This is a genomic window from Sphingobium sp. DN12, from assembly GCF_051058005.1.
In the GTDB taxonomy this organism is placed as follows: Bacteria; Pseudomonadota; Alphaproteobacteria; order Sphingomonadales; family Sphingomonadaceae; genus Sphingobium; species Sphingobium yanoikuyae.
This window is the reverse complement of the sequence record NZ_CP173717.1, coordinates 4,616,297-4,671,069: the sequence shown is the minus strand read 5'-3', so window position 1 is coordinate 4,671,069 and position 54,773 is coordinate 4,616,297. Positions and strand designations below refer to the sequence as shown.

General features: G+C 64.9%; 59 protein-coding genes (2 of these 59 running past the window's edge). 21 read left to right on the top strand and 38 right to left on the bottom strand.

Features of this window, described 5'->3' with window-relative positions:
* A protein-coding gene (gene dgcA / locus ACI6S0_RS22250) for an N-acetyl-D-Glu racemase DgcA (protein WP_434404369.1) crosses the window boundary here: on the bottom strand, positions 1-81 show its 5' portion. 894 nt of this gene lie to the left of the window's left edge; only the first 81 of its 975 coding nucleotides appear in the window; it begins with the start codon at positions 79-81; its stop codon lies beyond the left edge, outside the window.
* A gap of 103 nt (positions 82-184) precedes the next feature.
* Here dgcA and ACI6S0_RS22245 point away from each other — a divergent pair, with 103 nt between their 5' ends.
* Complete coding sequence (locus tag ACI6S0_RS22245; RefSeq protein ID WP_434404368.1) at positions 185-1,477, top strand: class I SAM-dependent methyltransferase; 1,293 nt, start codon at positions 185-187, stop codon at positions 1,475-1,477.
* A gap of 57 nt (positions 1,478-1,534) precedes the next feature.
* Complete coding sequence (locus ACI6S0_RS22240; RefSeq protein ID WP_313392940.1) at positions 1,535-3,322, top strand: ABC transporter transmembrane domain-containing protein; 1,788 nt, start codon at positions 1,535-1,537, stop codon at positions 3,320-3,322.
* A gap of 24 nt (positions 3,323-3,346) precedes the next feature.
* Here the strand turns inward: ACI6S0_RS22240 and ACI6S0_RS22235 are convergent, their stop codons facing one another.
* From ACI6S0_RS22235 to ACI6S0_RS22215, 5 genes are all read right to left on the bottom strand, one after another.
* Positions 3,347-3,670 (bottom strand): PilZ domain-containing protein, encoded by a 324-nt coding sequence (locus tag ACI6S0_RS22235; RefSeq protein ID WP_099232017.1) that lies wholly within the window; start codon positions 3,668-3,670, stop codon positions 3,347-3,349.
* A gap of 179 nt (positions 3,671-3,849) precedes the next feature.
* Positions 3,850-4,272, bottom strand: coding sequence for an ExbD/TolR family protein (locus tag ACI6S0_RS22230; RefSeq protein WP_004209993.1), 423 nt, complete (start codon positions 4,270-4,272; stop codon positions 3,850-3,852).
* Positions 4,273-4,296: 24 nt separating this feature from the next.
* Positions 4,297-4,785 carry an ExbD/TolR family protein gene (locus ACI6S0_RS22225; RefSeq protein ID WP_004209992.1) on the bottom strand — a complete coding sequence of 163 codons (489 nt, stop codon included), beginning with the start codon at positions 4,783-4,785 and terminating at the stop codon, positions 4,297-4,299.
* 113 nt (positions 4,786-4,898) lie between these two features.
* Positions 4,899-5,654: a MotA/TolQ/ExbB proton channel family protein gene (locus ACI6S0_RS22220; protein WP_169862852.1), complete on the bottom strand. Its 756-nt coding sequence runs from the start codon at positions 5,652-5,654 to the stop codon at positions 4,899-4,901.
* Between the two features lie 71 nt (positions 5,655-5,725).
* Positions 5,726-6,388 carry an energy transducer TonB gene (locus ACI6S0_RS22215; protein ID WP_004209989.1) on the bottom strand — a complete coding sequence of 221 codons (663 nt, stop codon included), beginning with the start codon at positions 6,386-6,388 and terminating at the stop codon, positions 5,726-5,728.
* A gap of 249 nt (positions 6,389-6,637) precedes the next feature.
* On the opposite strand from ACI6S0_RS22215, the gene ACI6S0_RS22210 reads away from it, so the two are divergent.
* Positions 6,638-7,516, top strand: a complete 879-nt coding sequence (locus tag ACI6S0_RS22210; RefSeq protein WP_214863665.1) for a hypothetical protein — start codon at positions 6,638-6,640, stop codon at positions 7,514-7,516.
* Positions 7,517-7,625: 109 nt separating this feature from the next.
* Positions 7,626-8,930, top strand: a complete 1,305-nt coding sequence (locus tag ACI6S0_RS22205; RefSeq protein ID WP_010336871.1) for a homoserine dehydrogenase — start codon at positions 7,626-7,628, stop codon at positions 8,928-8,930.
* 20 nt (positions 8,931-8,950) lie between these two features.
* On the opposite strand, the gene ACI6S0_RS22200 is transcribed toward ACI6S0_RS22205, so the two are convergent.
* Positions 8,951-9,388 (bottom strand): hypothetical protein, encoded by a 438-nt coding sequence (locus ACI6S0_RS22200; RefSeq protein ID WP_434405989.1) that lies wholly within the window; start codon positions 9,386-9,388, stop codon positions 8,951-8,953.
* A 220-nt stretch (positions 9,389-9,608) separates the two neighbouring features.
* On the opposite strand from ACI6S0_RS22200, the gene glpX reads away from it, so the two are divergent.
* Positions 9,609-10,592 (top strand): class II fructose-bisphosphatase, encoded by a 984-nt coding sequence (gene glpX / locus ACI6S0_RS22195; RefSeq protein ID WP_004209983.1) that lies wholly within the window; start codon positions 9,609-9,611, stop codon positions 10,590-10,592.
* Between the two features lie 95 nt (positions 10,593-10,687).
* On the opposite strand, the gene ACI6S0_RS22190 is transcribed toward glpX, so the two are convergent.
* From ACI6S0_RS22190 to ACI6S0_RS22150, 9 genes are all read right to left on the bottom strand, one after another.
* The gene (locus ACI6S0_RS22190; protein ID WP_004209982.1) at positions 10,688-11,065 is read right to left on the bottom strand and encodes a MerC domain-containing protein; all 378 of its coding nucleotides are present in this window, start codon (positions 11,063-11,065) and stop codon (positions 10,688-10,690) included.
* A 91-nt stretch (positions 11,066-11,156) separates the two neighbouring features.
* On the bottom strand, positions 11,157-12,938 hold the full coding sequence (locus ACI6S0_RS22185) for a diguanylate cyclase domain-containing protein (protein ID WP_434404367.1): 1,782 nt from the start codon (positions 12,936-12,938) through the stop codon (positions 11,157-11,159).
* 128 nt (positions 12,939-13,066) lie between these two features.
* Positions 13,067-14,566, bottom strand: a complete 1,500-nt coding sequence (locus tag ACI6S0_RS22180; RefSeq protein WP_434404365.1) for a catalase — start codon at positions 14,564-14,566, stop codon at positions 13,067-13,069.
* 114 nt (positions 14,567-14,680) lie between these two features.
* The gene (locus tag ACI6S0_RS22175; protein ID WP_434404363.1) at positions 14,681-16,153 is read right to left on the bottom strand and encodes an FGGY family carbohydrate kinase; all 1,473 of its coding nucleotides are present in this window, start codon (positions 16,151-16,153) and stop codon (positions 14,681-14,683) included.
* Positions 16,150-17,658 (bottom strand): glycerol-3-phosphate dehydrogenase, encoded by a 1,509-nt coding sequence (locus ACI6S0_RS22170; protein WP_434404361.1) that lies wholly within the window; start codon positions 17,656-17,658, stop codon positions 16,150-16,152. The genes ACI6S0_RS22175 and ACI6S0_RS22170 overlap by 4 nt, the downstream gene beginning before the upstream one ends.
* A 143-nt stretch (positions 17,659-17,801) precedes the next feature.
* Positions 17,802-18,407, bottom strand: a complete 606-nt coding sequence (locus ACI6S0_RS22165; protein ID WP_434404360.1) for a hypothetical protein — start codon at positions 18,405-18,407, stop codon at positions 17,802-17,804.
* Positions 18,408-18,550: 143 nt separating this feature from the next.
* Complete coding sequence (gene clpS, locus ACI6S0_RS22160; RefSeq protein ID WP_004209974.1) at positions 18,551-18,922, bottom strand: ATP-dependent Clp protease adapter ClpS; 372 nt, start codon at positions 18,920-18,922, stop codon at positions 18,551-18,553.
* 177 nt (positions 18,923-19,099) lie between these two features.
* Entirely contained in the window at positions 19,100-19,963 is an 864-nt protein-coding gene (locus ACI6S0_RS22155) for a phasin family protein (protein ID WP_434404359.1), read from the bottom strand.
* Positions 19,964-20,104: 141 nt separating this feature from the next.
* Positions 20,105-21,844 (bottom strand): PHA/PHB synthase family protein, encoded by a 1,740-nt coding sequence (locus ACI6S0_RS22150; protein WP_097385300.1) that lies wholly within the window; start codon positions 21,842-21,844, stop codon positions 20,105-20,107.
* Between the two features lie 143 nt (positions 21,845-21,987).
* Between ACI6S0_RS22150 and ACI6S0_RS22145 the strand changes: the two genes are divergently transcribed.
* The 3 genes from ACI6S0_RS22145 to ACI6S0_RS22135 all read left to right on the top strand — a co-directional run bounded on the left by ACI6S0_RS22145 (position 21,988) and on the right by ACI6S0_RS22135 (position 24,363).
* The gene (locus ACI6S0_RS22145) at positions 21,988-23,199 is read left to right on the top strand and encodes an LL-diaminopimelate aminotransferase (protein ID WP_004209971.1); all 1,212 of its coding nucleotides are present in this window, start codon (positions 21,988-21,990) and stop codon (positions 23,197-23,199) included.
* Positions 23,200-23,338: 139 nt separating this feature from the next.
* Complete coding sequence (locus ACI6S0_RS22140; RefSeq protein WP_037507334.1) at positions 23,339-23,815, top strand: DUF2721 domain-containing protein; 477 nt, start codon at positions 23,339-23,341, stop codon at positions 23,813-23,815.
* Entirely contained in the window at positions 23,812-24,363 is a 552-nt protein-coding gene (locus ACI6S0_RS22135; protein WP_017499095.1) for a (2Fe-2S)-binding protein, read from the top strand. Before ACI6S0_RS22140 ends, ACI6S0_RS22135 begins: the two co-directional genes overlap by 4 nt.
* A gap of 9 nt (positions 24,364-24,372) precedes the next feature.
* On the opposite strand, the gene ACI6S0_RS22130 is transcribed toward ACI6S0_RS22135, so the two are convergent.
* The 3 genes from ACI6S0_RS22130 to ACI6S0_RS22120 form a co-directional block, all read right to left on the bottom strand.
* Positions 24,373-25,182, bottom strand: a complete 810-nt coding sequence (locus ACI6S0_RS22130) for a DODA-type extradiol aromatic ring-opening family dioxygenase (RefSeq protein WP_434404358.1) — start codon at positions 25,180-25,182, stop codon at positions 24,373-24,375.
* 65 nt (positions 25,183-25,247) lie between these two features.
* Complete coding sequence (locus tag ACI6S0_RS22125) at positions 25,248-27,803, bottom strand: HWE histidine kinase domain-containing protein (RefSeq protein WP_434405988.1); 2,556 nt, start codon at positions 27,801-27,803, stop codon at positions 25,248-25,250.
* 1 nt (position 27,804) lies between these two features.
* Positions 27,805-28,290, bottom strand: coding sequence for a biliverdin-producing heme oxygenase (locus ACI6S0_RS22120; RefSeq protein WP_434405987.1), 486 nt, complete (start codon positions 28,288-28,290; stop codon positions 27,805-27,807).
* 298 nt (positions 28,291-28,588) lie between these two features.
* Here ACI6S0_RS22120 and ACI6S0_RS22115 point away from each other — a divergent pair, with 298 nt between their 5' ends.
* The 3 genes from ACI6S0_RS22115 (at position 28,589) to ACI6S0_RS22105 (ending at position 30,934) form a co-directional block, all read left to right on the top strand.
* Positions 28,589-29,512: an RcnB family protein gene (locus ACI6S0_RS22115; RefSeq protein WP_434404356.1), complete on the top strand. Its 924-nt coding sequence runs from the start codon at positions 28,589-28,591 to the stop codon at positions 29,510-29,512.
* Positions 29,513-29,612: 100 nt separating this feature from the next.
* Positions 29,613-30,290, top strand: a complete 678-nt coding sequence (locus ACI6S0_RS22110) for a prolyl hydroxylase family protein (RefSeq protein ID WP_434404355.1) — start codon at positions 29,613-29,615, stop codon at positions 30,288-30,290.
* A gap of 173 nt (positions 30,291-30,463) precedes the next feature.
* Positions 30,464-30,934, top strand: coding sequence for an RcnB family protein (locus ACI6S0_RS22105; RefSeq protein WP_434404354.1), 471 nt, complete (start codon positions 30,464-30,466; stop codon positions 30,932-30,934).
* Positions 30,935-31,121: 187 nt separating this feature from the next.
* Here ACI6S0_RS22105 and ACI6S0_RS22100 read toward each other — a convergent pair whose 3' ends face one another.
* Positions 31,122-32,714 (bottom strand): lysine--tRNA ligase, encoded by a 1,593-nt coding sequence (locus tag ACI6S0_RS22100; protein ID WP_434404352.1) that lies wholly within the window; start codon positions 32,712-32,714, stop codon positions 31,122-31,124.
* Positions 32,715-32,845: 131 nt separating this feature from the next.
* Between ACI6S0_RS22100 and ACI6S0_RS22095 the strand changes: the two genes are divergently transcribed.
* From ACI6S0_RS22095 to ACI6S0_RS22080, 4 genes are all read left to right on the top strand, one after another.
* Positions 32,846-33,217 (top strand): PilZ domain-containing protein, encoded by a 372-nt coding sequence (locus ACI6S0_RS22095; protein ID WP_010336853.1) that lies wholly within the window; start codon positions 32,846-32,848, stop codon positions 33,215-33,217.
* Between the two features lie 49 nt (positions 33,218-33,266).
* On the top strand, positions 33,267-36,020 hold the full coding sequence (locus ACI6S0_RS22090) for an ATP-dependent DNA helicase (protein WP_434404351.1): 2,754 nt from the start codon (positions 33,267-33,269) through the stop codon (positions 36,018-36,020).
* A gap of 91 nt (positions 36,021-36,111) precedes the next feature.
* Positions 36,112-36,654, top strand: a complete 543-nt coding sequence (locus ACI6S0_RS22085) for a SixA phosphatase family protein (protein ID WP_017499105.1) — start codon at positions 36,112-36,114, stop codon at positions 36,652-36,654.
* A 2-nt stretch (positions 36,655-36,656) separates the two neighbouring features.
* Positions 36,657-37,181: a GNAT family N-acetyltransferase gene (locus ACI6S0_RS22080; protein WP_069335714.1), complete on the top strand. Its 525-nt coding sequence runs from the start codon at positions 36,657-36,659 to the stop codon at positions 37,179-37,181.
* A gap of 6 nt (positions 37,182-37,187) precedes the next feature.
* On the opposite strand, the gene ACI6S0_RS22075 is transcribed toward ACI6S0_RS22080, so the two are convergent.
* The 5 genes from ACI6S0_RS22075 to rpmF form a co-directional block, all read right to left on the bottom strand.
* A complete protein-coding gene (locus ACI6S0_RS22075) occupies positions 37,188-37,532 on the bottom strand; it encodes a MerR family transcriptional regulator (RefSeq protein WP_010336848.1) in 345 nt (114 codons plus the stop codon).
* Positions 37,533-37,614: 82 nt separating this feature from the next.
* On the bottom strand, positions 37,615-37,911 hold the full coding sequence (gene ihfA, locus ACI6S0_RS22070) for an integration host factor subunit alpha (protein WP_004209953.1): 297 nt from the start codon (positions 37,909-37,911) through the stop codon (positions 37,615-37,617).
* Positions 37,912-38,036: 125 nt separating this feature from the next.
* The gene (locus ACI6S0_RS22065; RefSeq protein ID WP_434404350.1) at positions 38,037-39,005 is read right to left on the bottom strand and encodes a beta-ketoacyl-ACP synthase III; all 969 of its coding nucleotides are present in this window, start codon (positions 39,003-39,005) and stop codon (positions 38,037-38,039) included.
* Positions 39,002-40,027, bottom strand: coding sequence for a phosphate acyltransferase PlsX (gene plsX, locus ACI6S0_RS22060; RefSeq protein ID WP_010336845.1), 1,026 nt, complete (start codon positions 40,025-40,027; stop codon positions 39,002-39,004). The genes ACI6S0_RS22065 and plsX overlap by 4 nt, the downstream gene beginning before the upstream one ends.
* A gap of 66 nt (positions 40,028-40,093) precedes the next feature.
* Entirely contained in the window at positions 40,094-40,273 is a 180-nt protein-coding gene (gene rpmF / locus ACI6S0_RS22055) for a 50S ribosomal protein L32 (protein WP_004209950.1), read from the bottom strand.
* A 206-nt stretch (positions 40,274-40,479) separates the two neighbouring features.
* On the opposite strand from rpmF, the gene ACI6S0_RS22050 reads away from it, so the two are divergent.
* Entirely contained in the window at positions 40,480-40,908 is a 429-nt protein-coding gene (locus ACI6S0_RS22050; RefSeq protein ID WP_026108754.1) for an MAPEG family protein, read from the top strand.
* Here the strand turns inward: ACI6S0_RS22050 and ACI6S0_RS22045 are convergent.
* The 5 genes from ACI6S0_RS22045 to ACI6S0_RS22025 form a co-directional block, all read right to left on the bottom strand.
* Positions 40,905-41,561 carry an MBL fold metallo-hydrolase gene (locus ACI6S0_RS22045; protein WP_434404349.1) on the bottom strand — a complete coding sequence of 219 codons (657 nt, stop codon included), beginning with the start codon at positions 41,559-41,561 and terminating at the stop codon, positions 40,905-40,907. The two genes, ACI6S0_RS22050 and ACI6S0_RS22045, sit on opposite strands and share 4 nt — an antisense overlap.
* A gap of 65 nt (positions 41,562-41,626) precedes the next feature.
* The gene (locus ACI6S0_RS22040; protein ID WP_004209947.1) at positions 41,627-42,052 is read right to left on the bottom strand and encodes an RrF2 family transcriptional regulator; all 426 of its coding nucleotides are present in this window, start codon (positions 42,050-42,052) and stop codon (positions 41,627-41,629) included.
* A 94-nt stretch (positions 42,053-42,146) separates the two neighbouring features.
* Positions 42,147-43,193, bottom strand: coding sequence for a glycerophosphodiester phosphodiesterase (locus tag ACI6S0_RS22035; protein ID WP_434404348.1), 1,047 nt, complete (start codon positions 43,191-43,193; stop codon positions 42,147-42,149).
* Positions 43,190-43,546, bottom strand: coding sequence for an ArsC family reductase (locus ACI6S0_RS22030; RefSeq protein ID WP_004209945.1), 357 nt, complete (start codon positions 43,544-43,546; stop codon positions 43,190-43,192). Before ACI6S0_RS22030 ends, ACI6S0_RS22035 begins: the two co-directional genes overlap by 4 nt.
* A 15-nt stretch (positions 43,547-43,561) precedes the next feature.
* Positions 43,562-43,942 (bottom strand): RidA family protein, encoded by a 381-nt coding sequence (locus ACI6S0_RS22025; protein ID WP_434404347.1) that lies wholly within the window; start codon positions 43,940-43,942, stop codon positions 43,562-43,564.
* Between the two features lie 165 nt (positions 43,943-44,107).
* Here ACI6S0_RS22025 and ACI6S0_RS22020 point away from each other — a divergent pair, with 165 nt between their 5' ends.
* A complete protein-coding gene (locus ACI6S0_RS22020) occupies positions 44,108-44,422 on the top strand; it encodes a hypothetical protein (RefSeq protein WP_434404346.1) in 315 nt (104 codons plus the stop codon).
* A gap of 3 nt (positions 44,423-44,425) precedes the next feature.
* Here ACI6S0_RS22020 and ACI6S0_RS22015 read toward each other — a convergent pair whose 3' ends face one another.
* Positions 44,426-44,842 carry a globin gene (locus tag ACI6S0_RS22015; RefSeq protein ID WP_434404345.1) on the bottom strand — a complete coding sequence of 139 codons (417 nt, stop codon included), beginning with the start codon at positions 44,840-44,842 and terminating at the stop codon, positions 44,426-44,428.
* A 151-nt stretch (positions 44,843-44,993) separates the two neighbouring features.
* Between ACI6S0_RS22015 and ACI6S0_RS22010 the strand changes: the two genes are divergently transcribed.
* Positions 44,994-45,566, top strand: a complete 573-nt coding sequence (locus ACI6S0_RS22010) for a thermonuclease family protein (protein ID WP_434404344.1) — start codon at positions 44,994-44,996, stop codon at positions 45,564-45,566.
* Positions 45,567-45,598: 32 nt separating this feature from the next.
* On the opposite strand, the gene ACI6S0_RS22005 is transcribed toward ACI6S0_RS22010, so the two are convergent.
* The 6 genes from ACI6S0_RS22005 to ACI6S0_RS21980 form a co-directional block, all read right to left on the bottom strand.
* The gene (locus ACI6S0_RS22005; RefSeq protein WP_125988071.1) at positions 45,599-46,240 is read right to left on the bottom strand and encodes a glycine zipper 2TM domain-containing protein; all 642 of its coding nucleotides are present in this window, start codon (positions 46,238-46,240) and stop codon (positions 45,599-45,601) included.
* A 275-nt stretch (positions 46,241-46,515) separates the two neighbouring features.
* Positions 46,516-46,710 carry a hypothetical protein gene (locus ACI6S0_RS22000; protein ID WP_136186291.1) on the bottom strand — a complete coding sequence of 65 codons (195 nt, stop codon included), beginning with the start codon at positions 46,708-46,710 and terminating at the stop codon, positions 46,516-46,518.
* Positions 46,711-46,764: 54 nt separating this feature from the next.
* Positions 46,765-47,019, bottom strand: coding sequence for a hypothetical protein (locus ACI6S0_RS21995; RefSeq protein ID WP_004209932.1), 255 nt, complete (start codon positions 47,017-47,019; stop codon positions 46,765-46,767).
* Positions 47,020-47,260: 241 nt separating this feature from the next.
* Positions 47,261-48,313, bottom strand: coding sequence for a ribonucleotide-diphosphate reductase subunit beta (locus ACI6S0_RS21990; RefSeq protein WP_004209931.1), 1,053 nt, complete (start codon positions 48,311-48,313; stop codon positions 47,261-47,263).
* Between the two features lie 63 nt (positions 48,314-48,376).
* On the bottom strand, positions 48,377-48,745 hold the full coding sequence (locus ACI6S0_RS21985; protein WP_004209930.1) for an endonuclease domain-containing protein: 369 nt from the start codon (positions 48,743-48,745) through the stop codon (positions 48,377-48,379).
* Positions 48,746-48,806: 61 nt separating this feature from the next.
* A complete protein-coding gene (locus ACI6S0_RS21980; protein WP_010336832.1) occupies positions 48,807-50,693 on the bottom strand; it encodes a ribonucleoside-diphosphate reductase subunit alpha in 1,887 nt (628 codons plus the stop codon).
* 614 nt (positions 50,694-51,307) lie between these two features.
* On the opposite strand from ACI6S0_RS21980, the gene ACI6S0_RS21975 reads away from it, so the two are divergent.
* From ACI6S0_RS21975 to ACI6S0_RS21965, 3 genes are all read left to right on the top strand, one after another.
* Positions 51,308-51,964 carry a glutathione S-transferase family protein gene (locus tag ACI6S0_RS21975; RefSeq protein ID WP_278983454.1) on the top strand — a complete coding sequence of 219 codons (657 nt, stop codon included), beginning with the start codon at positions 51,308-51,310 and terminating at the stop codon, positions 51,962-51,964.
* 101 nt (positions 51,965-52,065) lie between these two features.
* Positions 52,066-53,586, top strand: a complete 1,521-nt coding sequence (locus ACI6S0_RS21970) for a fumarate hydratase (protein ID WP_037507307.1) — start codon at positions 52,066-52,068, stop codon at positions 53,584-53,586.
* A gap of 109 nt (positions 53,587-53,695) precedes the next feature.
* Positions 53,696-53,947: a hypothetical protein gene (locus tag ACI6S0_RS21965; protein WP_017499126.1), complete on the top strand. Its 252-nt coding sequence runs from the start codon at positions 53,696-53,698 to the stop codon at positions 53,945-53,947.
* 86 nt (positions 53,948-54,033) lie between these two features.
* Here ACI6S0_RS21965 and ACI6S0_RS21960 read toward each other — a convergent pair whose 3' ends face one another.
* On the bottom strand, positions 54,034-54,773 hold the final stretch of the coding sequence (locus ACI6S0_RS21960; protein WP_434404343.1) for a TonB-dependent receptor. Its footprint extends 1,552 nt past the window's final position; only the last 740 of its 2,292 coding nucleotides appear in the window; its start codon lies off the right edge, out of view; the stop codon is at positions 54,034-54,036.

Genomic DNA, 54,773 nt, shown 5'->3' with positions numbered 1-54,773 from the left:
CTCCGTCTTGGCGCCGCGGCTGATGATGAAGGCGCCCGCCACCGGCCAGCGTTCGACCGTCGCGGAAATTATACGGGTCATCGGCGTTTCCTGCGTCATGATTTGACCAATTGGATGGGCGCCATATGCGTGAAACAGGACTGCTGGCATAGTCCCCGCCTTTGCGACAGGAGCGTATTTCCCCGTGACTTCCCGTGAATTGACCGGCTTCCTCTCGCTGAATGAATCCGAACCCGTGACCGATGCCCTGTCCCGCCGCGTGTCCGACATGGCATGGCGCCTGACCTTTGGCGCGATCGGCTGGCCCTGGCTGCTCGCAAGCCTGTCGGGCGGTCGCAAGGCGGACAAGCGCGCGCTGCTGGACGAACTCAAACTGCCCCATGATGCGCTACCCCATCTGGGAAGCTGGAAGGCGGATGTCGGCTTCCTGCGCCATATCGTGCGCGAGATTGCGCGGCTGCGGCCGGCGCATGTCGTCGAACTGGGCGCGGGCGCATCCTCGCTGATCGCGGCGCGGGCGCTGCAATTGCATGGCGGCGGCCAGTTGCACAGTTTCGACCAGCATGGCGGCTTTGTCGACGCGACCCGGCAATGGCTGGCCGACCATGCGCTGGACGTGGATATCCGCCATGCGCCGCTGACGCACGAAAGCGCCGACTGGCCGGGCCGCTGGTATGCGATCGACCGGCTGCCCGAGCAGATCGACCTGATCATCATCGATGGCCCGCCCTGGAGCGTGCATCCGCTGGTGCGGGGGGCCGCCGACAGCCTGTTCGCGCGCCTATCCCCCAATGGCGTGGTGCTGCTGGACGATGCAGCGCGGCCGGGCGAACGGCTGGTCGCGCGCCGCTGGCGCAAGCGCTGGCCGCATATCGATTTCCGCCTGAAGCATGACGGCACCAAGGGGACGCTGGTCGGCCGGCGCCGCGACATGTCGCAACCGGTGGCCAATGACAATGAGGCCGGGCGCGGCTGGCGCCATGTCGGCCGGGCGGCGGCGATCGCCGCGCTGCTGGCGACGGGGTGGATCGGCCGGGGGGAGCTGGGCGAATTTCCCCAGGCGGCGCAGGCCAGCACCTTCCTGGACGAGGCGGCCGCATCGCGTCGTGCCGGCCTGCTGCGCCAGCAGATGGCGTCTCAGGTCGAGAGCGCAAAACTGGACGATGCCGAAATCCGGCGGTCGACCGGCATCGTGCTGCCGCGCCTGCCGGCCAATTGGCAGGTGCGGGACGTGCAACTATTCCCGACCGCCGACAGCCCGGCGATCGCGATCGCACTGACCACCGAAAAGGGCGAGCAATTGTCGCTGTTCGCCGACCGGGCGGAAACGCCGGCGGAAGGGCAGCCGCTGATCGCGGAGCGGCGCGACGGCACGGTCGCCTATTGGGAGGCCGGCGACATGGCCTATGCGCTGACCGGCAAGGCGGATACGCCGCGCCTGATGGCGCTGGCCGAACGGATCGCACCGGCGGCCTGAGCGGCGGGATGGCGCGCGCCCATTGAGGCGGGCGCGCCGCGCTGCTAACGCCCCGACATGGAGGATGCCACCGCACCCGCGCCGCGCCGCGCCGATCGCCCTGCCCTGTCGAGTCTGGCCATGCTGTGGCGCTTTGCGACGCGCTATCCGGCGCGGATCGCCGGGGCGCTGACCGCGCTGATCGTCTCTTCCGCAGCGACGCTGGCGATCCCGAGCGGCTTCCGCCTGGTGATCGACAAGGGCTTTACCGGCGGTGGCGATATCAGCCGCTGGTTCGAATATCTGTTCCTGCTCGTCGTGATCCTGGCGCTGGCAAGCGCGCTGCGCTTCTATTTCGTGTCCTGGCTGGGCGAACGGGTGGTCGCCGACATTCGCAGCGCAACCCAGGCCAATCTGCTGCGCCAGGCGCCAGCTTTCTTCGAGGAGAACAGGCCGTCGGAGATCGCCTCGCGCATGACGGCGGACACCGCGATCATCGACCAGGTAGTGGGATCGACCGTGTCGGTCGCGCTGCGCAACCTGGTCACCGGCATTGGCGGCCTCATCTATCTGTTCATATTGGCGCCCAAGCTGGCGGGGCTGCTGATCCTGGGCATACCGGTGATCGTCCTGACATTGGTGACGCTGGGCCGGCGGGTGCGCAAATTGTCGCGCGCCAGCCAGGATCGGCTCGCGGAAGTCGGCAGCGTCACCACCGAAGTGCTGGGCGCGATGAAGATCGTCCAGGGCTTTGGCCAGGAAGGGCGCGAGGCGGCCCGGTTCGACGCGACCGTCGCGAGCGGCTTTGCCACCGCCCGGCAGCGGATATTGCTGCGCGCGGTGATGACCGCCATCGCCTTTGCCCTGGTGTTCGGATCGATCACCGGCGTGTTGTGGCTGGGCGCGATCGATGTCGCGGCCGGGCGCCTGTCGGGCGGCAGCATCGCTGCCTTCGTGCTGACCGGCGGGCTGGTGGCCGGCGCGTTCGGATCCTTGTCGGAAAGCTGGGGCGACCTGTTGCGTGGCGCAGGGGCGGCAAGCCGGCTGGACGAGCTGATGGCGGCCGAGCCGGCGATCGCCGCGCCGGCGGCGCCGGTCGCGATCCCGACGCTGGCCCAAGGCGCGCGGCTGCGCTTCGACAATGTCCATTTCCATTATCCCACCCGGCCCGACCAGGCGGCGCTGAACGGCGTCACGATCGATATTGCGCCGGGCGAGACGGTGGCAGTGGTCGGCCCTTCGGGTGCCGGCAAGTCGACGCTGATCCAACTGGCGCTGCGCTTCTATGATCCCGATCAGGGCGAAGTGCGGCTGAACGATGTGCCGCTGCCGGCCGCCGATCCCGCCGCGCTGCGCGCGGCGATGGCAATGGTGCCGCAGGACAGCGTGATCTTCGCCGCGTCTGCCCGCGACAATCTGCGCTACGGCAAATGGGATGCGAGCGACGAGGAAATCTGGGCGGCGGCGCGAGCGGCCAATGCCGAAGCCTTTCTGCGCGCCCTGCCGCAGGGGCTGGACAGCCATCTGGGCGAAGGCGGCGCACGGCTGTCGGGCGGACAGCGCCAGCGCGTGTCGATCGCCCGCGCGCTGCTGCGCGATGCGCCGATCCTGTTGCTGGACGAGGCGACGTCAGCGCTCGACGCGGAATCCGAGCAACTGGTCAAGGATGCGCTCGACCGGCTGATGCAGGGGCGCACGACGATCGTCATCGCCCATCGGCTGGCGACCGTGCGGGCGGCCGACCGGATCATCGTGCTGGATCAGGGACGGATCGTCGAACAGGGCGACCATGCGACGCTGGTGGCGCTGGGCGGCCTTTATGCGCGGCTCGCCAGCCTGCAGTTCCAGGACCAGCTGGACGGCTGAAACGGTGCCCGATCGGGCAGACCGTCAGCGGCCGGACAGGCTGCGCTGGATGATATAGTCGAAGATGGCGGGATGGAGCGGGCGCTCGAAGGTGCAGCCCGATTCATGCGCGCGCACCCATTGAACGCGGGCGCGACGGCCCTCGAAGCCCGGTAGCATGATCCACAGCTCGCTGCCGACGGTGAGCTTCATGAAACTGTGCAGGCGAAAGCCGGTAAGCGACATGTCGGCGATATTGCTGGTGAACCAGGTTTCACCCGGACGCCGCACCTTGACGCTGATCACAACGTCGCGCCGTTCGGCAAGCCGGCCCCTGCGTTCCAATTCGGTCAGTCGTTCAGCGCCCATGGTCCACATCCACCCATTCCCCTTCAGCATCGCGCAGGAAGGTAAGGGAAATGTTAAGCGGGAGACGGACGGGCACAAAAAAGGGGCTGCCGAAGCAGCCCCTGGTCTGTGGTCCGATTGATCGTCCGATGGGTCGGAGACGGGAAGTCTGAGACCGACGGGCCCCGGACGATCAGGGATCAGAACGAGCTATACTGCTCGTTGCCGACGAAACCCAGCTTGGTCACGCCCGCGCGCTTGATCTCCGCCAGCACCTCGTCAACGACGACGTAGCGGGTCTGCGCGTTCGGCTGGAACTGCAGTTCCGGCTCGACGGGCAGACGCAGCGACTGCTGCAGATACTGACGCAGGGTCAGCAGGTCGATCGGCGCACCGTTCCAGCTGATCACGCCGCCGGCATCGATCGCGACCTTGTTCTTGACAGGGTCGACCACATTGTCGCTCGGAGGCGCGCTCTGCGGCAGATCGATCTTAACCGCGTGGGTCTGGATCGGAATGGTGATGATGAACATGATGAGGAGAACGAGCATGACGTCGATCAACGGCGTCGTGTTCATTTCCACCATCGGCTCACCATCATCGGAGCCCATGCTCATGGCCATAACGAATTCTCCTTATGCGGCCGATCAGAGGCGGGTCGTCGTCGAACCGGGTTCCGGTTCGGAGATGAAGCCCACCTTCGGGAAACCGGCGCGCTGCATCGTGTAGATGGTGCCGCCGATGCAACGATAGGGGGTATTGATGTCGCCGCGGATATGCACTTCGGGCAGATCCTCGGGCGTCAGATTTTCAACACCACCAGCCTTCTTGATGTCCGCTTCCAGCTTGGCGACGGCGCGATCGAGCAGTTCGTCGGAGCTGACCTTGGTCAGGTTCCAGTAAACCGCACAGCTGCCGTCGGGCGCCGAGGTGACCGACAAGGAAACATTTTCGGGTTTCGTCGTGGTCGGCTCGAACGCCACCTTGGGAAGTTGCAGATCGACCGTCTGGACGACGACCGGGACCGCGATGAGAAAGATGATGAGCAACACCAGCATGACGTCGACGAGCGGCGTCGTGTTGATGTCGGACATCGGCTTGTCGTCACCGCCGTCGGAGCCAACACTCATTGCCATTGATACAATCCTAACCTTGGTGTCGTAGGTGCCCCGTTAACCGGGGCGCCTGTCCGGCAGGGGCCGGGTGGTCGCAGCCGCCACCCGGCGCCCGAACCGGCGTCTTAAGGCGATTAGGCCTTGGTCGGCGCAGCAGCCGGCTTGGCAGCAGCAGCGGCCGGAGCGGCAGCAACGGTCGGCTTCACGGCGCCGTCCGAAACCAGGTAGGCCAGCAGGTCGACGGTGAAGCCGTTCAGCTGTTCCGAGATCGCCTTGTTGCGGCGCTGCAGGAAGTTGTAGGCCAGAACGGCGGGAACGGCCACGGCCAGACCCAGCGCGGTCATGATCAGAGCTTCACCGACCGGGCCGGCAACGGCGTCGATCGAGGCCTGACCGGCAGCGCCGATCTTGATCAGGGCGCGGTAGATGCCGATAACGGTACCGAACAGACCGATGAACGGCGAGGTCGAACCGACGGTGGCGAGGAACGCCAGGCCGCCACCGAGCGACGAGTTGATCGCGGCTTCCGAACGAGCCAGCGAGCCGTGCAGCCAGTCATGCGCTTCGACCGGATCCTTCAGCTTGCCATGCTCTTCCTGAGCCTTGATGCCGTCATCGACGATCTGCTTGTAGGCCGAGTTCTTTTCGAGCTTGGCCGAAGCTTCCTTCAGCGAACCAGCGCGCCAGAAGGTCGCACGGATCTTCTTGCCCTGGCTGATCACCTTCTGCTGTTCGATCAGCTTGGTGAACAGGATGTAGAAAGTGCCGACCGACATGGCGCAGAGGATGATGAAGACGGTCCAGGCAATGGTGCCGCCCTGCTCCAGGGCTTCCATCAGGCCGTACGGGTTTTCCGGCTTGGGCGCCGCGGCTGCGAGATACATCAACATGTTCAAGACTTCCCTCTCAAAAGGATCGTGAAAGGGGAGAGCGGCGCCGGGCGCCTGCCCTCCCGTTTAAATTACTGCGGGATCCGCCACTGAATGCGGTTCGCGTAGGTCGACGGGATCTTGTTACCCTGGTCATCTTCCGCGGGGCTAAAGCGCGCGCGGCGGGAAACCAGCTTACAAGTTGCGTCGTCCAGTTCAGGCGAGCCACTCGACTGCGTAACGGTGCAGCTCGTGACACGGCCATCGGCGCCCACTTCAAGACGGAAACCAGTGGTCCCCTGCTTTTCTTCACGCAGAGCGCGCGAAGGATAGTCTTCAGTGGTTGCCCAGGAACCCGGATTGCCACGCGGCGACACGCCCTTTGCAGCCTGCTTTGCAGCGGGCGGCGGCGGCGGGGCCGGCGGCGGTGCGGGCACCGGAACCTCATTGAACACCGGCGGCGGCGTCCGAACCGTCTGGATCGGCGGCGCGGGGGCCGGGGTCTGGACGATCGGCGGCGGCGCGACGACCGGCGGAGGCTCAATCGGCTTGTCCGGCGGCGGCGGCGGCGGCTCCTCGTCAGGTGGCGGGGGCTCCTCCTTCACGTCGATCACGTTCAGCTGTTCCGCCGCCTTTTTGACATATTTCATGCCAAGACCGGTGACGAAGGCATAGCCGAGAACAGCGTGAATCAGGGCGACGATGACGATCGATATCGTACGACTCGATCCTTGCGAGTGGTCAGCATAGGCCATTCGGCAACGACACTCCTTAACTCATCTTACCAGTGGGTTGTACAAATCAGCCAAAAACGACCCGAGCTGCCCGGGGCTATCCCCGACCACCTTTGGCCCTTATCCGTCCATTTGCTACCGTGCGAACTCCTATCGCGGCGCATCGTGGCACGCAAACGCTTTATCGAACTACCGGCTTGCGTTTACCATTACACACCGGAATGACTTGCCTGTGACATCCCTGCCACGGGCTGATAGCATAGGACGAAGATGCAGAAGAAATCCACCACGGCCATGAAGACGCTCGCCTCGTTGTGCCTCATTTCGGCCTCATATACCGCCGTTTTCCCGGCATTTTCTCAGACAAATTCGATGACAGCGCAATCATCGACGATCGCCGCCGGATTGACCTATGCCGACATTGCCGACCTTTCCGATGCGGCACCGCTGGTTGCCAACGTGCGCATTAGCAACATCGTCCCATTGAAGCCCGAACAGGCTCCGGACGTCCCGGCAGGCTATCGCAGGGTCTATGTCGAGGCCGAAGTGACCGCACTGATTCGCGGCGAAGGGGGCATAAGCCCGACCGTCGGCTATCTGTATGACGCCCGCCTCGATTCGAAGGGCAAGATGCCCAAGCTGAAAAAGGCACAGGTATTGCTGTTCGCCCGTCCGGGCGGGCGGCCGGGCCAGATTCAGCTGATCGCGCGCGATGCGCAGATCGCCGCCACCCCCGCCGAGGTCGAACGGGTGAAGACCGTTCTGTCCGCGCTGGTCGCGCCGGATGCGCCACCGCGAATCATCGGCCTGGGCGACGCCTTCCATGTGGCAGGCACGATCGCTGGCGAAGGCGAGACGCAGATTTTCCTGCGCACCGAAAATGGCGACCCGGTATCGCTGTCGATCATACGCCGCCCCGGACAACAGCCCAGCTGGGCCGTGGCGCTGGGCGAAATCGTCGACGAAGCCGCCCGCGCCCCTGCCCCCGGCAGCCTGCTCTGGTATCGGTTGAGCTGCAGCCTGCCGGCCACTTTGCCGGCCCGGTCGGTCCGCACCCTGGCAGTGCAGGACGCCGAAGCCGCGCGCGCGGATTATCAATTCGTCCTGAACGCGCTCGGCCGCTGCGCACGCAATCGAAAGCCGAACTGACACCCTACGCACTTATCTTTCAATCGGGCGCCGCTGTGCTTTTCCTTGGACAGCGGCGCTCGGGCCGCTATCAGCGCGGCTCTTACAGTGCGAAGGACCAGGAAACGCCATGACCAATCTCCACCGCCATGCCCCGCTGCGCGTCGCGCTCGTTGGCCTCGGAACGGTGGGTGGCGGCGTCATTCGCCTGCTCAACACCAATGGCGACCTGATTGCCCGCCGTGCCGGTTGTCCGGTGCAGGTCGTCGCCATCTCCGCGCGTGACCGCAACAAGGATCGCGGGGTCGACCTGTCGCCCTATGAATGGGTCGACGACATGACGACGCTGGCGACCCGCGACGATATCGACGTGGTGGTCGAACTGATCGGCGGTGCCGACGGCCCTGCCCTCACCCTCGCACGCCAGTGCCTGGCCGCCGGCAAGCCGTTCGTCACCGCGAACAAGGCGATGCTGGCCCATCATGGCCTGGACCTTGCCAGCCGCGCCGAGAAGGCGGGCGTGGCGCTCAAATATGAAGCGGCGGTCGCTGGCGGCATCCCGGTGATCAAGGGCATGCGCGAAGGCGCGGCCGCCAACGAGATCAGCCGCGTCTATGGCATCCTCAACGGCACCTGCAATTACATCCTGACCACCATGGAGAAGGAAGGCCGGGGCTTTGACGAGGTGCTGAAGGAAGCCCAGGAACTGGGCTATGCCGAGGCCGATCCGAGCTTCGACATTGACGGCGTCGATGCCGCGCACAAGCTGACCATCCTCGCCAGCCTCGCCTTTGGCACCGAACTGGACTTCGACCATGTCGCGACCACCGGCATCCGCCATGTGATCGCCGCCGACATTGCCGAGGCGGCGGCGCTGGGCTTCCGTATCCGTCTGGTCGGCATGGCGGAGAATGGGCCGGAAGGCCTGTTCCAGCGCGTCCATCCGATGCTGGTGCCGCTCGACCATCCGCTTGCCCATGTCGACGGTTCGCTCAACGCCGTTGTGGCCGAGGGCAACTTCGTCGGTCGCCTCTTCTTCCAGGGGCGTGGCGCGGGCGACGGCCCGACCGCATCGGCCGTGGTCGCCGACCTGATCGACGTGGCGCGGGACGAATATGGCGATGCGCTGGCAATGCCGGTCGCCGCCCTGACCCCGCAACAGCCGGCGGACGCCGGCCAGCGGATCGGCCGCGCCTATCTGCGCTTCAAGGTGCAGGATCGCCCCGGCGTGCTGGCCGAGATTGCCGCCGCGACCCGCGATGCCGGCGTTTCGATCGAGAGCATGATCCAGCGCGGCGCCAACCAGGCCGATGGCGTGCTGGTGGCGATCGTCACCCATGCCGGCGAGGAACGTTGCGTGCGCGAGACGCTGGAGCGGCTGGCCGGCTCCGACAGCCTGCTCGACACGCCGATGGTCATGCATATTCTGGATTGATCGCGCCGGAACCGATGGGATCAGTGCTGGCCGGCGCCCTTGACCGAATCCGGCTGGGGCGGCGGTGGCGCCATGTCGGCGTCGGGGTCGAGCAAATGGGCGATGGCCTTGCCGGCCAGCATGGCGGCGCCCAGGATCGGCACACCACCACCGACGCAACCCGTCCCCTGCCCGCCGACGACACCGCAGGCGCCTTGCCTGGGTGCGGCAGCGGAAGCGCGTGGCGTATCGCCCGCAAGCGGGCGCCCCTCGACAGGTTCGCGCGGCAGCGGCAGTCTTTCCTTCGCATTGCGCTCCGCCCGGCTGCCGCACACGACGATGCCGCCGCCGCTGCGATCGCAGGGTCGGACAACAGCGGTGCGCGCCTGATATTGCTCCATCGCGGTGCGCTGGGCGAGCGGCGCTTCATCCACCGGCACGATATCCTGCGCGGCCACCGGCGGCAGGCCGATCAGCAAAAGAGGGAAAGACAAGACCCACCGCATGACGACATCTGAACAGTCGAACATGGCGGGATGATGGCAGCGACTGGACGCTGCGGAATGCCATATAATGCAAAGGCGCGTCCATCCGTGGCATCACGACTATGAAAAGCTTTGCAAGCCCGGCAAGTTGGGTCGACAAGCAGAGGCGGACATCCTATCGCCCTGCTCTATCAGTTACAGCAGAGGAGTGGCTATGGTGCAGGCTAGTTCGATTCTCGATCGCGTCTTGGTACTCGAAATGGTGCGCGTCACCGAAGCGGCTGCAATCGCCGCATCCAAGCTGGTCGGTCGGGGCGACGAGAAGGCCGCCGACGCCGCTGCGGTCGAGGCGATGCGCCTGGCCTTCAACGACCTCTATATGGACGGCACCGTCGTGATCGGCGAGGGCGAGCGCGACGAGGCGCCGATGCTCTATATCGGCGAGAAGGTCGGCAACGCGATCGGCAAGGGGCCCAAGATCGACATCGCGCTCGATCCGCTGGAAGGCACCACCATCACCGCCAAGGCCGGCCCCAATGCGCTGGCCGTGCTCGCCATTTCGGAAGAAGGCGGCCTGCTCAACGCACCCGATGTCTATATGGACAAGATCGCCGTCGGTCCGGGCTATCCCGACAATATCATCGACCTCAACAAGTCGGTGAAGGAGAATGTCGAGGCGGTGGCCAAGGCCAAGGGCGTCGATCCGCATGAAATCATCGTCTGCGTGCTGGATCGCCCGCGCCACGAGAAGCTGATCGCCGAACTGCGCGCGATCGGTTGCGGCATCATGCTGATCCCGGACGGCGACGTTGCCGGCGTGATCGCGACCACCAATCCCGAAACCACGATCGACATCTACATGGGTTCGGGCGGCGCGCCCGAGGGCGTGCTGGCCTGTGCCGCACTGCGCTGCGTGGGTGGCCAGTTCAAGGGCCGCCTGCTGTTCCGCAACGATGACGAGAAGCAGCGTGCCTACAAGTGGGGCATCACCGACCTGGACAAGGTCTATGACCTCAAGGAACTGGCCAAGGGCGACTGCATCTTTGCCGCGACCGGCGTGACCGACGGGTCGCTGCTGGCGGGTGTGAAACATCTGCCGGGCGACAAGCTGACCACCGAGAGCGTGGTGATGCGCGCCAGCACCGGCACCGTGCGCTGGGTCAAGGGCGAGCATCGCGTCGAGCGCAAGGACGCCTGATCGGGCGGACAGGACGGAAAGACGAAGGGGGCCGAAAGGCCCCCTTTTTCGTGGTCATCGACGCGGGAAGAACCGCCCCCGATAATCGCCGACGGTCAGTGGCTGGCGCGGTGGTTGAGATCGTGGCCGAGGGCGAGAATGGCGACGCCAAGCAGCGTGTAGGCGCTTTCCTGCCAGCCATGATCCATGGTCAGCGCGCCGGCCATGATGCCAAGGCCCAGCGAACCGATCGCGGCGGGCATCATGAAGCGATGGACGAGCGCGCCATGGCCGAGCGCGATCGCGCCCATCAGGATGGCGAGCGCCAGCCCCGCTTCATGGAAGATCGGACTGTCGAAAATGCCACCGGCCGATGCCAGCAGACCCAGCACCACTGCGGTCAGGAAACAATGCGCGACGCACAGCCCCGAAAGCGCCATCGCAAGGCGATCGAGGCGTCCGGATTCCAGGGCGTGACGGAAGCTGAGCAGCATGGTGCGTGCTACATAGTCGAGACCGGCATAAGTTACAACATAACATCACCGATTTTTCCGGCGGGAAAGACGCTCCCGTTCCGCCGGACCGTCAGGCGGCGAAGCGCAGACAGTTGCGGCCGCTGCCCTTGGCGGCATAGAGCGCCTTGTCCGCCGCCTCCATCAGGGTCGCGGCGCTGGCGCTGCCGTCCAGTTCGACAAGGCCAGCGCTGAAGGTGATGGCGATATCCTCGCCATTGCCGAGCGGGAAAGGCCGCACCCCGACGCGGGTGCGCAGATGCTCGCAGATGCGCTCGGCCCGTTCCAGATCGACATCGGGCAGCAGCACGGCAAATTCCTCGCCGCCCAGGCGCCCGATGCTGCCGGTGCCACGCAGCGCCTGGCGCAGCCGCTCGACAAAGCCGACCAGCACCCGGTCGCCAGCGGCATGGCCATGGCGGTCATTGACCGACTTGAAATGATCGATGTCGATCAGCAGCAGGCAGGCCCGCCCGCCAGCCGCGACGCGGGCGATCTGGTCGTCCAGCTTTTCCTGCAACGCGCGACGGCTGTCGGCGCCGGTCAGGGCATCCTGCGCCGCGGCCTGGTGCAGCGCCCGCTGGCGCGCCTTGTGGCGGGAAATGTCGCGCACCGTGCTGATGACGCCGATCGCCCGCCCCTGCTCGTCCAGCACGGCGCGGACCAGCATCTCATACCAGTCAAAGTCATTGTCCGGCCGGTTGGGGCGAAATTCGACCGCATGCGCCTCCCCCGGATGGGCGAGCGCGCGGCGATGGGTGACGATTGCGAAGGGGCGATATTCCGGATCGATCAGGTCGACCGCGGCCTGGCCCAGCAGTTTGTCTGCATCAATGCCGATCTGGTCGACGGCCGAGGGCGAGACATATTGGATGATGCCGTCGATGCTGAGATTGACCACGCCGTCGCCGCTATGTTCGGCGAAGGCGCGATAGCGCGCCTCGCTGTCGCGCAGCATGCGGATCAGCCGGCGACGGCTGTTGAGTTCGGCGGCCACGGGGACCGACAGCAGGAAGCTGAGCGCCAGATAGAATTGGAAGAACTGGATGCGTTCGGGAATGCTGGCCGCGACCAGACGGAGCGGTCCATGGCCGGTCATGGTCGCCGTGCCGCCGATCAGCGCCAGGATGACGATCGCCGCCGCCGACCCCGCATAGCCGGTGCGGAAGGCGATCAGCACCAGCGGCAGCAGCGAGGCGAACAGCATCGGATAACCGGCACCATAAAAAATCCACCAGGTGCACAGGGCGAAGGCGGACAGCAGGCCGAATGCCTCCAGCCGCTCGACCGGCCGGGCCTGGCGCGCCCAGCGGCTCACCTCGCCCTGCAGCAGGATCAGCAGCAGCGGTGTGCAGATGAGGCCGCCCAACACATGGCCGCTATACCATTGCAGCCAGATATGGGGGAAATCCCCCCCCAGCAAAGTGGAGACCACCAGCCCGGCGCCGATACCGGCAAGCACATTGGCAACGCCCGCCAGCGCGAAGATGAAGATGCTCAATTCACGCATAGATGCGGCGATCTGTCGTCCGACGCCGAGCCGGCAGCAGATATAGGCGACCACCAGCGCCTCTCCGACATTAAGGATAGCCATCGGCACCGCCGCCAGTGCGCCGATGCCGAACAGCGCCGTCGCGATCGTGCTGGCGATCATGCAGGAGAGGATGAGACGCGGCCAAGCGCGCATGCGCGCGGTCATCATTTCCGCCATCAGCAGGGCATTGGCGCCCCAGATGAAGGCCAAGCCGCCTTCGAATCGCGATGTCAGCAGAGCAAGCGACGCGACCGCAAAGTAAAGCAGGCCGGTAAATACCGACATTTTCAGGGAAATATGGCGAAGGGCGGGCCGCGTCATGTTCCCATCCGGGTTAAGCGGACAATGTTAATATATATTCCTATGCCGCCGACTATTTGACGACGACTAAAGCAAACAGGCCCCGGCGATCATCACCGGGGCCTGTTTTTACAATATTACAAGTCTATTCAACTGGATGCGTCAGCCAACAGCGCATCGGTCGGGGCCGAAATCGACGGATTGCGATCCTTGATCGTGGCCCGCGCCTGGCGCACGCCGGCGCCATAATCGGGATGGACCTGATCGAAGAGCCTGCACTGGCGCTCCTCGATCGCGTCCGGGATATCGCCCATGGCGGCGGCGATATTGGCGAAGAGCCGCGCCTTCTGCGCATCGTCGAACAGGTTGAACAGCGCGCGCGGCTGGCCGAAATCATCATTGCCTTCGCGATGATTATAGCGGTCGGCATCGCCCGAAATCTTCAGCGGCGGCTCCAGGAAGCGCTGATCCTCGACCGGGCCGCCAAAGCTGTTGGGCTCATAATAGGCGGCCGGGTTCGGATTGTTCGGGAAGAAGCGCATCGCCCCGTCCTTGTGATAATGATGCACCGGGCATTTGGGCGCGTTGACCGGCAGCGCCTCATAATGGGTGCCGATCCGGTGCCGGTGCGCATCGGCATAGGAGAAGATGCGTGCCTGGAGCATCTTGTCGGGCGAGAAGCCGATGCCCGGCACGATGTTGGACGGCGAGAAGGCGGCCTGCTCGATCTCCGCGAAATAATTGTCGGCGTTGCGGTTGAGCTCCAGCACGCCGACGTCGATCGGCGGATAATCGGCATGCGGCCAGACCTTGGTGAGGTCGAACGGATTATAGGGCGTCTTGTCCGCATCCAGTTCCGGCATGATCTGGACCTGCATCTTCCATTTGGGGAAGTCGCCCTTCTCGATCGCCTCGAACAGATCCTCCTGCGTGGATTCGCGGGTGCGACCGACGACATCCGCCGCTTCCTCATTGGTCCAGTGGCGGTGGCCCTGCATCGTCTTGAAGTGGAACTTCACCCAAAAGCGCTCGCCAGCGTCGTTGATGAAGCTGAAAGTGTGGCTGCCATAGCCGTTGATGTGGCGCACATCGGTCGGCAGGCCACGATCCGACATCAGGATCGTCACCTGGTGCAGCGATTCAGGGCTCAAGGACCAGAAGTCCCACATTGCCGTGGGCGAGCGCAGGTTGGTGCGCGGATGGCGCTTCTGCGTGTGGATGAAATCGGGGAATTTCAGCGGATCGCGCACGAAGAAGACCGGCGTGTTGTTACCGACCAGATCCCAATTGCCTTCGGGCGTATAGAATTTCATCGCAAAGCCGCGCACGTCGCGCTCGGCATCGGCCGCGCCCAATTCGCCGGCCACGGTCGAAAAGCGCAGGATCATCGGCGTCTGCGCGCCCGGCTGCAGTGCCTTGGCCTTGGTATATTTGGAAATGTCGCCAGTGATCGTCAGCGTGCCATAAGCGCCCCAGCCCTTGGCATGGACGACACGTTCGGGGATGCGTTCGCGATTCTGGTGCGCCAGCTTTTCGAGCAGCTGATAATCCTGGAGCAGCAGCGGCCCGCGCGGACCTGCGCTCAGACTATTCTGGTTATCGGCAATCGGCGCACCCGCGCTCGTCGTCATCACTGGCTTATCGACCATGTCGTCCTCCTCAGCTTTGGATGAGAACAGGCTAAGGCCCCGCGAAGTTTCAGAAAAACTGATTAAATCGGATTGGGTGATCGATTTTTACGGTCAATCTGAAGATCGCCCGAGTCAGGAGGTCAGCGCCCGATCGCGCAGGCGGTGCCATGCCGACAGTCGCGCATCGCGCGGCTGCGGCAGCATTGCCGGATCAAATCGAGTCGTCTTCCCTGCCATCGTCGCGGCCTCGTCCAGGGAGCGGAACAATCCAGCCCCCAGCCCTGCCAGCATGGCCGCACCCAGCGCCGTGGTTTCCACATCCGCCGGACGGTCCACACTGACATCGAGCATATCAGCGATGTCCTGGGCGATCCAGTCATTGGCGCTCATGCCGCCATCGATCCGCAGCTGGCGCCAGGGCGCGCCGTCGGCAGCGAAGGCGGTGGCGAGGTCGGACAATTGGTGCGAGAGGGATTCAAGCGCGGCGCGGACGATATGCGCGCGGGTCGATCCCTGGGTGAGGCCAGCGATGACGCCGTTCACATCTGGCCGCCAGTGCGGCGCACCCAGCCCCGCCAGCGCCGGCAACATCAGCACGCCGCCGCTGTCGGTCACGGAGCGGGCCAGCGCCTCCGTCTCCGCCGCCGATCCGATCAGGCCGAGCTGATCGCGCAGCCATTTGATGAGATTGCCGGCAATGAAGATCGATCCTTCGAGCGCATAGATGCGCTGGTCGCCGATCCGGTAGAGCAGGGTGCCGAGCAGGCGATGGCGCGAGGCCGGCAGCTGCGCGCCCATATTGGCGAGGATGAAGGCGCCGGTGCCCAGGGTCGCCTTGGCATCGCCGGGCGTCAGGCAGGCCTGACCGATGCTGGCCGCCTGCTGATCGCCCGCCAGTCCGCGGATCGGGATGGCACCGCCGAACAGCTCTGCCAGCGTTTCGCCAAAGGCGCCGGCATTGTCGACGATTTCGGGGAGCGCAGCGCGGGGCACGCCGAACAGGTCGCACAAGGCCGGATCCCAATCGGTGCCATCGAGCGCCACCAGCTGGGTGCGGCTGGCATTGCTGGCGTCGCTGACATGCAGGCCGCCGGTCAGTTTCCATACCAGCCAGCTTTCGATCGTGCCGAGCGCCAGCGCGTCCCCCGCCTGCGCCACGGCCGGCACATGATCGATCAGCCAGCGCATCTTGCTGGCGGAAAAATAGGGATCGACGACGAGACCGGTGCGCTGTTGCAGCATCGCTTCATGGCCGGCTTCGCGCAGCGCCGTGCATTGCGCCGCCGTGCGCCGATCCTGCCAGACGATGGCGGGCGCCAGCGGCTCGCCGGTGCGCCGATCCCAGGCGACCACCGTCTCGCGCTGGTTGGTGATGCCGATGGCAGCGATCCGGTCCGCGCCGCCCGCCCGTTCCACCATCTGGCGTGCGCAATCGCGCGTACGGGTCCAGATTTCGGCGGCGTCATGCTCGACCCAGCCGGGCTGTGGATAATATTGGGTCAGTTCCGCCTGCGCCATCGCGATGCGGCGGCCGTCGGGGGCATAGAGCATCGCGCGGGTCGAGGTCGTCCCCTCGTCCAGCACCAGCAGATAGCGGTCGGTCATGCCCTCTCCTCAAGCCAGGCATCGAGCGCGGCAAGCTGCACGGCGTCGAAGCGCAGACCCAGCTTGGTCCGGCGCCAGAGAATATCATCGCTGGTCTGCGCCCATTCGCGCGCGAGCAGGTAGCAGAGTTCCGCTTCGGTCAGGCCATGGCCGAAATCCCGGCCCAGGTCCGACCAGTCGCGCGCCGCGCCCAGCCAGTCGCGGGCACGGGTGCCATAGGCGCAGCCGATCCGTTTGGCCGTGTCGAGATCGAGAAAGGGGTAGTCGCCGGCCAGCGCGGCGACGAGATCGGCCAGGCCGGTCATCGGGAAATCGCCGCCGGGGAGCGGCGCGTCCGCCGTCCAGTCATCACCCGCGAGCGCAGGCAGGAGCGGCTTCAGCAGGGCGATCGCATCGGCCGCGAGATGGCGATAGGTGGTGATCTTGCCACCATAGATGCTGAGCAGTGGCGGCGCGCCCTCCTCCCGATCAAGATCGAGATGATAGCCGCGCGTCGCCGATTCCGGCCGGGCCGATCCATCGTCGATCAGCGGCCGGACGCCGGCAAAGGCCCAGACGACATCGGCGGGGCTGATCGACCGGGCGAAATAGCGGTTCGCCCCCTCGCACAGATAGGCGATTTCCTCGGCACTGGCCGCGATCGGATCGACGCCGTTCTGATGATCGCGGTCGGTCGTGCCGATCAGCGTGTAGAGATGCTGATAGGGGATGGCGAAGAAGATCCGGCCGTCGGGCAGCTGGAAGAAATAGGCCATGCCATGGTCGAACAGGCGCGGCACGACGATATGCGATCCGCGCACCAGCCGGATGAGCCGGTCGGCGCGGCGATCGGCCCGATCCAGCAGGTCGAGCACGGCGGGACCAGTGGCATTGACCACGACCCGCGCATGGAAGGTCTGTGCCTGCCCCGCCGCATCGCGGGCATGGATACGCCAATGATCGCCCGCCTGCTCCAGCCGCAGCACCTGCATGCGGGGGCGGATGTCGGCGCCATGATCGGCGGCGTCGCGGGCATTGAGGATGACCAGCCGGGCGTCATCGACCCAGCCGTCCGAATAGACATAGGCGGGGCCAAAGCCGGCCCGCAGCGGCGCGCCGGCGACATGCTGGCGCAGGTCGATCGCCTCCGTCGCCGGCAGCGCGCGGCGGCCACCGATATGATCGTAGAGGAAGAGGCCGAGGCGCAGCAGCCAGCGCGGGCGCAGCCCCTCGACCCAGGGCAGGACGAAACGCATCGGCTGGATGATGTGCGGCGCGATGCGCCACAGCCTTTCCCGTTCAGCCAGGGATTCGCGGACCAGGCCGAAGGCCCGATGTTCCAGATAGCGCAGCCCGCCATGGATGAGCTTGGTCGAGGCCGAGGAGGTGCCCTGTGCCAGGTCGCCCCGTTCGAGCAGCAACACGCTGGCCCCCCGCCCCGCCGCATCGCGCGCGATGCCGCACCCGTTCACCCCGCCGCCGATCACGGCAAGGTCGTGGATGAAAGGGGCCGTCTCCTGCGTCACGCCGCCGTTCTAGCGGCAAAATGCTGCCCCCGATATTAACGAAGGCAAGATCGTGAAAATTCATCCGGCCAGCCCCATGCGCGATAGCCCATGGTGCCGGCCGGATGTCTGCGAGCCCCCGCGCTCGTCAGAAGGGCGCGCCGTCAGGCGAGGCTGTCGACCACCAGACCGCTATTGCTGCTGCTCGTGGCGCTGCTGGTCGATCCGTAGAGCGACTGGCTGAGGCTGGAGCGGAGATTTTCGAGGAAGGCGATGATCGAATCCAACTGATCGGTGGCGCTGGTCGCGCTCGTCTCGCTGGTCGTGCTGTCGTCATCGCTGCTGTCCTCGACCGGGCGCGGCGGCGGTGGGCCGCGCATGCCCTGCGGCCCCTGCATCCCGTCCATGGCGGCCAGGCCGTCGATGCTCATACTGTCTTCGCCATCGGACGACGCCCCCGCGCCGCCCGGTCCCTGGGCAAAGAGGCTCTGCAACTGCGCCGCCTGATCCTCGGTCAGGGTGCCGGCCGATACCTGATCATCGATCAGGGAATCGATCCGATCCTTCATCGAAGACGGATCGAGCCGTGAACTGCCCGAACTGGCGGAGCTGCTGAGCGCGGAATCGATGGAATCGAGCGCGGTTTCGAGCGCGTCGCCATCCGTCTCCGAGATGGAGCCGACCTCCACCGCGGCGTCGATGCGATTGGTCATCGACATGCGCGGCGATGGCGGCATGGTCATGTTGTTGTAACTGCTGATAGTCGTCATGCTGGAAGTCCCCACTTCGTTTAGCGGGACCATTCATGCCGAATAAGTCTGAAAAAACATTGTATTTCAATCATGTAATTGATTGAAATAGAGGCGCTACACTGACCAAGAAAAGGTTAAGCGCGCGCCCTTACCCGATGATATCAGGCCTTTTCCAGCGTGCATTGCAGCGGATGCTGGTTCTGCCGGGCGAAATCCATCACCTGGTTCACCTTGGTCTCGGCCACTTCATAGCTGAAGATGCCGCACACGCCGACGCCGCGCTGATGGACGTGCAGCATGACCCGCGTCGCTTCCTCCATATCCATGCGGAAGAAATGCTGGAGGACATGCACGACGAACTCCATCGGGGTGTAATCGTCGTTCAGCATCAGCACCTTGTAGAGCGAAGGCTTCTTGGTGCGGGTGCGGGTACGCGTGGCGACGCCGATGTTCGGGTCATTGTCGCCCGTATCGTCCTGATCCGGACCGGCCCTGAAGGGCGCGCCTGCCGATGCGTTGAAGAGATGGTTCATGATGCAGAAGAATATGGCGATTTGTCCTGCCAAGGCAAGGGGGCCGACCGCATGCCATCGCTGCGTAACCACGTTTCCCCGGCGAGAAAAAAGGCGATGCTCCGACCGGAGCACCGCCCTTGTTCATCATCCCGGCCGGATATCGGCCCGGAAATTCGGCTGTAAAATCAGTCCGCCTCAGGCGGCGAGCGACTTCACCTTGTCGGTGACCAGGGTCACGCGCGCGGTCAGCGGCTGGCTGATGTCGCCGGCCAGCTTCATGAAGGCTTCGCTGCTCTTGGCGGCTTCCTTGGTGAACTCGTCGAAGCTGCTCGACAGGAACTGGCTCTGCAGCTGGAAGAATTCGGTCGGGGTCTTGGCGGTCGAGAAGCTCTTGATCGAGGCGGTCGCCTTCTCGAAGCTCTTGCGGCTGTAGTCGACGGCTTCCTGACCCAGCGTCTCGAAGCCCTTGGCCGCGATCTTGCCCGACTCCACCAGCGCTTCGACATTGCCCTTGGCGATATCGCTCAGCTCTTCCATCGCCTTGGTCGACTTTTCGACACCGGCCTTCGCCTTCTCGTTCAGGTCGGCATAGGCCGTTTCCATCTTGGCCTTGGTATCTTCGGCGAACTTCTTACCGGTTTCGAGGATATCGTTCATGATCAATGTTCCTTCCGTGGCAGGCAGCGTCTTCGCTTTGGTCTTCGGGGCGGACACAGGCTCCGGAGCCACTACCGCCTCAACATCTTCAACAATCGGTTCGGGCGCGGCATCCACCGCCGTCGTCGCCGCGACCACCGCCACCGGATCGGCAACGGGTGCCGGTTCCGCAGCAGGAGCTTCAGCAGCCGCGACCGACGCCGGCTTCTTCGCTACCGGCTTGGGCGCAGGCGCCTTTGCCGGAGCAGCCTTGGCGACGGGTTTGCGCGGGGCAGGCTTTTTGGGCGCGGGCTTCTCACCCAGGGCGGACTCAGCGGCCTTGAGTGCCTCACTGGCAGACAAGGTTGCGGAACCGCTTTTCGCGACCGGCTTGGCACGCGCAGACTTAGGGGTAACGGCCATCGACCATCCTCCGTTTGTTGCACTGCACAATAAGCCTTATCCCAAAGGATTACAAGGCCCATTGTGCAGTGCAACAAATCAGACATATTGATGTTTCGGCACTGATCGGCAGCCAATGGGGAATGGCTGAAATCCGTGCCTCTACCGGGCTTTTACGTAACGTCCGGGCGCATCTTCTATTGCCCGAAGCTTGCCGCCGCCCGGCTTGCGCGCGCCGCGGACAGCCACCTCGCGCGAATCGATGCCGCGCAGCCATTCGGCCCAGTCCGGCCACCAGCTGCCCTTGGTCTCGCGCGCAGCCGCAACAAAATCATCCAGCGTCGGCTGCGGCGCGTCGGCGGTCCAATATTGATATTTCTGCGCCACCGGCGGGTTGATGACGCCAGCGATATGGCCCGAGCCTGCCAGCAGAAAGCGTACCGGCCCGGCGAGATGCTCGGTCAGTTTCCACACGCTTTCGAGCGGGGCGATATGATCCTCCTTGCCGGCCTGGACATAGGCGGGGGTGTGGATCTGCGTCAGGTCGATCGGCGTGCCCGCCACGCTGATCGCGCCGGGCACCACCAGCATATTGTCGCGATAGAGCTGGGTCAGATAGTCGCGATGCCAGCGCGCCGGCAGATTGGTAGTGTCGCCATTCCAGTAGAGCAGGTCGAAGGGCGGATAGTCCATGCCGAGCAGATAGTTGTTGACCACATAGTTCCAGATGAGGTCGCGCCCGCGCAGCAGGTTGAAGGTCGCCGCCATGTAGCGCCCGTCGAGAAAGCCGCTGGAGGAGAGACGATCGACCAGCTTCATCTGCTCGTCATCGACGAACAGGGTGAGGTCGCCGGCCGCGCTGAAATCGACCTGCGCCGTGAAGAAAGTCGCGCTCGCCACCTTGTCCGCTTCGCCCCGCGCGGCCAGCAAGGCCAGCGTGGCGGCCAGAGTCGTGCCGGCCACGCAATAGCCGATCGTGTGGACGCTGGGCACGTTCAGCAGGTCGCGCACCGTGTCGATCGCGTCGACCTGGCCGTTCAGGATATAATCGTCCCAGACCATGTCCTTCATCGAGGCGTCGGCCGATTTCCACGAGACGAGGAAGACGCTGATCCCCTGGTCCACCGCCCATTTGACGAAGCTCTTCTCGGGCGAGAGATCGAGAATGTAGAAGCGGTTGATCCAGGGTGGGAAGATGATCAGCGGCGTCGCCAGCACCCTGGGCGTCGAGGGCGCATAATGGATCAGCTGGTAGAGCGGGGTTTCGTGAACCACCTTGCCCGGCGTCGCGGCGATGTTGCGCCCCAGTTCGAACTGGGTGCCGTCGGTATGGGTGAGCTGGCCCTTCTCCATGTCGGCCAGCATATGCTGGAGGCCCTTCACCAGATTCTCGCCGCCGCTCTGGATCGTCTTTTCCACGACCGTCGGATTCATCAGCGGGAAGTTGGACGGTGCCATCGCGTCGAGCATGCCGGTGGTGGCAAAACGCAGCTTGGCCTTCGCCTTGGGATCGACGCCGTCGACCGCATCCGCCAGGTTCATCAGATAGTCGGAGATCAGCAGATAGCTTTGCCGGATCAGGTCGTAGAAGGGATGGGTCGTCCAGGCCGGATCGGCAAAGCGCCGGTCCTTGCGCGCGGCCGGGCTGTCGGCCGGCGGCGGATCGGGCTGGTCGCGCAGCAGGCCGCCGGAATCGAGGAAGCGCTGCCACAGCGCCAGCCCTTCATCGGCAAAGCTGGTCTGGATGCGGGCGACGGTCTCGGGATCGAAGGGCAGCACCCGGCCGGTCGCGCCCGCCGCCTGCTCCAGCATCAATTGCTGCGCGCGACCCAGCACCTGGGTCCATTTCTGCATCTCCGCCAGGGTCGGGAGATGGGGCTCCAGGACATCCTGCGTTTCCATGGCCACCTTCCTCCTCCTGGCATTGCCGATATCAGCCGCTTTCACTGGCGCGCCGCAGCCTGGCGGGTTATAGCCAGATTGTGACACGCCGAATGCGTGCCACGCACTATTCCTTACCGAGAGCTTTCAGGAAAGCCCCTATAATGTCCGAAGAATTCTACCGCATGAAGCGCCTGCCGCCCTATGTCATCGCCGAAGTGAACGCGATGCGAGCCGCAGCCCGCGCCGCGGGAGAGGATATTATCGACCTGGGCATGGGCAATCCCGACCTGCCGCCGCCCGATCATGTCATTGCCAAGCTGGTCGAAGTCGCCAGCAAGCCGGACGCCCATGGCTATTCCCAGTCCAAGGGGATTCCGGGCCTGCGCAAGGCGCAGGCCAATTATTATGGCCGCCGTTTCGGCGTCGATGTCGACCCGGAAACCGAAGTCGTCGTGACCATGGGGTCGAAGGAAGGACTCGCCAGCCTCGCCACCGCGATCACCGCGCCGGGCGACGTGGTGCTGGCGCCCAACCCCAGCTACCCGATCCACATGTTCGGCTTCATCATCGCAGGGGCCACCATCCGGTCGGTGCCGACGACGCCGGACGAGAATTATTTCCGCGCGCTCGACCGCGCCATGGCCTTCACCGTGCCGCGCCCGTCGATCCTGGTGGTCAATTATCCGTCCAACCCGACCGCCGAGACTGTCGACCTGGCCTTCTACGAGCGGCTCGTCGCCTGGGCGAAGGAGAACAAGGTCTGGGTGCTGAGCGACCTCGCTTATTCCGAGCTTTATTATGACGGCAACCCGACGCCCTCCATCCTGCAGGTGCCGGGCGCCAAGGATGTCGCGATCGAGTTCACGTCCCTGTCCAAGACCTATTCGATGGCCGGCTGGCGCATCGGATTTGCGGTCGGCAACAAGCAGTTGATCGCGGCGATGAGCCGGGTGAAGAGCTATCTCGACTATGGCGCCTTCACGCCGATCCAGGCGGCGGCCTGTGCCGCGCTCAACGGCCCGCAGGACATCGTCGCCAAGAATCGCGAACTCTATCACAAGCGTCGCGACGTGATGGTCGAGAGCTTCTCGCGCGCCGGTTGGGACATCCCCGCGCCGCGCGCGTCGATGTTCGCCTGGGCGCCGCTGCCGCCCGCGCTCAAGGACATGGGGAGCCTGGAATTTTCCAAGCAGCTGCTGACCCATGCCAAGGTCGCGGTCGCGCCGGGCGTGGGCTATGGCGAGGATGGCGAAGGCTATGTCCGCATCGCCATGGTCGAGAATGAGCAACGGCTCCGCCAGGCGGCCCGCAACATCAAGCAGTATCTCAAGTCGATGGGCGTCAACACGCCTTCGTCGAAGGGCGCTGCCTGACCTTCACGCGCGTTGCGCGCCCGAAACATGACCATGATCGCCGTCGGACATTGGTTTGTCCGGCGGCGTTTGCTTTAGGCCCCCCTTGCCCCTTGGCCCGCGATCAAGGATAGAAGCGAGGGATGAGAGGACCAAGTCGATGATCCCCCTTCCGCAGGTCAGTCAGGTCGCCCAGACGATCCAGCTGGCGCTTGCCCCCGTCTTCCTGCTCGCCGGTATCGGTGCGTTCCTGAACGTCTGCGTCAGCCGCTTGGCGCGCATCATCGATCGCGCCCGTGCGGTCGAGGAATGGGTGCTGAGCACGCGCGGCAAGGAACATGACCGGATGGTGAGCGAGATCCGCGTGCTCGACCGGCGCATGAGCGTGGTCAATGGCGCGATCTTCCTGTCGGTGGCGTCGGCCTGCGCGGTCTGTCTGGTCGTCATCCTGCTGTTCGCGGGCAATCTGTTCAACGCCCATCTGGGCACGCCGGTCGCGATCCTGTTCAGCCTCGCGATGGTGCTGCAGGCGGCCGCCTTCGGCACCTTCATCCAGGAAATCCGCCTGGCGTCACGCACCATCCATATCCGCAACGAGGTGCTCTACCACAAGGTGGAGGAGGAAGAGGCGGCATGACGCGCTTCACCGTCAACGACCGGCCGGTGCAATATCGGATGGATCCGGAGACGCCCCTGCTGTGGGCGCTGCGCGATGCGTCGAACCTGACGGGGACCAAATATGGCTGCGGCACGGGCGATTGCGGCGCCTGTACCGTGGATATCGATGGCGAGGCCGTGCGGTCCTGCCAGGTGACGATCGGCAAGACCGAGGGCCGGTTCGTGACCACGATCGAGGCGCTGTCGCCCGATCGCGGCCATCCGCTGCAACAGGCGTTCGCGGCCGAGAATGTCTCCCAATGCGGTTACTGCATGTCCGGCATCATCATGGCGGCGTCGGTATTGCTGCGACGGACCAACGACCCAACCGATGCGGAGATCGATGCGGCGATCACCAATATCTGTCGCTGCGGCGTCTATCCCCGGCTGCGCGGTGCGATCAAGCGCGCCGGCCGGATCATGCGCGGCGAGGACCAGGCCGGGGATGGCCCGATCCAGGCCGCGCCCCCGCCCGGCATCGCGCCGGACGAGGCGGTGCGCACCGTGCCGGCGCTGCGCAAGCCGTAAATATCGGCCTTAACCGAAACGATAGCCCGAAACCGTCCAGCCCAGCACCGTGCTGCGATGAGCGCTGATGGCGGTATCCTCGCCGCCTGCCCCCAGCGCCACCATCAGCGGCAGCAGATGCTCTTCGCGCGGATGGGCGAAGCGGGCATGGGGCAGATGATCCCAGGCGGCGACGCGCGCCGCCCGCCGAGCCGGATCGGGATCGGTCACCGCATCGCGCAGCGCATCGTCCCACTCAAGCGAAGGCGCCGTCGCCATCGCGCCGCGCACGCGCAGATTGTGGAAGCTCATGCCCGATCCGACGATCAGCACGCCTTCGTCGCGCAAGGGAGCCAGTGCGCGACCGGCAGCGATATGGGCGGCCGGATCGAGATCGCGGCGCAGCGACAATTGGGCGACCGGAATGTCGGCATCGGGCAGCGCGACCTTCATCGGGATGAAGACGCCATGGTCCCAGCCCCGTTCGGATTCGCGCGCTGTGGGAAAGCCCGCCTGTTCCAGCAGTTCGGCCGCACGATCGGCAAGCGCGGGCGCGCCCGGCGCGTCCCAGCGCAACTGATAGGTGTGCGGCGGGAAGCCGAAATAGTCGAACAGCAAGGGCGGCCGGGTGCCGTCATGGACGGTGAAGCCGGGCGTTTCCCAATGCCCCGACACCAGCAGGATCGCGCGCGGCCGTTCCGGCAGGTCGGCGATCAGGCCGGCAAGATAATCCTGCATCGGCTGCCACATGGCGTCGCTGTGCGGGTGCTGGGGAGCGGCGGGGTCCATGAAGAAGCAGGGACCACCGCCATGGGGGATAAACAAGGCTGGCTGTTTCATGCCCGCCTAGATCGGATGTCGGCGCCGCCCGCGCAACGCGCCAGGCGGAAACCGACTGTTTCCGGTCAGCCCCTGGCCAGCATCGGGGCGATCGCCTGGGCCAGGGTCGCACCCGAATAGGGTTTCTTGAGCAGGATGACGTCGCTGAATCGATCCGGCAGGTCGAGCCCGTCGCCATAGCCGGTGGCGAAGAGGAAGGGCACGCCGCGTTCCGCCAGCATGTCCGCGATCGGCAGGCTGGTTTCATTGCCCAGATTGAAGTCCAGCACGGCGAGATCGACCGGATGGAGCGTGATCGCCTCATGCGCGCGGCCGATGCTGGCGGCGGTGACCACCTGCGCGCCGAGGTCGCGCAGCGCATCCTCGCCATCCATGGCGATGATCATATTATCCTCGACCAGCAATATCTGCCGGCCCTTGAGCAGATGCGGCGAGGGAGCGGGCGCCGGCTTGGCGCGATCGGTGCCGGCCACGTCGGGCAGGATCGAGGCGACATGGGCGGACGGAATGCAGAAACGCGCTTCCAGCCCCGCCAGCCGATAATTGACCTCCGCCCGGCCATCCAGATCATAGGGAATGGAACGCTCGATCACGGTCGAGCCGAAGCCCCGGCGCGAGGGCGCGACGACGGCCGGGCCGCCGCTTTCCAGCCAGTGGAGCAGCAGGCTGCCCTCGGCATCGACATGCCAGTCGATCGCCACCGATCCATTGTCCGACAGCGCACCATATTTGGCGGCATTGGTCAGCAGTTCGTGGATGACGAGCGCCAGCACGGTGAAGGCGGCGGGGGTCAGCAGCACATTGGGACCGGTCAGCTTCACCCGGTCGCGCCGGTCGCCGAGATAGGCGCCGGCCTCCACCTCGATCAGGTCATAGAGACGCGCGGGCGCCCAGCGATCGGCAGTGATCTGGTCATGGGCACGGGCCAGTGCATGGACACGGCTTTCCAGCGTGCCGATGAACTGGTCGACCGACATGGCGCTGTCGCGAGTCTGGGAAATGAGGCCACGGATCAGCGCGAGGATGTTGCGGACGCGATGGTTGAGTTCCGCGATCAGCAATTCCTGCTTTTCATGCGCGCGCTGCCGTTCCTCGTCGGCGGAATCGGACAGGCGCAGGATCACTTCCAGCAGCGCCGTGCGCAGCGCTTCGGCAACACGCAGTTCGGCCGGCATGAAGGCGACGGCCGTGCCCTTCACCAGTTCCGACCATTCCTCGAAACTCTTGCGCGGGGTCAGGCGCGGGCCGTTGGGGCCATATTCGATATGCTTGTCCTGCTTGCCGGCCCAACGGACCGAGCGCAGCTGTTCGGCGCGGAACAGTACGACATAGTCGCGCGGCCGGCGCGAGATCGGAATGGCGAGCAAGCCGGCGGCGCGATCGGCATGGGCCAGGGCTTCGGGCATGATGCGGGCGATGCTGTCGGTGGTATAGACCTGACTGGCGGCGGTGCGGTTGAGCATCGACACGATCGCGGCGAAGGAGGGTTCGTCCGGGGTCAGGCCCGACAGGGTCATCTGCCCGTCGATATAGATGCCCACGCCATCGGCGGGGATCGTGTCGAAGATGATGTCGCCCAGCCAGCGAGCGTTGGTCATCAGGTCATGATCCTGCGCCACCGCAGAGAGCAGCCGGTCGGCGACCTGACGCGCCTTGCCCTCATAGCTGGCAGTCTCTGCCCGCTCGCGCCCTTCCAGCATCATCGAGAAGATCTGGCCGAACAGTTCGGCGGCGCTGCGCTGCGCGAAGCTGGGCAGGCGCGGCGCATAATGATGACAGGCGAACAGGCCCCACAGCTTGCCATCGACGATGATCGAGATGGAGAGCGAGGCACCCACCCCCATGTTGCGCAGATATTCGATATGGATCGGCGACACCGCGCGGGTGACGCAGAGCGACATGTCGAGCGCGGCGCCGGAGGGATCGAGCGCCGGGATGACCGGCACCGGCGCCGCATTGATGTCGGCGATCACCCGGAAGATGTTGCGCATGTAGAGCGCGCGCGCCTGCGCCGGGATGTCGGAGGCCGGATAATGCAGGCCGAAGAAGCTGTCGATGCCGGGACGCAGCGCCTCCGCAACCACCTCGCCATCGCCATTGTCGGCGAAGCGATAGACCATCACCCGGTCGAAGCCGGTGAGCGCCCGGACCTGGCGCGCGCCATCACGCAGGAAGGCGGTCATGCTGTCCGCCTGCGCCAGCCGCGCGACCATCGAGCGGACCATGGAACTGGCCTCCATCTCGTCGGGCACGGCGGGTTCCGCCTCGATCACCACCAGTTGGCCGGAGAAATGGACGGCCACGTCGAAGGGCGCACCGCCCTCCACCAGCGGCAGCGAGAAGACCCGTTCCACCGAATCGGGGCCACGCAGCAGGGTGATGCGGTTGCGCAGCGTGTGGATCGCATCGGCGGAGAAGATCGCGCTGATCGGCTGGCCCAGCATCTGGTCCGGCGCCAGGCCGATATGGTCGGCGCTATTGGTCGAGACGCGCGATACCAGCCAGTCGGCCGTCAGGGCGACAAGAAAGCCGAACGGCTGGACCGTGCCAAGCACATGGATCGGCTCGCGATCGCAATTATTGATGTCGACGGTAAAGCCCTGCACGTCCGGGCTGGTCATATCAGTCACAGGCGACCTCCCGTTCGGCGCGCGCGCCGGCTTCGAACAGGGTGAAGGCCGTCCGGGCGCCGGCGATCGCATCGTCCAGCCAGTCCGCATCGCCCTCAGCCGCTGCGTCGTCCAGTTGCTGCTGGAAGGCGACCCAGCCGCCCTTGCCATGAACGGCGGAAAGATAGGCGCGGGGCAGATCCTGGGCGACTTGGCGCGCAAGCATCGCGCCGCCCAGGCGCGATCCTTCGAGCGCATAGAGCAGGCCCCAGCGGAAGCCATCGCCGCCAGTGGACGGCATCGACAGCGGCGCAGGCATAGCCTCCCCCAAGGCCGCCAGATCCTGCGCCATCAGCGCGAGGCGCGGCGAATCGGGCTGGGCGACCGGCTCCAGCGCGGCGATCGCGCGGGCATGGGCACGCAGGAACGCCCGGTAACCGGACGCGGAAGCGAGCGAAAAATGGGAAAACAGGTCATCGACCCGTTGATGGCTCTCCATCGTCGCGGCGCGCAGGGCCTGTCTTATGCGGCCGGCATCGGCGGTTCTTATCACCCGTTGGTCCTAAAGGTTGTTTGTCGGCACTGCACTGATCTGGATCAGCTTTGCGCCGAACAGCCCATTTACCGGGCTTTTCCGATGCAAGATGGTGGGATGGATGGAATGATCGAGATTGTCCATTGTTCCGGGACAGAATCTTTCAAATCGCTGACAGAAGAGTTCAGCATCGCGACATCGCCATCCGCGTAGAGATGCGGCATGAAGGGAACAGATGGTTCCCGCACGAGGAATCGGAACGATGCTGAGGAAATGGATGCTGGCCGGCCTGATGGGTGCGACGCTGCTGGGCGGCGTGGCACCGGCCTATGCCCAGCGGAACGACAATGGCGGCGGCCCGCGCGGCGAGCGTGGCGCAGGCAATCCCGGAAACCGGGGCGGCGACATGCGCGGCGCGCAAGGCAGCACCCGCTGGCAGGGTGGCGGTGATCGCGGCAATGCTGGCGGACGTCCGCAAATGGCAGCGCCCGCACAGCGCTGGCAGGGTGGCCCCGAGCGGGTAAGCCGGCCGGACCAGCGGCCCGATCAACGCGCCGATCGCCCCAATGGCAATTGGCAACGTCCCGGCAATCCGAACCCCGGCATGCAGCCGGTCGCCCGCCCCGACCGCCCGGACGGGCGCGGTGATGGACGCCGGCCCGACGCCCGGCCAGACGCGCGCGCCGATTGGAACCGGCAGGTCTGGGACCGCGATCGCAACGGTCGTGATTGGAACAACCGCAATCGCGATGGTCGCCCCGATGATCGGCGCTGGAGCGACAATGATCGGCGCGGCGATCGCCCCGGCTATCCCGGCAACTGGAACAATGGTGGCCGCCGCTATGACGATCGCACCCGTTGGGCCGACCAGCGCCGCTGGGACAATGGCTGGCGCCAGGACCGGCGCTATGACTGGTATGGCTATCGCAGCCGCTATGGCGACCGCTATCGCATGGGCCGCTATTATGCGCCGTCGGGCTGGAATTATGGCTATCGCAGCTTCTCGATCGGTGTGTTCCTGTCGGGTCCGCTCTACGGCAGCAATTACTGGCTGAACGATCCCTATTATTACCGCCTGCCGCCGGCCTACGGCACGATGCGCTGGATCCGCTATTATGACGACGCGCTGCTGGTCGATATCCGCGATGGCTATGTCGTCGACGTGATCCGCAACTTCTTCTGGTGACAGCCTCCTGAACTGGCCTTCAGGACACTGGGCCCGGTGCGACACCGCACCGGGCCCTTTTTCATTGCGCAGCGCCGACGGGAAATGGCAGGGAGGCGGCATGAACGAGATAGTGGATGATGGCGGCACCGCGTCGCCGGCCCGCGCCGCGATCGGCGATCGGGTGCGCGAGAAACTGAACCGCAACCCGCTGGTCAGCCGCATCGACAGCCCCCATCTGGAAATCTACGGGCGGCAGGATTTCCTGGGCGCGGAAGAATGCGCGGTGATGCGCGCGATCATCGACGCCGGCGCCCAGCCGTCCACCCTGTTCACCGGGCGGGAAAATGCCGATTATCGCACCAGCCACAGCTGCAATCTCGACCGGGAAGACCCGCTGGTCCATGCGATCAGCGCCCGCATCTGTGCGATGACCGGGCTGGAGCCAGACCATGGCGAGACATTGCAGGGGCAGCGTTACACCCTGGGCCAGGAATATAAGGTCCATTGCGACTATTTCCCGGTCAATGCCAGCTATTGGCCCGAGATGCGCAAGACCGGTGGCCAGCGTAACTGGACGGCGATGATCTATCTGTCGCCGGTCGAGAGCGGGGGCGAGACCCATTTTCCGCGCTGCGAATTCATGGTGCCGCCGATCGAGGGGATGATCCTCATCTGGAATAACCTGAAGCCCGACGGCGCGCCCAACCCCTATAGCCTGCACGCCGCCCGGCCGGTCACGCAGGGCACCAAATATGTCGTGACCAAATGGTTTCGCGAACGCCCCTGGGTTCGCTGACCCGAAACGTCGCGCGCCATTACATTTTGCGACATAAATGACTGGTTCCTGACAGCGCCGTTCCCGGACGGTTCAGCGAATCCACTCCATATTCAACATGTTGGTAAGGGAACCTGCCCCGCTTGAAGCGGTTGGAAGCGTCCCCGAGCCTCCAGATTGATGGGAGTAGAAATATGCGCAAGATCATCATCCTTGGCCTTCTTGCGGCCACCGTCGTCCCCAGCGTCGCTTCCGCCCAGTCCTATGGCGAAGCCCGCCGCAGCGAGCAGCGGCTGCGCGAAGACCAGCGCGACCTGCGCGCGGCCCAGCGCTATGGCGATCGCCGCGATGTCCGCGAAGCCCGTCGCGATGTTCGCGACTCCCGCCAGGAAGCGCGGGAAGACTGGCAGGATTATCGCCGCAGCCACCGCGACGTCTATCGCGCCGGCAACTGGAATGCACCCTTCCGCTATTCGCGCTGGAATGCCGGCGCCCAGCTTCGCCCCGCCTATTATAGCTCGCGCTATTATATCGCCGATCCCTATCGCTATCGCCTGCCCCGTCCGGCCGTCAATCAGCGTTGGGTCCGCCACTATAATGACGTGCTGCTGGTGAATGTGCGCACCGGCCGGGTCATAACCGTCCATCGCGGCTTCTTCTGGTAAGCCGGACGACGAAACAGAAAAAGCCCCGGACAGCGATGTCCGGGGCCTTTCTTTACCCCCTTGGCCGCGCCCCCCGTTTCCGGGCGGGCGCGGCCGATGCCGTGCCAGGCACGCCATCAGTCCGAAAGGGGGGTGGACCGTTCGCGAAACGCCCCTCGCGCGCGATGGTTCCCCCGCTTCTTTCCGATCAGGCGGCGAGCGCCTGCGCAATCAGCTTGCGGCTGTTGTCGATGCCATAGAGCGCGATGAAGCTGCCCATGCGGGGGCCCTGATCGGCACCCAGCAGCGTCTGGTAGAGCGCCTTGAACCAGTCGCGCAGTTCGGCGAAGCCAAAGGCTTCATCCTTGCCGATGGCATAGACGATATTCTGGATATCCTCCGCGCTGGCATCGGCCGGCAGCGCCGCCAGTTCTTCGTCCAGCTGGCGCAGTGCGGCGGCTTCGTTCGCATGCGGTGCCCGGCGCTGGAGCGTCGGCGCGACGAAATCGCGATGATAGGCCAGTGCATGACCGATCAGCGCGTCCAGTTCCGGATAGGTTTCCGCGCTGGCGCCTGGGACATAATTTTGGAGATAGCTCCACACCTGTTCGCGGCTGGCATCGCCCATCACACCGACCAGATTGAGCAGCAGGCCGAAGGTCACCGGCAGTTCGCCCTGCGGCAGCTTGCCATCATGGATATGATGGACCGGATTGCCCAGCTGCTGCTCGATCGCCTGCTTGGGATAATTGCCGCGAAACTGCCAATATTCGTCGACCGCGCGCGGGATCACGCCCATGTGCAGTTGCTTGGCCTTCTTGGGCTCGCGATAGGCGTAGAAGGCCAGGCTTTCCTGCGGGCCATAGGTCAGCCACTGCTCGAGGCTGAGGCCATTGCCCTTGGACTTGGAGATCTTCTCGCCCTTTTCGTCGAGGAACATCTCGTAGTTGAAGCCCTCGGGCGGACGACCGCCGAGCGCGCGACAGATCTTCGACGACTGGGTGACCGAATCGATCAGATCCTTGCCCGCCATTTCATAGTCGACGCCCAGCGCATACCAGCGCATCGCCCAGTCGACCTTCCATTGCAGCTTGGCGCCGCCGCCCAGGATCGACTGTTCGATCGTCTCGCCCCCAGGAACGGAAGTGTCCACGAAGCGGACGATGCCGGCTTCGGCATCGACCACCTCGACCGGCACCTGCAGCACGATGCCGCTCTTCGGGCTGATCGGCAGCACCGGCGAATAGGTCGCCTGCCGTTCCTTGCGCAGGGTCGGCAGCATGATGTCCATGATCGCCTGATAGCGGCGCAGCACCTGGCGCAGCGCTTCGTCGAAGGCGCCGGCCTGATATTGCTCGGTCGCGGACACGAATTCATAGTCGAAACCGAAGCTGTCGAGAAATTCGCGCAGCATCGCATTATTGTGATGCGCGAAGCTTTCATATTTCTCGAACGGATCAGGCACCTGCGTCAGCGGCTTGCCCAGATAGTCGGCCAGCATCGCCTGGTTCGGCACATTGTCCGGCACCTTGCGGAAGCCGTCCAGATCGTCGCTGAACGCCACCAGCCGGGTCGGGATGTCCGACAGCGCATGGAAGGCATTGCGGACCATGGTGGTGCGCAGCACTTCGTTGAAGGTGCCGATATGCGGCAGGCCCGACGGGCCATAGCCGGTCTCGAACAGGATATGGCCTTTCTCCGGCGCGCCATTGGGGTAACGCTTGAGAAGCTTGCGCGCCTCCTCATAGGGCCAGGCCTTGGACGCGTTCGCGGCGGTGCGGAGAATGTCGGATATGGTCATGATGCCAAAGCCCCTACCGCCGCAAAGGCCGAAAGGGAACGGCTTTTGGAGGCAAAAACGCGTTAAACCGGGCTTCATATTTAGATTTTGTTCACCCTGTTCCTCCATGGTCTGGTCATATGGAGGCTCCCATGCAGACACCCCGCAGCCGCGAACGGATTCCCGTCGACATCGCGATCACCATCACGACCGTGCTCGACAGCCTGGAAGGGACGATCGTCGATCTGAGCGCGGGGGGCGCGCAGGTCGTCGGCTGTTCGCTGCCGACCGGAAGCCAATGTCAGCTGGATATTGATGGCTATAGCGTGTTCGGTACGGTGCGCTGGTCGGAAGAGGACCGGATGGGCATCCGTTTTCCCTATATCCTGACCGAAGGACCGTTGTTCGAGCAGCTGGAAATGGCGCGCCTGGCTCGCCGCGCGCCGGTGGCGTTCCAGCCCCGACCGGCGGCCCCCGCCTTCGTCTATTCCGGCCCCATGGGTTTTGGCCGCCGGACCAGTTGATCGGCGCATTTCGGTTTCCCTTTTGTTCGCCTTGCCCTAAGCCGGGCGGGTGATCGATCCTGTTGCCCTGCCCGCCCTCCATGCCAGCCATGGCGGCATCTGGCTGCGCGAAGGCAGCCGCACCATGGGCGTCGCCAAGGGGCAGGCCATTGCCCGCACCGCCGAGACGCCGACGCTGCTGCTCAATGCACCGCTGACCGGCCAGCGGCTGGGCTATCCCGATCTCAACGGCCTCGACCTGCTGGAACTCTGGGCCTTCGTCCATCCCGCGCGCTTCCTCGTGCCCACGCCCAAGGGGCTGGCCGAGGCGCTGGACCTGCCGCAACCAGCACAGGAAGGCGATATCCCGGCCCTGCTGCAGATGGCGGCGCGCGCCCTGCTCGACCGGCTCGATTCCCCGGAATGGCAAGAAAGAGAAGGCGGCTGGACCGCGGCGCAGGCGCTGCACCGGCTGCGCTGGCCCTGGTCGCCGCTGGTCGCGCCGCGCATCAGCCGCCCGGCGGAAGCGGAACGCTGGCTCTTTTCCAAGCTGCCCGAATGGGAGGAGGCTGCGCCCCGCCCTGCCCCGCGCACCGTCGCGATGGAGGAGGATGAAGTGCTGGCGCGGCTCGACAGCCTGACCGGACCGGGCGCCGAACCCCGCCCCGGCCAGCGCGCCTATGCCACCGCCGCGATGGAGGCCTTTCGCCCGCGCACGCATCGCGACCAGCCCAACATGCTGCTGGCGGAAGCCGGCACAGGCATCGGCAAGACGCTGGGCTATCTCGCCCCCGCCTCGCTCTGGGCCGCACAGGCGCAGGGCACGGTGTGGATATCCACCTATACCAAGGCGCTGCAACGCCAGCTCGACCGGGAGTCGCTGCGCCTCTTCCCCGATCCGGCGACCGCTGCGCGACGCGTGGTGGTGCGCAAGGGGCGGGAAAATTATCTCTGCCTGCTCAATCTGGAAGATGCGTTGCAGGGCGGCTTTGCCGGCCGCGCCGCCATATTGGCGCAACTGGTCGCGCGCTGGGCCGCCTTTTCCAAGGATGGCGACATGGTGGGCGGCGACCTGCCCGGCTGGCTGCCCATCCTGTTCCGCCGCAACGGCTCCACCGCGCTGACCGACCGGCGCGGCGAGTGCATCTATGCCGGTTGCCCCCATTATCGGAAATGCTTCATCGAACGGTCGGCGCGGGCATCGGCCGAGGCGGACATCGTCATCGCCAACCATGCGCTGGTGATGATCAATGCCGCGCGCGGCCGCGAGACCGGGCAACGCCCGCAGCGCATCGTCTTCGACGAGGGCCATCACCTGTTCGACGCCGCCGATTCGACCTTCTCGGTCGCGCTGTCGGGGCAGGAGGCGATCGAACTGCGGCGCTGGGTGATGGGACCGGAAGGCGGATCGCGCGGCCGCCGCCGGGGCCTGGCCGCGCGCCTGTCCGACCTTGCCAGCTATGATGAGAAAGGGGGCGAGGCGATCCGTACCGCGGTCGAAGCTGCGCGCGCTTTGCCCGCCGACGACTGGCTGAAACGGATCGTCGCGGGTGAGCCTTTCGGCCCGCTGGAGGAACTGCTCGCCACGGTGCGCGGCACCGTCTTCGCGCGCGCCGCCGACAGTGGCGAGGCGGATGCCGGCTATGGGCTGGAAACCGAACTGGCCGAACCCGATGGCCCGCTGGTCGAGGCGGCGCAGGAAGCGGCTATCGCGCTCGATGCACTGCTGAAACCACTCGTCCGCCTGTCCAAGCGGCTGGAAGCGGTGCTGGAGGATGCGCCGGACTGGCTCGACGGCGCAGCGCGGGCACGGATCGAAGGAGCGATCGGATCGCTGGGCTGGCGCCGCGACCTGATCAGCGCCTGGCTGGCGCTGCTGGCGCGGATCGGCGGCCCGGCCGACCCCGATTTCGTCGACTGGATGACGGTCGACCGGGTCGAGGGGCGCGAATATGATATCGGGTTGCACCGCCATTGGCTCGACCCGACCCGGCCGCTGGCCGAGGCGGTGCTGCAACCTGCACAGGGGGTGATCGTCACCTCCGCCACGCTGAAGGGCGGCGGCGACTGGTCCAATGCCGAGGCGCGCAGCGGCGTCACCCACCTGCCCCACAGCGCCGAGCGGTTCGAGGCGGCCAGCCCGTTCGACTATCCCGATCGGGCCGAGGTGCTGATCGTCACCGATATCAAGCGCGGCGACATCGCCGCCATGTCGGGCGCCTATGCCCGGCTGATCGAGGCATCGAGCGGCGGCACGCTGGGCCTGTTCACCGCGATCCGGCGGCTTAGGGCCGTACATGCGCGCATCGCCGACCGGCTCGCCCGCGCCGGCCTGCCGCTCTATGCCCAGCATGTCGATCCGATGGATACCGGCACATTGGTCGATATCTTCCGCGACGATCCGCGTGCATCGCTGCTGGGGACCGATGCGTTGCGCGATGGCGTCGACGTGCCCGGCCATTCGCTGCGGCTGGTGGTGATGGAGGGCGTGCCCTGGTCCAAGCCGACCGTGCTGCATGCCGCCCGGCGCCTGGCGGGCGGCGGCAGCGCCTATGACGACCGGCTGATCCGGGCGCGTCTGGCGCAGGCGTTCGGCCGGCTGATCCGCCGCGCCGAGGACAAGGGCAGTTTCGTGATCCTGTCCGCCGCCATGCCGAGCCGGCTGCTGAGCGCCTTCCCGCCCGGCACGCCGATCCGCCGGCTGACGCTGGACGAGGCGATCATCGCCGTCAGCGCAAAGATGCAGGCGCGGGACATGCAGGACGCTGGTCTTGGCGACCGAACAACGTTAGGGCATCAGGGAAGCGAACCCGGCATGCGGTGACCCGACAGGGCACGGCGCCTTTGTTTTCTGCGTTTTTGCGAGTCGGCAGGAGATATTCCGCCGCGACAAGGCGCGAGGAGCTGGAGCGAGAATGAAGCGGTTGACCCTGTTGCGCCATGCCAAGTCCGATTGGGACGATCCGGTCGCGCGGGATTTTGATCGGCCGCTCAACCGCCGGGGAGAAAAGGCCGCGCTGCTGATGGGCCAATTCGCCGCGCGCAAGGATATGCGGTTCGACCTGCTGGTCGCATCCCCCGCTGCCCGCGTCGTCCAGACGCTCGACACCTTCTTCACCGGCTATGGCGAAACGCTGGACGCCCGCTGGGACCGGCGCATCTATCTGGCCTCCGCCCCGACCCTGATCGACGTGCTGCGCGATTTGCCGGACGAGGCGGACAGCGTGCTGATGGCGGGACATAATCCCGGTTTCGAGGAACTGATCCTGAGCCTGGTCCCCGATGATGGCGCCAATCCGCTGCGCGAGGATGTGGAAATCAAATTTCCGACCGCCAGCATCGCGGTGATGGATCTCGCCATCGACCAGTGGGACGCGACGACGGACAAGTGCGGCACATTGCTGAGCTTCACCCGTCCTCGCGACCTGGACCCGGCGCTGGGTCCGGGATCGCGCTGAGCTTGACCACGCCGATTCACTGGCGGCCGGCTGTCGCCTCCGATGCCGCCGCATTGGCGATATTGGGCGGCGCCACTTTCCTCGCAAGCTTTGCCCATGACCATCCCGGCGAGGCGCTGGTCGCCCATATCCGCAAGGCGCATGGCGAGAATTATTATCGTGCAGCCCTCGCCGATCCGGCCCAGACGATCCTGATCGGCGAGACGCCGCTAGGCGCGCCGGTCGGCTATGCGCTGATCACCCCGCCTGACCTGCCGGTACCGACCGACGACCGGGCGGATGTCGAACTCAAGCGCATCTATCTGCTGAGCGGGTGGCAGGGTGGCGGCAATGGCGACGCGCTGATGGCGCTGGTGCTGGCGGAGGCCCGGCGACGCGGCGCACGCCGACTGCTGCTGGCCGTCTATCCACAGAATGATCGGGCGCGGCGTTTCTATGCCCGGCATGATTTTGTCGAGATCGGCGAACTGACCTTCATGGTCGGGGACGTGCCGTTCCGCGACCTTGTCTATGCCCGGACGCTCTGATCGCGATCAGCGACCCAAGGCGCGCGCCAGATCGGCCCGGATGGCTTCGAGCCGCGCGATCAGGTCCGGCTCCGGCGTCGCGGCGGGCAGCGGATCGACCGCTATGTCGTCCGTGCCATCAGCCAGCGCCTTCTGCGCGCCCTTGACCGTAAAGCCCTCGACATTGAGCAACTGGTTGATGCGCCGCGCCAGCGCCACATCGGCAGGACGATAGTAGCGCCGGTTGCCCGATCGCTGGAGCGGACGCAATTGCGGAAAGCGGGTTTCCCAATAGCGCAAAATATGTTGGGCAAGACCCAGCTCTGTCGCCAGTTCGCTGATGGTCAGAAATGCACCCTCGGCCTTTTCCATGGGCGCAATGTTGCACCCATAGTCCCGTAAAGGTCAACTACGGTAAACAGGCGACAATATTACAAAAGCTGACCGAATTGCCTCAGGTCGAGGCAACCCGGTCCCGCATCGTCTGGCTCGCGCGGAATGTGAGTACCCGGCGCGGCTCGATCGGCACCTCGATCCCGGTCTTCGGGTTGCGGCCCATGCGCTCATTCTTGTCGCGCAGGACGAAGGTACCGAAACTCGAAATTTTCACATTTTCGCCGCGCTCCAGCGCAGTCGACATATGTTCCAGGATCGATTCGACCAGTGCCGCCGCTTCCGCGCGGGACAAGCCAATGTGACGATTGACGCTCTCCGCCAGATCAGCGCGGGTCAGTGTGCCAGTGCCGGTCATCGCAAATCCCCAATGTGCCCCCCTGCATCATCTGCCAAGGCAAATGAATGCGACACAAATGTGATGCATGTTGGGTGATTCGGCAAGCAGGTCAGATACGTAGGGGCGATCGTTTCGCCGCCGTATCAGACCCGCAGGACGCAGGCGCCCCAGGTGAAGCCGCCACCCATCGCTTCCAGCACGATCAGGTCGCCGGCCTTGATCCGGCCATCGCGGGTCGCCACGTCCAGTGCCAGCGGCACCGAGGCGGCCGAGGTGTTGGCATGCTGGTCGACGGTGACGACGACCTTGTCCGGGGACAGTTTGAGCTTGCGCGCGGTCGCGTCGAGAATCCGGGCATTGGCCTGGTGCGGCACCAGCCAGTCGATGTCGGCGGGCGTCATCTCCGCCATCGCCATCACTTCCTTCAGAACCGTGGCGAGATTCACCACCGCATGGCGGAAGACTTCCTGCCCTTTCATGCGGACCTTGCCCACCGTCTGGGTGGTCGAGGGACCGCCATCGACATAGAGAAGCTGGTTGTGGCGACCGTCGGCATGCAGCTTGGCGGCGAGGATGCCACGCTGGCCGTCCGCGCTTTCCTCTGCGCCGAGCACGACGGCGCCGGCGCCATCGCCGAACAGCACGCAGGTGGCGCGATCTTCCCAATCGAGAATGCGGCTGAAGGTTTCCGCGCCGATCACCAGCGCGCGCTGCGCCGCGCCCGAGCGGATCATCGAATCGGCGACCGTCATCGCATAGAGGAAGCCCGAGCAGACGGCGGCGACGTCGAAGGCGACGCAGTCATCGATGCCGAGCGCGGCCTGCACCAGGGTGGCGCTGGCGGGGAAGGTCTGGTCCGGAGTCGCGGTCGCCAGGATGATGAGGTCGATATCCTGCGCGGCAAGGCCGGCGGCCTCCAGCGCGCGCTTGGCGGCGTCGGTCGCCAGCGTGGTCGTGGTCTCCCCCTCGCCGGAGATATAGCGGGTGCGGATGCCGGTCCGTTCGACGATCCATTCGTCGCTGGTGTCGACGGTCTGCGCCAGTTCCGCATTGGTGACGACGCGTGCGGGCAGGGCCGAGCCCGTGCCCAGGAGAACGGATCGACGCATCACTTGACGGGCAGCTCCAATTTGGACGCGACGGCGGACAGATCCTGCACCCCGGCCATGTCGGCGGCGATGCGTCGCGTGATATCCTCTTCCAGCAGGCGGGCGGCGACATGCACCGCATTGGCCACGCCCTTGGCGTCAGCGCTACCATGGCTTTTCACCACGACCCCGTTGAGGCCGAGGAAGACGGCGCCATTATGGTTGTTGGGGTCGAGATGATGCTTGAGCAGGTGCATCGCCGGCTTCGAGATCAGGAAGCCGATCTTGGACCGCAGCGAGCTGGAGAAGGCGCGGCGCAGCAGGTCGGCGACGAAGCGGGCAGTGCCCTCGGCCGTCTTGAGCGCGACATTGCCCGAAAAGCCGTCGCACACGATCACGTCGGTTTCGCCGCGGCCGATCTTGTCGCCTTCGGTAAAGCCGTCGAACGAGAATGGCAGGGTGTCGGCCGCACGCAGCACGGCGGCGGCATCACGGATTTCGTCCGTGCCCTTGAGCTCTTCGGTGCCGATGTTGAGCAGGCGGACGCGCGGCCGCTCCAGATCGAGGGCGATGCGGGCATAGGCCGCACCCATCACCGCGAACTGGACGAGATTGCGCGCATCGCACTCGGTATTGGCACCAAGGTCGAGCATGACGACATCATTGTCGCCAAGGGTGGGCAGCATCGCTGCCAGCGCAGGCCGATCGACGCCGGGCATGGTACGCAGCGCCAGCTTCGCCATCGCCATGAGCGCACCGGTATTGCCGGCCGAAACCGCCGCACCGGCATCACCCGACTTCACGGCGTTGATCGCCATGCTCATCGAGCTGCTCTTCTTGCGAATCGCGACGCTGGGCTTGTCCGTGCCCTCGACGATCGTGTCGGAATGCACGACTTCCGACGCCGCCCGCAAATTGGGGTGGTTGTCGAGAGCCGCCTTGATCCGGGTCTCGTCGCCGAAAAGGGTGAAGCGGAGTCCTTCGTGCCGGCGACGGGCAAGCGCAACGCCTGCCATCATCACCCGCACGCCTTCATCCCCGCCCATCGCGTCAATTGCGATTCGCGGTTGGCTGGACACTGAGATCACCCCTTTGCGGAGATCGAAAAAGTCTTACGCCCCGACGGCGATGACTTCGCGGCCGTTATAATGGCCGCACGCGTCGCACAGATTGTGGGGACGCTTCAGTTCACCGCAGTTCGAGCATTCCTGGAATGCTTCGACGCGCAGCGAATCGTGGCTGCGACGCATGCCACGCTTGGACGGGGAAGTTTTCCTTTTGGGGACAGCCATGTCGGCACCTGTTTCCGTAATTAAATCTGGTTATGCGACTGGCCGGTTTCCAAATGAGACGCCGACGGCACGGGTGCCGCAGACCATGCGGCCCGGGTGATCGCGAAGCCCTGCGCCTATAGCCGTTTTTGAAGATGGTGCAAGTCCTTCCTTGCCCGCCGGCCCGCCGCGCCTATGGTGGCGGCCCGTCGAATAGGGGGATGCCCATGTTGTTGCCGATCACGCTTACACTGGCTGCGGCCTGTGCGCTCATCAATTTCTGGCTGGCGGTGCGCTGCGCGCGAATCCGCGTGGGCGCGAAGCTTTTGCACGGCGACTCGGGGAACATGCTGCTGGCCCGGCGGATGCGGGCGCACGCCAATTTCATCGAATATACGCCGATCGTGCTGATTCTCTTCGGCCTGATCGAAATGGCGATCGGCGCGCCGCTATGGCTGTGGATCGGGGCGATGATCTATGCGCTGGCCCGAATCGCCCATGGCTTTGGCATGGACGCCGACAAGCCGACGGTCTGGCGCGCGGGCGGCGCGCTGCTCACCTGGATCGTGATGCTCGGCCTGGCGGTTGCGGCGCTCTATGTCGCCTATGGCGCGACTCGCGCCGTGCCTGCCCCGCCGGCGATGGCGCGCGTTTAACCGAGAACGGAGTCGGCCACATAGGGATTGGTGCGCCGTTCATAGGCGAAATTGCTCATCTCGCCATGGCCGGGGACGAAGGCGGTCTGGCCGCCGAGCGGCCAGAGCTTGCCGGTGATCGCGTCGATCAAGTCCTGATGGTTGCCGCGCGGGAAATCGGTGCGGCCGATCGAGCCCTTGAACAGCACGTCGCCCACGATCGCGAGCTGGCTCGGCGCATGGTGGAAGACGACATGGCCCGGCGTGTGGCCGGGGCAATGATAGACGTCGAAGGTCAGATGGCCGACCGTCACCTGGTCGCCGTCGACCAGCCAGCGATTCGGCTCGAAACTCTCGCCCGGAATGCCCCAGCGTTCGCCATCCTGCGGCAGGCGGTCGATCCAGAAGCGATCCTCCTCATGCGGCCCCTCGATCGGGACATCGAGGTCGCGGGCCAGTACGCCGGCCTGGCCGCAATGGTCGATATGGCCATGGGTGACGAGAATCTTCTCGATCGTGACGCCATGCTGTTCCGCCGCCTTCTTCAACACCGGCAGGTCGCCGCCCGGATCGACAAAGGCGCCGCGCATCGTTTCCGTACACCAGAAGAGGGTGCAGTTCTGCTGCAGCGGGGTGACGGGGATCAGGGCGGCTTTGAGCGGCGGCGTGGTCATGCTGCCGATGTGGCGAAGCGACGGGGCGAGCGCAAGGGCGTCCGCACGCCTGCTCCTGCGGCGCCCTACCCCAGCCCTTCGGCCGCGAAGGGTTCGGCGAGGCTGATGCTGTCGAGCACCTTGGCGGTTTCGTCGCGCACGCGCAGCATCACCCGGTGCAGGCGACATTCGCTTTCGGGCAGGCAGTTGGTGCAGCTTTCATGGGCGAAGCGGCTGGCACAGGGTGTGAGCGCGAGCGACCCGCGGGTCAGGCGCACGATGTCGCCATAGCTGATGTCGACCGGCGCCAAGGCCAGCCAATAGCCGCCGTCGCGCCCCCGCTGGGTCGCCACCAGCCCTTCGCGCGACAATTCGGACAGGATCACCGTCAGGAATTTCGCCGGGATATTCTGGCGCGTCGCAATCTCGTTGAGGGGCACGGGCCCCTGGCGATAGCGGTCGGCAAGATGCTGGAGCGCGCGGATGGCGTAACGGGTCTTCTGGGACAGCATGGTCTGTTCGTTATTCGCCTGCGGCCCGGCTTTGGCAAGTCGAGCCGCAGGGTAGAGAAGGGAAAATCCGCTTTAATTTATGCGATGTTGCCGATCAGGGCTGCGTGCTGCTCAGAGCGTCGCGCGCCTGCCTGGGGAAATCGCTGAAAATGCCGTCGACGCCGGTCGCGGCGATCGCCTGGACATAACCGGCAAAGTCGCCCCGCCCCTGCGGATCGTCCGGCCGCTTATACTGGTCGGGCAGGAAGCTGTTTTCCATCCGCAGCGTCCAGATATGGACCTGAAGCCCGGCATCATGGGCACGGCCGACCAAAGCCGTCGCCCCTTCGGGCGCCAGTACCATGGCGGCCGACGGACCAAGGCCCGTGGCATAACCGGCAATCGCCTCCAGCCCGGAAACGCTCATCATGTCGGCATAGGTCGTGCCGGGTTCGTCAGCGGGGCCGCCTTCGGCATCGACGAGCTGGATCAGGCGCAGGCGGGTTGCTTCATGCAGGGCCTTCAGATTGCCGACCTCGAACGACTGGATGAAGACCGGATCGTCGGCATTAGTGTAGCCATATTTGCCGAGCAGATCGAGCAGCGCCTGCTGGTGCGGCAGGCCGATACCGGCGAAATAGCTGGGATGCTTGGTTTCGGGATAGAGGCCGATGCGACGATGCTGCTCCGCTTCCTTGGCGCGGACCAGCTTCAATATCTCCTCGAAGGTCGGGATGAGATAGAGATCGTTGAAGCGGACATTGGCCGGGCGCAGATCAGGCAGGCGCTCGCGGGCCCGCAAGGTGTGCAGTTCGGCGAGGGTGAAATCCTCGGTGAACCAGCCGGTCATTGCGATGCCGTCGATCGTCTTCGTCGTCTTGCGATCGGCAAATTCGGGATGGTCGGCGACGTCGGTGGTGCCGCCAATCTCATTCTCGTGCCGGGCGACCAGCACGCCGTCCCTGGTCAGGACCAGATCGGGCTCGATATAGTCGGCGCCCTGATCGATCGCCCGTTCATAGCTGGCGAGCGTATGTTCGGGCCGCTCTCCGCTGGCACCGCGATGCGCGATGACCAGCGGGTCGGCGGCCCGGACGGCGGAAAGGGGGAGCAGGCCCATCATCAGCAATGCCCCGATGCCCAGCAGCCCCCGTCCGATCACGCCATCACGCCTTTCAGCGCATTTTCATAGGTCGTCGCCTTGAAACCGACGACCGTGCCCTTGCCGGTGTCGAGGATCGGGCGCTTGATCATCGAGGGGTTGGTGATCATCAGCAGGATCGCCTTGTCCGCGTCGATATGCGCCTTGTCCCCCGCGTCGAGCGCCTTGAAGGTGGTGCCGGAGCGGTTGAGGATGGTTTCCCAACCATGCTCCATCACCCATTCCTCCAGCTTTTCCTTGTCGACGCCGGCGACCTTATAGTCGTGGAAATTATAGGCGACGCGCTCATTATCCAGCCAGTTGCGGGCCTTCTTGATCGTGTCGCAATTCTTGATGCCGTACATGGTAATCATGATGATGTGTCCCTGTTACCCTTTGAAGGCGGTGACTTCGATTTCGATCTTCATCTCCGGCTTGATGAGGCCAGCGACGACGCAGCTGGCGGCCGGGCGGATCTCGCCAAAGATGGGCGCGGTGGCCTTGCCCAGATCGTCCCAATAGGCAGGGTCGGTGATATAATAAGTGACGCGGACGACATCGGCAAAGGAGAAGCCGGCGTCTTCAAGCGCCTTGCCGATCACCTTGAGCGCGTTGACGCCCTGTTCGACCACGCTTTCGGGCATGATCTTGGTTTCGGGATCGGTGCCGGTGGTGCCGGCGACGAAGCACCAGTCGCCCTGGACGACGGCGCGCGAATAGCCGACCTGCGCCTCGAAGGGCGAGCCGGAGGAAATGAGCTGGCGGGACATGGAGGGATTCCTGTTGCGATGCGAAAAGGATCGGGGCGAAAAGGATCGCATCGGCCTTTGCCGCCTTGGTTCCGCGCTGTCCAGTGCGTTTCCGGGCGCGCTTGCGCGGAACGGGAAAATGGGGTGATCGTTGGAGGGGGACATGCCCCTGCAAGGAGACGCGCCATGACGATGCCCGACAATCGCCCCTTCCCCGACGAGAGTGAGGAGAATAGCGAACAGGCCGACGCCGGCACCCAGGCAAACGACGTCGCCGACGATGCGCTGGGCCGGACCAGCGACCTGAGCGAAGAGAGCGAGCATGGCGGGCGGCCCAACCCGGCGCAGATCATTCCCGACGATGTCCCCGACCTGGTCGACAAGATGAACGAGATGGACCGGTCCGGCTGGATCGACGAGGGCGCGTTCGATGGCGAGCCGCGCATGGACGACGAGGATGATGGCGAGGAGGACGAAATCCTCAACGAGGATGACGACTAGCCGCTAGGCGGGGTGCGCCTGTGCCGGCGCAAGGCCGAAATTGATCATGCCCCGCGCCATATGGCCGAGCGCTTCCGCCATGGCGTCGGCAATGTCGGGGTCGAGATCCTCCTGCAGGGCGATCGCGCAGGCCGCCGCGGTCGCCCATTGATCGGCCAGTTGCGGCGTGATCGGGAAGGCGCGGTGCAGCGACATGATGCAGGTGCCGCGCTGAAACCAGTCGCGTGGGCCGCCCAGCCAGCCGCACAGGAAGCGGGTGAGGCCGTGGCGCACCACGGAGAGGTCGGCGGCATGAATGGCGCGCAGCTCGACATAGGCCGGGTCGCTTTCCAGCAGGTCATAGAAACGATCTGCAATGGCGCGGACGACCGGTTCGCCGCCGATGCGGACATAGGGGCTGGGCGGCGCGGCGGCGTTCATGCGGCAATCTCCATGGGCTGAGGCCGACGCACCCTGCGCATCCCCTGCGCTTCCCGCATTGATCCCGATCAAACGCCGGTTCACCCCGAAATGGCGACAAGCCGGATCAGATTTAACCCTCTGTTTTTCCTGAACCTGCTAGGGGCGCGCCATGTCCAGACGCCCCGACCGATTCACCCCCGACCGCATCGACACACTCTGGCGCCGGGAGGCGGCGCGGCGCGGCGGCTTCAGCGGCAAGACGCTGGGATTGGTGCTGGCGCTGGGGATGATGATCGGCTGGCAGGCGCCCGACTGGTGGGCGCGGCTGGCGCCCGAGATCGCGATGCCGACGGCGTCGACCGGCACCGCCCCGTCGAGCGCCAGCGCCGACCAGCTGTCGGCCGATTTCGGCTATTGCCATAGCGGCGGCGGGACCAATTGCGTCGTCGATGGCGACACTTTCTGGTTCCGGGGCGAGAAATATCGGATCGCCGACATCGACACGCCCGAAACCCATGGGCCGCGCTGCCCGGAGGAAGGCGCGCTGGGCGCGCGGGCGACCAGCCGGTTGCAGCAACTGATGAATGCCGGCCCCTTCTCGCTGGAGATCGACGGGCGGGCGACCGACAAATATGGCCGGGCGCTGCGGATCGTGACGCGCGACGGCCAATCGATCGGCCAGCAACTGGTGGCCGAAGGGCTGGCCCGGACCTGGGACGGACGCCGCCACCCCTGGTGCTGAAAAAAGGGGGCGCCTTCGCCCCCCCTTCCCGATCAGCGACAGCTGAGGCTGCCGCGGTCGATCTCGCGGCCGAGCAGCGCGCCGGCGCCGCCGCCGATCAATATGCCCGCCGTGTTGGAATAGCCGCGATCAAGCTGGCCGCCGATCAGCGCGCCGATCGCGCCGCCGATGATGAGGCCGGTGGTGCCGTCCGAACGGCGGCAATAATAGCGGTCGTCATAGCCGCGATAGATGCGCATGCTGCGGTCGACCCGGATCGGCGCATAGCCGCCGCGATAATAGCGGTCGGGGCGATAACGGCCGCCATAGCGCGGATCGGGCCGGTTCCAGTCATAGGCATAGACCGGCGGTCCGGGCCGGCGATAGTTGCCACGGGGCGGCGGCGGGCGATGGTTGCCGGGACGGCCATATTGGGGCGGACGACCATTGCCGGGCCGGCCCGGCTGGGGCGGGCGGCCTGCCCCCGGCCGGCCCGGCTGGGGCGGACGCTGGGCATGATTGCCGCCATGACTGGGGGGACGTTGTGCGCCCGGACCGCCTGGGCCGCCATGGCCCGATGACGGCCCGCCGGGTCGGCCATGACCCTGGCCGTGCTGAGCGGCGGCGGGCATGGCGGTCAACGCCATGGCGCCCAGTGAAAGCGCGGCAATCATGCTTCTGGCAAAGCGATGCATGGTCCAGTCCCTTTTCGATTCCTGTTGACCGAGGCAAGCTAGAACGTGGCAGCTGAACAAATGTTGCACGAACGGAACAAAGACGAAGATGGTGGCCGATATTGTAGGAAATGCTGCGCTTAACTTCGCATATTTCCCACACATTCTGACATTTAATTTCCAACCCTTGTCATTTTGGAACAAGTGAGCGTCAGAGACAGGCCCGGCGCCGGACGGCAATATAGGCCGGCGGGAAGAAATAGGACAGCGCGCCCGCGACGCCCGCCCTGCGCCTTTCAGAGCGTGTTGGCGATGATGGCGCGCTGGCTGTTGTCGAGACCGTCCAGCGCCGCAGTCGCGGCCTGATCGGCGCCGGCCCGATCGCCGCCATCGCTGCCCACGAACTGGATCGCGCTCAGCAGCACCAATATCGCCCAGAGCAGCGCCATCCAGCGGCTGGTGAAGAGGGAGCGGAGTCGGACGCCGAACATGACGACCGGTCTGGCATGGCGGCGGTTAAGGAAGCGTCACGCCCGCCGCGCCGATCAGCCCGGCGCCGGCGGGAAGGCCGGGGCGCGGGACGGCAAGCCGGATGGCGGGCTGGTCAGCAGCAGCCGGTCGAGCTGCGCATAGCCCAGGCAGCGATGGCAATAGGCAAAGTCGAAGGCCGTGTTGAGAATCCAGGCCTGGGTCGCGACATCCCATGCCGCCCAGGCTTCGCGCGTGACCTGATCGCTGCCGCAGACATTGCAGACGAACACGTAAAATGGCGGAGATGGGGGATCGACGGGGCTGGTCATGACCGGACCATAGCCCAGGGCATCGCCATTCCGGCGCGAGACTGGTCCGTTATGGACGCGATGCGGGGGGCTGCAGCGGCGCACAAAAAAGGGGAGGCGCTCCCCGCGCCTCCCCTCCCCTCGAACAGGTCGAAAGCCCTTTGCAAGCTGCCGTGATGCTGACGCATCAGCAGCTTGCAACGCTCCAGCGCCGCGCGGGCTTGATCAAAGCGCGACGCGCATGGCGCGTCGCGCTTTGATCTTATTCCGCCGCGATGCCGGCGGCCTTGAACATGTCCGGATCGCTTTCGTCGACATTGGCCGCTTCGGCGCCCTTGAGCTTCTTGCGGCGGTCGAACGCGTCCCAGACGTCGTTCCACTGGCCACGGGTCGCGCCCTTCGAATATTCGGTTGCGCGGGTTTCGAAGAAATTGGCATGCTCCACGCCGTTGAGCAGCGGGGTCAGCCAGGGCAGCGGATGCTCGTCGATCATGTAGATCGGCTTCAGCCCCAGCTGGCCCAGGCGCCAGTCGGCGATGTAGCGGACATATTTCTTGATGTCCTTGGGCGTCATGCCGGGGACCGGGCCCATTTCGAAAACCAGGTCGACGAACGCGTCCTCAATGCGGACGGTCTTCTGGCACATGTCCATGATGTCGTCCTTGACCGATGCGGTCAGGCAGTCGCGTTCCTTCACGAAGCTGTGGAACAGCTTGATAATGCCTTCGCAATGCAGGGTTTCGTCGCGGACCGACCAGGTGACGATCTGGCCCATGCCCTTCATCTTGTTGAAGCGCGGGAAGTTCATCAGCATCGCGAAGGAGGCGAAGAGCTGGAGGCCTTCGGTGAAGCCGCCGAACATCGCCAGCGTCTTGGCGATATCCTCGTCCGTGTCGACCCCGAACTGGGCGAGATAATCATGCTTGTCCTTCATCTCCTTATATTGGAGGAAGGCCGAATATTCGCTTTCGGGCATGCCGATCGTGTCGAGCAGGTGCGAGTAGGCGGCGATATGGACCGTTTCCATGTTGCTGAACGCGGTCAGCATCATCTTGATCTCGGTCGGCTTGAACACGCGGCCGTACTTCTCGTGGTAGCAATCCTGCACTTCCACGTCGGCCTGGGTGAAGAAGCGGAAAATCTGGGTCAGCAGGTTGCGCTCATGATCGCTGAGCTTCTGCGCCCAGTCACGGCAATCCTCGCCCAGAGGCACTTCCTCGGGCAGCCAGTGGAGCTGCTGCTGGCGCTTCCAAAATTCATAGGCCCAGGGATATTCGAAGGGCTTGTAGACCTTGGAGGCTTGAAGAAGGGGCATATGGGTTACTCCGCGAAATCTTTTCTTCCCCTCTCCCATCGGGAGAGGGAGGGGCCCGCGCCGTCAGGCGTGGGAGGGTGAGGGCGAGAGACGCGCCGCGATGACCGCTACGACGCCTTCGGTATTTTCCATGACTTCATGGTTCCAGAAACGCAGGATCTGATAGCCCTGGGTCTCGAAATAACGGGTTCGGACAGCATCTTGCTCAGCGCTCTCCGCATGACTTGCGCCATCGACCTCGACGACCAGCTTGCCAGAAAAACAGAGGAAATCCGCGACATAGGCACCATGGGGCACCTGGCGGCGGAATTTCACGGTCGGAAGCTGTTCACGCAAGGCACGCCAGAGACGTTTTTCAGCCTCCGTGGCGTTACGGCGGAGAGCGCGGGCCTGATCCACGGCCCCTGAAGGCAGATCGCGGTAATTGCGCATCGCCCTCACCCTTCCGCCGCTGCGCGGCTCCCTCCCTCTCCCACAGGGAGAGGGAATCTGATCACTGGCAGGCGAGGCACTCGTCATAGTCGGTGGTCTCGCCGATCTCGAACTTGGGGGCGTCGATCGTGTTGTCCGCTTCCACGCCACCGGCAAAGCCGGCGCGCTGCACCGACTTGGAGCGCAGATAATAGAGCGACTTGATGCCCAGTTCCCAGGCGCGGAAGTGGAGCATCAGCAGATCCCACTTCTCGACATCGGCCGGGATGAACAGGTTCAGCGACTGGGCCTGGTCGATATAGGGGGTACGATCGGCCGCCAGTTCGAGCAGCCAGCGCTGGTCGATCTCGAAGCTGGTCTTGTACACATCCTTTTCTTCCTGGGTCAGGAAGTCGAGATGCTGGACCGAGCCGCCGCGTTCCAGGATCGAGTTCCACACGGCGCTCGAATCCTTGGCCTTTTCGACCAGCAGCTTTTCCAGATAGGGGTTCTTCACCGCAAAGCTGCCCGAGAGCGTCTTGTGGGTGTAGATGTTCGCCGGGATCGGTTCGATACAGGCCGAGGTGCCACCGCAGATGATCGAGATCGACGCGGTCGGCGCGATCGCCATCTTGCAGGAAAAGCGCTCCATCACGCCCTGGTCGGCGGCGTCGGGGCACGGCCCGCGCTCCTGCGCCAGCATCATCGACGCCTCGTTCACCTTGGCGTTGATATGCTTGAAGATGCGCAGGTTCCACGACTTGGCCATGGCGCCTTCGAACGGGATGCCGCGTGCCTGCAGGAAGCTGTGGAAGCCCATGACGCCCAGGCCGACCGAGCGTTCGCGGCTGGCGCTATATTTGGCGCGGGCCATTTCCGGCGGGGCGCGGTCGATATAGTCCTGCAGCACATTGTCGAGGAAGCGCATGATGTCTTCCGCGAAGGTCGGATGATCCTTCCACTGATCCCAGGTTTCCAGGTTCATCGAGGAGAGGCAGCAGACCGCCGTGCGATCCTGGCCGAGATGGTCGCGACCCGTCGGCAGGGTGATTTCCGAGCAGAGGTTCGACGTCGAGACCTTGAGCCCCAGGTCGCGGTGATGCTTGGGCATCATCCGGTTCACCGTGTCGGAGAAGACGATATAGGGCTCACCGGTGGCGAGGCGGACCTCGACCAGCTTCTGGAACAGGGCGCGGGCGTTGACGGTGCCGCGCACCGACTGGTCCTTGGGGCTGCGCAGGTTGAAATCACTGCCGTCGCGCACCGCTTCCATGAACTCGTCGGTCAGCAGCACGCCATGGTGCAGGTTGAGCGCCTTGCGGTTGAAGTCGCCGCTCGTCTTGCGGATTTCCAGGAACTCCTCGATCTCCGGGTGGGAGACGTCGAGATAGCAGGCGGCCGAGCCGCGACGCAGCGAGCCCTGGCTGATCGCCAAGGTCAGCGAATCCATCACGCGGACGAAGGGGATGATGCCGCTGGTCTTGCCGTTGAGGCCGACCGGCTCACCGATGCCGCGCACGCTGCCCCAATAGGTGCCGATGCCGCCGCCGCGCGAGGCGAGCCAGACATTCTCGTTCCAGGTATTGACGATGCCTTCCAGGCTGTCGTCGACCGAGTTCAGATAGCAGCTGATCGGCAGGCCGCGGCCGGTGCCGCCGTTCGACAGCACGGGCGTCGCCGGCATGAACCAGAGCTTGGAAATATAGTCATAGACGCGCTGCGCATGGTCGGCATCGTCCGAATAGGCGGCGGCGACGCGGGCGAACAGATCCTGATAGCTCTCGCCGGGCAGCAGATAGCGATCGTTCAGCGTGTCCTTGCCGAATTCGGTCAGCAGCGCATCGCGCGACGAATCCGTCACGACATGAAAGCGACGCTCATGAATCTTGGACGACGCGGACTCGGTCGCCTTGCCCTTGGCAGCCTTGGGCTCGGCCTTGTCCACCAGATCCTCGATACGCTCGTCCATTACCGTCGCCACGTCGCCGTTTCCACCTTGTTCACTATCTCGAAAGTCCATGCGAGCCCCCGATTGTTCCTGTTCCGTTCGATTCGGTCCAGCAATGCCGGGGCGCACCCAGGCATCATAGCATGAACCCGATCGGGCCGGGACAGAAATGGGGTCAACCGATCCGATCGCAAGGACAAAAGCCCCATATCGCCGGAAGCAGGTCCGACAATGCAATCACAATCTATTGGGTGACCCCCTTGGTCCCGATACCACAGATAGTGCCACAGCCCCGCCGACACGCAAGAGGGTAAATGACAGTTCGGGGACTCGGTTCATCGACGCTGGGATTCGTTTCGTCGCTGACACGCCACCCCATAGCGCAACGACGCGCGGACTTCCAAGGGCCTTGGAAAAGACAAGGGGGGCCCATGAAATTAAAAAATAAATTTGCCTTGCCACGCAAATGCGCGCGTCGCGCGATTGGCGACAAAATCATGACATGGGGGCAGAGGCGCGGACGCGACCACAATCTGTTGAATCGCTGCCTTTATCGCCCCCCTGCATATCACCGCACGATACGCTATGATGATGGGAAGGCAGGCGAATCCATCCGCAGCGATCGGGAGGCAGGCATGATCCTCTATTACCATCCCCTCTCCTCCTATTGCTGGAAGGTGCTGATCGCCTTCCATGAAAATGGCACGCCCTTCACCCCGCGCATCCTGGAGGATGAAGCGGCCCTGGCCGAATGGCAGGCGCTCTGGCCGCTCGGCAAATTCCCCGTGCTGCACGACCCGGTGCGCGGCGCGACGATCGCGGAGGCGAGCATCATCGTCGAATATCTGGGCCGGCACGAACCCGGCACCTTCCGCCCGATCCCGGTCGATGGCGATGCGGCGATCGAGGTGCGGCTGATGGACCGGTTGTTCGACAATTATGTGATGGGGCCGATGCAGGCGCTGGTCGCCGACCGACTGCGGCCCGCGGATGCGCGCGATCCCCATGGCGTGACGGCCAATGTGGCGGCGCTGCGCAGCATCTATGCGGTGCTGGAGGATCGGCTGGCGGGGCGGAGCTGGGCGGCGGGCGATCATCTGTCGCTGGCCGACTGCGCGGCGGCGCCCTCGCTTTATTATGCCGATAGGATCGTGCCGCTGCGCGCCGGCCATCCGGTGCTGGGCGCCTATCTGAACCGGCTGGAGGCGCGGCCGAGCTTTGCGCGGGTGCTGCGCGAGATGCAGCCCTGGTGGCAGAATTTTCCCTTTGCCGACGGGCCGCTTGCGTCCTGAACCGCAACCCTCTTCTGGACTCATCGTCTCAAAGGCCTATAGCCCCGCCTTGCAGGGACCTGCCGTGCAGAGGCGGGCCGCAAGAATAGGGACCAGGGTAGATGACCGTCATCAAGACCGCCGACCTCATCGAGAGCGTCGCCGACGCACTCCAGTTCATTTCCTACTATCACCCGATGGATTATATCCGGGCACTGGGTAAGGCCTATGAGGCCGAAGCCAATCCGGCGGCGAAGGACGCCATCGCCCAGATCCTGACCAACAGCCGCATGTGCGCCGAAGGCCACCGCCCGATCTGCCAGGACACCGGCATCGTCAATGTCTTCGTAAAGTGGGGCATGGAGTGCCGGCTGGACGATAACAGCCGGTCGATGCAGGAGGTGATCGACGAGGGCGTGCGCCGCGCATATCTGAACCCCGAGAACCGCCTGCGCGCGTCGATCCTGAAGGATCCCGCTTTCAGCCGCCAGAACACCAAGGACAACACGCCCTGCGTGCTGAATGTCGAGATGGTGCCGGGTAACAAGGTGATCATCGACGTCGCGGCCAAGGGCGGCGGCAGCGAAAACAAGACCAAGTTCAAGATGATGAACCCCAGCGATTCGATCGTCGACTGGGTGCTGGAAATGGTGCCGCAGATGGGCGCCGGCTGGTGCCCGCCCGGCATGCTGGGCATCGGCATCGGCGGCACCGCGGAAAAGGCCGTGGCGCTGGCCAAGGAAAGCCTGATGGACCCGATCGACATGGGCGAACTGAAGGCCCGCGGCCCGCAGAACAAGATCGAGGAACTGCGCATCGAGCTGTTCGACAAGGTCAATGCGCTGGGCATCGGCGCGCAGGGCCTGGGTGGCCTGGCCACCGTGCTCGACATCAAGATCCACGACTATCCCTGCCATGCGGCGGGCAAGCCGGTGGCGATGATCCCGAACTGCGCCGCGACCCGCCATGCGCATTTCACCCTCGACGGTTCCGGCCCGGCCTATCTGGAAGCGCCCAAGCTCAGCGAATGGCCGCAGGTCGACTGGAAGCCGAGCAAGGAAGCGATCCGCGTCGATCTCGACAATCTGACGCCGGAACAGGTGCAGGGCTGGAAGCATGGCGACCGTCTGCTGCTGAACGGCAAGATGCTGACCGGCCGCGACGCCGCGCACAAGCGGATCGCCGACATGCTGGAGAAGGGCGAGACCCTGCCGGTCGATTTCAAGGGCCGGGTCATCTATTATGTCGGCCCGGTCGATCCGGTGCGCGACGAAGTGGTCGGCCCCGCTGGCCCGACCACCGCGACGCGCATGGACAAGTTCATGGACATGATGCTGGAACAGGGGCTGGCCGCCTGCGTCGGCAAGGCCGAGCGCGGCCCGGCCGCCACCGACAGCATCGCCAAGCACAAGAGCGCCTATCTGATGGCGGTCGGCGGCGCAGCCTATCTGGTCGCCCGCGCGATCAAGGAAGCCAAGGTCGTGGGCTTCGAGGATCTGGGCATGGAAGCGATCTACGAGTTCACGGTGGAGGACATGCCCGTCACCGTCGCCGTCGATAGCGAAGGCCAGAATGTCCACCGCCTCGCCCCGCTGGTGTGGCAGGAGAAAATCAAGAAGGAGAAGCTGCTCGAAGGGGCGTAAGGCCGCCCGTCAGCAACTATCTAATTGATACGGATCAAGGCGGCGCGCGAGACGGGAACCCCGTTTCGCGCGCCGCATTATGTCCGGCACCCAAAGCCGGAGTTCATCCATGTCCTTCACGCAGCTCGAACCGCCCTTGCCCGTCATGATCGAAGGCAAGGGCAAAGGCTATGCCTTCGCCGTCATCGATTATGGGCAGGAGCATAATCTGATCTGGGTGACGGGTCTGAGCGACAGCGGAGAAATCTGGTGTGCGCCCAACCCGCTGGTCCGACTGCAGAGCAACTGGACAATGGGGCGCGAGCCGCATCATGAGCCCGACTGGAAGAATGTCACGCTGGCGCCGATCAAGCCGAGCTGACGAAAAAGGCGCGCCATTCCATCGGATGACGCGCCTTTTTCTTTGGCCCCACCCCATGCACAGCATGGGGAGGAATAACCTTAGTCTTACAGCTTGCCGCTCAAGGACACGCCGATGATGCGGGGTTCGTTGAACACCGGCGCCATATAGTTCTCGATCACGCCCTTCATATTCTTCTCGCCCGTGATGTTGCGGGCGAAGGCGGCGATCTCGTACTTGCCGTCCGGCGCGGTGTAGCCGATCTTCAGGCCGCCTTCGAAGTCGCCCTTCGAGTAGAACTCCTTCGTCTTGTAGAGGACGAAGTTGGTGTAGCCTTGGATGTTCCAGTCGGTCGCCGCGAAGATCTTGCCCCCATTGCCCAGCGGCACGTCATAACGGGCCGCGATGTTGGCGGTGTATTTCGGCGCGTTGGGAAGCGGGTTGCCGTCGATCTGGGCGAAGACGCCGCGGGCGTTGGTGACGGTCGGGTCTTCCACGGTGCAGACGACCACGCCGTTCAGCGTGCAGACCTGCGCATAGACATTCTTGTCGTTGATCTCGCTGTGCAGCAGGCTGAGGCCGGCCGACACGGTGAAATTGTCGAACGGACGCGCTTCCAGATCGGCTTCCAGACCATAGGCCTTGGCGGCGTCGGCGTTGAACAACACGCCATTGCCGTTCACGTCATTGCCGTTGAGCTGGATGTCCTTCACCTTCCAGGCGAAGCCCGACAGGTTGAAGCGCAGGCGGTTGCCCAGCAGGTTGGTCTTGATGCCGCCTTCGTACGACATGATCGTTTCCGAATCCGCCGTGGTGAAGTCGCTGTTGAACACCGCCGAGCGGCCCT

What these genes read in the sequence shown, in the direction of transcription:
- ACI6S0_RS22240 (WP_313392940.1), top strand. Translation starts at nt 1,535, where the DNA reads ATGGAGGATGCCACCGCACCCGCGCCGCGCCGCGCCGATCGCCCTGCC.
- ACI6S0_RS22235 (WP_099232017.1), bottom strand. Translation starts at nt 3,670, where the DNA reads ATGGGCGCTGAACGACTGACCGAATTGGAACGCAGGGGCCGGCTTGCC.
- ACI6S0_RS22230 (WP_004209993.1), bottom strand. Translation starts at nt 4,272, where the DNA reads ATGGCCATGAGCATGGGCTCCGATGATGGTGAGCCGATGGTGGAAATG.
- ACI6S0_RS22225 (WP_004209992.1), bottom strand. Translation starts at nt 4,785, where the DNA reads ATGGCAATGAGTGTTGGCTCCGACGGCGGTGACGACAAGCCGATGTCC.
- ACI6S0_RS22220 (WP_169862852.1), bottom strand. Translation starts at nt 5,654, where the DNA reads ATGTTGATGTATCTCGCAGCCGCGGCGCCCAAGCCGGAAAACCCGTAC.
- ACI6S0_RS22215 (WP_004209989.1), bottom strand. Translation starts at nt 6,388, where the DNA reads ATGGCCTATGCTGACCACTCGCAAGGATCGAGTCGTACGATATCGATC.
- ACI6S0_RS22210 (WP_214863665.1), top strand. Translation starts at nt 6,638, where the DNA reads ATGCAGAAGAAATCCACCACGGCCATGAAGACGCTCGCCTCGTTGTGC.
- ACI6S0_RS22205 (WP_010336871.1), top strand. Translation starts at nt 7,626, where the DNA reads ATGACCAATCTCCACCGCCATGCCCCGCTGCGCGTCGCGCTCGTTGGC.
- glpX (WP_004209983.1), top strand. Translation starts at nt 9,609, where the DNA reads ATGGTGCAGGCTAGTTCGATTCTCGATCGCGTCTTGGTACTCGAAATG.
- ACI6S0_RS22190 (WP_004209982.1), bottom strand. Translation starts at nt 11,065, where the DNA reads ATGCTGCTCAGCTTCCGTCACGCCCTGGAATCCGGACGCCTCGATCGC.
- ACI6S0_RS22185 (WP_434404367.1), bottom strand. Translation starts at nt 12,938, where the DNA reads ATGACGCGGCCCGCCCTTCGCCATATTTCCCTGAAAATGTCGGTATTT.
- ACI6S0_RS22180 (WP_434404365.1), bottom strand. Translation starts at nt 14,566, where the DNA reads ATGGTCGATAAGCCAGTGATGACGACGAGCGCGGGTGCGCCGATTGCC.
- ACI6S0_RS22175 (WP_434404363.1), bottom strand. Translation starts at nt 16,153, where the DNA reads ATGACCGACCGCTATCTGCTGGTGCTGGACGAGGGGACGACCTCGACC.
- ACI6S0_RS22165 (WP_434404360.1), bottom strand. Translation starts at nt 18,407, where the DNA reads ATGACGACTATCAGCAGTTACAACAACATGACCATGCCGCCATCGCCG.
- clpS (WP_004209974.1), bottom strand. Translation starts at nt 18,922, where the DNA reads ATGAACCATCTCTTCAACGCATCGGCAGGCGCGCCCTTCAGGGCCGGT.
- ACI6S0_RS22155 (WP_434404359.1), bottom strand. Translation starts at nt 19,963, where the DNA reads ATGGCCGTTACCCCTAAGTCTGCGCGTGCCAAGCCGGTCGCGAAAAGC.
- ACI6S0_RS22150 (WP_097385300.1), bottom strand. Translation starts at nt 21,844, where the DNA reads ATGGAAACGCAGGATGTCCTGGAGCCCCATCTCCCGACCCTGGCGGAG.
- ACI6S0_RS22145 (WP_004209971.1), top strand. Translation starts at nt 21,988, where the DNA reads ATGTCCGAAGAATTCTACCGCATGAAGCGCCTGCCGCCCTATGTCATC.
- ACI6S0_RS22140 (WP_037507334.1), top strand. Translation starts at nt 23,339, where the DNA reads ATGATCCCCCTTCCGCAGGTCAGTCAGGTCGCCCAGACGATCCAGCTG.
- ACI6S0_RS22135 (WP_017499095.1), top strand. Translation starts at nt 23,812, where the DNA reads ATGACGCGCTTCACCGTCAACGACCGGCCGGTGCAATATCGGATGGAT.
- ACI6S0_RS22130 (WP_434404358.1), bottom strand. Translation starts at nt 25,182, where the DNA reads ATGAAACAGCCAGCCTTGTTTATCCCCCATGGCGGTGGTCCCTGCTTC.
- ACI6S0_RS22125 (WP_434405988.1), bottom strand. Translation starts at nt 27,803, where the DNA reads ATGACCAGCCCGGACGTGCAGGGCTTTACCGTCGACATCAATAATTGC.
- ACI6S0_RS22120 (WP_434405987.1), bottom strand. Translation starts at nt 28,290, where the DNA reads ATGGAGAGCCATCAACGGGTCGATGACCTGTTTTCCCATTTTTCGCTC.
- ACI6S0_RS22115 (WP_434404356.1), top strand. Translation starts at nt 28,589, where the DNA reads ATGCTGAGGAAATGGATGCTGGCCGGCCTGATGGGTGCGACGCTGCTG.
- ACI6S0_RS22110 (WP_434404355.1), top strand. Translation starts at nt 29,613, where the DNA reads ATGAACGAGATAGTGGATGATGGCGGCACCGCGTCGCCGGCCCGCGCC.
- ACI6S0_RS22105 (WP_434404354.1), top strand. Translation starts at nt 30,464, where the DNA reads ATGCGCAAGATCATCATCCTTGGCCTTCTTGCGGCCACCGTCGTCCCC.
- ACI6S0_RS22100 (WP_434404352.1), bottom strand. Translation starts at nt 32,714, where the DNA reads ATGACCATATCCGACATTCTCCGCACCGCCGCGAACGCGTCCAAGGCC.
- ACI6S0_RS22095 (WP_010336853.1), top strand. Translation starts at nt 32,846, where the DNA reads ATGCAGACACCCCGCAGCCGCGAACGGATTCCCGTCGACATCGCGATC.
- ACI6S0_RS22085 (WP_017499105.1), top strand. Translation starts at nt 36,112, where the DNA reads ATGAAGCGGTTGACCCTGTTGCGCCATGCCAAGTCCGATTGGGACGAT.
- ACI6S0_RS22075 (WP_010336848.1), bottom strand. Translation starts at nt 37,532, where the DNA reads ATGGAAAAGGCCGAGGGTGCATTTCTGACCATCAGCGAACTGGCGACA.
- ihfA (WP_004209953.1), bottom strand. Translation starts at nt 37,911, where the DNA reads ATGACCGGCACTGGCACACTGACCCGCGCTGATCTGGCGGAGAGCGTC.
- plsX (WP_010336845.1), bottom strand. Translation starts at nt 40,027, where the DNA reads ATGGGCGGGGATGAAGGCGTGCGGGTGATGATGGCAGGCGTTGCGCTT.
- rpmF (WP_004209950.1), bottom strand. Translation starts at nt 40,273, where the DNA reads ATGGCTGTCCCCAAAAGGAAAACTTCCCCGTCCAAGCGTGGCATGCGT.
- ACI6S0_RS22050 (WP_026108754.1), top strand. Translation starts at nt 40,480, where the DNA reads ATGTTGTTGCCGATCACGCTTACACTGGCTGCGGCCTGTGCGCTCATC.
- ACI6S0_RS22045 (WP_434404349.1), bottom strand. Translation starts at nt 41,561, where the DNA reads ATGACCACGCCGCCGCTCAAAGCCGCCCTGATCCCCGTCACCCCGCTG.
- ACI6S0_RS22040 (WP_004209947.1), bottom strand. Translation starts at nt 42,052, where the DNA reads ATGCTGTCCCAGAAGACCCGTTACGCCATCCGCGCGCTCCAGCATCTT.
- ACI6S0_RS22030 (WP_004209945.1), bottom strand. Translation starts at nt 43,546, where the DNA reads ATGATTACCATGTACGGCATCAAGAATTGCGACACGATCAAGAAGGCC.
- ACI6S0_RS22025 (WP_434404347.1), bottom strand. Translation starts at nt 43,942, where the DNA reads ATGTCCCGCCAGCTCATTTCCTCCGGCTCGCCCTTCGAGGCGCAGGTC.
- ACI6S0_RS22020 (WP_434404346.1), top strand. Translation starts at nt 44,108, where the DNA reads ATGACGATGCCCGACAATCGCCCCTTCCCCGACGAGAGTGAGGAGAAT.
- ACI6S0_RS22015 (WP_434404345.1), bottom strand. Translation starts at nt 44,842, where the DNA reads ATGAACGCCGCCGCGCCGCCCAGCCCCTATGTCCGCATCGGCGGCGAA.
- ACI6S0_RS22010 (WP_434404344.1), top strand. Translation starts at nt 44,994, where the DNA reads ATGTCCAGACGCCCCGACCGATTCACCCCCGACCGCATCGACACACTC.
- ACI6S0_RS22005 (WP_125988071.1), bottom strand. Translation starts at nt 46,240, where the DNA reads ATGCATCGCTTTGCCAGAAGCATGATTGCCGCGCTTTCACTGGGCGCC.
- ACI6S0_RS22000 (WP_136186291.1), bottom strand. Translation starts at nt 46,710, where the DNA reads ATGTTCGGCGTCCGACTCCGCTCCCTCTTCACCAGCCGCTGGATGGCG.
- ACI6S0_RS21995 (WP_004209932.1), bottom strand. Translation starts at nt 47,019, where the DNA reads ATGACCAGCCCCGTCGATCCCCCATCTCCGCCATTTTACGTGTTCGTC.
- ACI6S0_RS21990 (WP_004209931.1), bottom strand. Translation starts at nt 48,313, where the DNA reads ATGCCCCTTCTTCAAGCCTCCAAGGTCTACAAGCCCTTCGAATATCCC.
- ACI6S0_RS21985 (WP_004209930.1), bottom strand. Translation starts at nt 48,745, where the DNA reads ATGCGCAATTACCGCGATCTGCCTTCAGGGGCCGTGGATCAGGCCCGC.
- ACI6S0_RS21980 (WP_010336832.1), bottom strand. Translation starts at nt 50,693, where the DNA reads ATGGACGAGCGTATCGAGGATCTGGTGGACAAGGCCGAGCCCAAGGCT.
- ACI6S0_RS21975 (WP_278983454.1), top strand. Translation starts at nt 51,308, where the DNA reads ATGATCCTCTATTACCATCCCCTCTCCTCCTATTGCTGGAAGGTGCTG.
- ACI6S0_RS21970 (WP_037507307.1), top strand. Translation starts at nt 52,066, where the DNA reads ATGACCGTCATCAAGACCGCCGACCTCATCGAGAGCGTCGCCGACGCA.
- ACI6S0_RS21965 (WP_017499126.1), top strand. Translation starts at nt 53,696, where the DNA reads ATGTCCTTCACGCAGCTCGAACCGCCCTTGCCCGTCATGATCGAAGGC.